The sequence below is a fragment of the Microtetraspora niveoalba genome (genome assembly GCF_001570405.1).
Classification (GTDB): Bacteria; Actinomycetota; Actinomycetes; order Streptosporangiales; family Streptosporangiaceae; genus Microtetraspora; species Microtetraspora niveoalba.
The window spans coordinates 1-56,780 of sequence record NZ_BBYM01000008.1 but is presented as its reverse complement, the minus strand read 5'-3'; the positions used below and the strand labels follow the sequence as shown (position 1 = coordinate 56,780).

Below are 56,780 nucleotides of genomic sequence, written 5' to 3'. Positions count from 1 at the left end.
CCCCCGGGGCGTCGGCATCGTCTACGTCCACGGCTGGGGAAGCGACCACGAGGTGGTCATGGACGTCGGCGCCTCGTCCGGAGAGGGGGCGCGGCTCTCCTCCACCCGTGCGGTCGATGTGCGCTCGTGCCGCCACCGTGAGATCACGCTCGACGAGCGAACCGGCATCCGTTACTCCTGGACCCCCGGCGCGCTCGACTAGAGCCTTCGTGGTTCGGAGCACGACGAGCGGCGCCTCCCCTATACTCCCCGGATGCTGAGACGGCTCTCCCTGCCGACGGCCACCGCGGCGATCGCCCTGGCGCTGGCGGGATGCGCCCCACTCCGGACGGAGCCCACGGGGCCGCACGCGGGCGGGCCGACGGGTACGCCGGGCGCCTCGGCACGCGCCGGAACCGCCCCGGCTCACGGCACCCCGAGCGCGACGCCGGTCCGGGCACGGCCGACCGCGACCGCCGTGGGCCCCCCATGGAGCACGACGGTCGGCGACAGCGGCTGGGGCGGCTCCCTGGCCGACGTCGTGGCGACCACGGCGCGGGACGCCTGGGCGGTCGGCTCCCGCAACGAGGGGGACCCCATAGTCATGCGGTGGAACGGCGACCGGTGGCGCGAGGTGCGGGCGCCGGACGACGCCGAGTCCTTCAACGCGGTCGCCGCCGCGTCCCCCGGCGAGGTGTGGGTGTTCGACTACACGACCCGCGCCTGGCGGTGGAACGGCTCCGGCTGGACGAGCATGGGCGGGCCGGGCGGTCGGCACTGGCTCGGCTCGGCCACGGCGGCGGGGCCGGGCGAGGTGTGGGTGGCGGGCTCCACGACCTCCGAACCGCGCCGCGCGTACGCCGCGAGATGGTCGGGCGGGCGGTGGTCGGAGACCGAGGTGCCCGCGGGTGTCTCCGGGATCAGCGCGATCAGCGCGGCCTCGCCGGACGACGTGTGGGCGGTCGGGGGCGCCGCCGTCCTGCACTGGGACGGCCGCGCCTGGACCGCGCTGACCATGGGCGACCCGGGGTTTCCTTCGCTGGGCGTGCCCGGCCCGCCCTGGCCGGGCGACGGCACGCCGCCCCTTTCGCTGGGGGACGTGGACGCGGTGTCCCCGGAGGAGGTCTGGGCGGTGGGGACGCTGCGGATCGGGGACCGTGAGGAGGCCGTGGTGCTGCGCTTCGACGGCGAACGCTGGACCGCGCCGGACGTCCCCGCCCACCCGGACCACCCGGACAGGCCCGTCGCGGGCACGTTCAGCGCCGTCACCGGTGACGGGCGGGGCGGTTTCCTGGCCGCTGGCGGGCGGGCGTCGATCCTCCACTACAAGCGCGACGGCGGCTGGACGGACGAGGGCACCCCGTCGGAATCCGCCGGAAGCGTCTATGTGGACGCCCTCGCGCGGGTCCCCGGCGGCGATCGGGCGTTCGCGGTGGGCGGCCGGCCCGACTACGACGAGGACAGCTCCGGCTGGATCTGGACGCGCACTCCCTGACACGCGCCCCGCGAGTCCCCGGCGCGGGTCCCCGCCCGCGCCTCGCAGGTTCCCCCGGCTTCATCGGCGTATGAGCCGCCCGTCCCGCGAAGGCCCGGCGGGTTCGGTTCGGGAGCCCCCGCCCGAAACGGATCCGCCGGACCGAGCCGCGCCGTGTCGCCGGGCCTCAGACGGTCTCGAGGACCTTCTCCGTCGCGGCGGCGCCGGCCGTACGGGAGCGGGAGCGGAAGCGCAGGCCGCTCACCGCGACGGCCAGGCCGAGCAGGGCGAACAGGACCGAGACGACGATCGCCGCGCGGAACGCGCCGATCGGGTCGGAGGCCGAGCCCGAGGTCAGGACCGCCGTGACGATGGCCAGCACCACCGCGCCGCCGACCTGGCCGGACGTGTTGAGCAGGCCGGAGGCGAGCCCCTGCTCGTCGTCGGACACCCCGTTGGTGGCCTGGATGTTGAGCGACGGGAAGGAGAGCCCGAAGGCGATCCCGAGCAGCGCCATCCCGGGCAGGACCAGGGTGGCGAGGCTGGGGTGCGCGTCCAGCCGCAGGAACATCACGTAGCCCGCCAGCAGCGCGATCGAGCCGAGCACGATGAGCCGCGCCGTGCCGAACCGGTCGGCGAGGTCGCCCATCTTGGTCGAGCTGACCGCGACCAGCAGCCCGGCGGGCAGGAACGCCAGGGCGGTCTCCAGCGCCGACCATCCGAGCAGGTTCTGGAAGTACTGCATGGCCACGAACTGGAAGCCGACGTACGAGCCGAACAGGATCACCAGCCCGATGTTGGCCCGGACCAGCGGCGCGGACCGCAGGATGCCCAGGCGGACCAGCGGGTGCCTGACGCGGCGCTCCACCCGTACGAACAGGGCGAGCAGCGCGGCCACGGCGGCCGCGGACAGCACGGTGCGCCAGAGGGCCACGTCGGGCGCCTGGACCACGGTGAAGACCAGGAGCAGCATCGCCGCGGTGATGAGGACCGCGCCGAGGATGTCGTGGCCGCCCTCCCCGCGCTCCTCGCCGCGCGGCAGCAGGCGCAGGCCGGCGGCCAGGGCCAGGATCGCGACCGGGACGGGCATGATGAAGGTCCACCGCCAGCCGAGCTGGGTCAGCAGGCCGGAGAGCACCAGCCCGAGGGAGAAGCCGCTCGCGCCGCAGGCGGTGAAGATGCTCAGCGCCCGGTTGCGCGCGGGTCCCTCGGCGAAGGTGGTGGTGATGATCGACAGTGCCGCCGGCGCGGTGAAGGCCGCGCTCATGCCCTTGACGAAACGCGCGGCGATCAGCATGCCGCCGTCGTTCATCAGCCCGCCGAGCAGGGACGCGACGGCGAAGACGGCCAGCGCGAGGAGGAAGACCCGGCGGCGGCCGAGCAGGTCGGCGGTGCGGCCGCCGAGCAGGAGCAGGCCGCCGTATCCCAGCACGTACCCGCTGACGACCCACTGGAGGGCGCCGGTGGACATGCCGAGCTCGGCCTGGATGGAGGGCAGGGCCACGCCCACCATCGACACGTCGAGGGCGTCGAGGAAGACGACGGCGCAAAGGACGCTGAGCGCACCCCACAGGGGAGCCCCCCAGCGCTCGTCCGTTGTGGAGGAGGTCATGGCGGAGGACATTACATGCACCTGCATCCAATGCACAAGCAATTAATGCTTTTGCATGTAATCTGGGTCCGTGCTAGGCTCCGCGCGTGAAGGAGGCTGGGATGACTCGCCACAAAACCGGCAACGACGTCATCGACAGGTGGCGCGAGCTGCTTGCGCTACATGCCGGCGTCTCCTGCGCCCTGGAGCGCGAGCTGAGCGAGCGGCACGGGCTCGGCGTGAGCGAGTTCGAGGTGCTCGACCGCATGGCGGAGAACCTCGCCGCCTGCGACGAGGGCGGCAAGGAGAAGTTCCGCGTGCAGGAGCTCGCCGACGAGGTCCACCTGAGCCAGAGCGCCCTGTCCCGGCTGATCGCCCGCCTGGAGCGCGAGGGGCTCGTCAGCCGCGCCATCTGTGAGGCCGACCGCCGCGGCGTGTTCGTGATGCTCACGGACGAGGGCAGGAAGCGGCACACGGAGGCCGCCCCCACCCATCTCGCCGTCCTCACGGCCCATCTCGGCTGAACGCGCGGCCCGAGCCCGGCCGCGAGAGGTCAGCCCCGCGGAAGGTCCCGCTCGGTGATCCGGTCGATCACCAGCGGGAGCAGGCCCGGGTCGGCGGCCTCGCCGATCTCGTAGCCGCCCTCAAGCGCCGCCAGCGCCCGCTCGAAGCGTCCCGCCTCGTCCGCGTGCAGGGTCATCAACGGCTGCCCGGCCCGTACGGCGTCGCCCGGCCTGGCGTGCAGCGTGATCCCCGCGCCGAACGAGACCGCGTCCTCCTTGCGCTCGCGCCCCGCGCCGAGCCGCCAGGCGGCCACCCCCACGCTGAGGGCGTCCAGCTTCCGCAGCACTCCCGACGACGGCGCGACGACGTCCATCGTCTCGGCCGCCACGGGCAGCGGCGCGTCCGGGTCCCCGCCCTGCGCGACGATCATCCGCCGCCAGGCGTCCATGGCCGAGCCGTCCTTCAGCGCCTGCTCGGGGTCCTTCGCCCCGGGCACCGCGGCGGCCTCCAGCATCTCCCTGGCGAGCCGTACGGTCAGCTCGACGACGTCGGACGGCCCGCCTCCGGCGAGCACCTCGACCGACTCCGCGACCTCCAGGGCGTTGCCGACGGCCCGGCCCAGCGGCCGGTCCATCGCGGTGATCAGGGCGACCGTGCGGACCCCGGCGTCGTTCCCGAGCGCGACCATGGTCTCGGCGAGCTCGCGGGCGTCGGCCACGTTCTTCATGAACGCGCCGGAGCCGGCCTTGACGTCGAGGACGAGCGAGCCCGTGCCCTCGGCGATCTTCTTGGACATGATGGACGAGGCGATCAGCGGGATCGACTCGACCGTCCCGGTGACGTCCCGCAGCGCGTACAGCTTCTTGTCGGCCGGGGCGAGGCCGGTGCCGGCCGCGCACACGACGGCGCCGGCGGTCCGGATGACGCCCAGCATCTCCTCGTTGGACAACGAGGCGCGCCAGCCGGGGATGGACTCCAGCTTGTCCAGCGTGCCGCCGGTGTGGCCGAGCCCGCGCCCGGAGAGCTGCGGCACGTACGCGCCGCACGCGGCGACCAGCGGGGCGAGCGGCAGGGTGATCTTGTCGCCCACGCCTCCGGTGGAGTGCTTGTCGGCGGTGGGCCGGTCGAGCGCCGACCAGTCCATCCGCTCCCCGCTCCTGATCATGGCGAGGGTCCAGTCGGCGATCTCCCTGCGGTTCATGCCGTTGATCAGGATGGCCATCGCCAGCGCCGACATCTGCTCGTCGGCCACGCCGCCCCGGGTGTACGCGTCGATCACCCAGTCGATCTGGGCGGTGGACAGCTCACGCCGGTCCCGCTTCGCGGTGATGATCTCGATCGCGTCGAACCCCATGGTCCCCCTCTTTCCCGTACGGCTCGCGCGGGCCGCACATCGATTCAGCGCGACAGGTCCTGCGGCCCGAAGGCGAACGGCAGGACGTCCGCCAGCCGCCACGGGCCTTCCGGGGTCTCGACCAGCAGCTCGGGCCCACCGTGCTCCAGCAGGAGCTGGCGGCAGCGCCCGCACGGCATCAGCAGCTCGCCGTGCCCGTCCACGCACGTGAACGCCACCAGCCGCCCGCCCCCGCTCGAATGCAGCGCCGACACGAGGCCGCACTCGGCGCACAGCCCGACGCCGTAGGAGGCGTTCTCGACGTTGCAGCCGGTCACGACACGGCCGTCGTCCACCAGGGCGGCGGCGCCCACCGGGAACTTGGAGTACGGCGCGTACGCGTGGGCCATCGCCTCGGTCGCCCGGGCGCGCAGCGCCTCCCAGTCGATGGTCGGCTCGGTCATTTCGCTTGTCCTCTGCGATAGGGAACGCCGTCGGCGGCCGGCATGCGCAGCCGCTGCGAGGCGAGTGAGAGCACCAGCAGCGTAGTCAGGTGCGGGGTGAACGACGTGAACGCCTCCGGCACCGTGTCGGTCAGCGCGAACAGCGCGAACACCGCCATGGCGGCGATGCCGGCGACCAGGGCGGCCTTGTTCCTGCGCTGCCGTACGAGCTGGTAGACCGCGACGGCGGCGAGCAGCAGGGCGACGACGAGCAGCAGCGCGTGGACGGAGACGCCGCCCTGCCTGAGCTGGAGCGCGTCGGTGTACCCGAACAGGGCCGCGCCGCCGGCCAGGCCGCCCGGCCGCCAGTTACCGAAGATCATCGCGGCCAGGCCGATGTAGCCGCGGCCACCCGTCTGCCCGTCGCGGTAGATCCCGGCGGCGACCAGCGACAGGAACGCCCCGCCCAGCCCGGCCAGCCCGCCGGAGATGATCACCGCGATCCACTTGTAGAGGTAGACGTTCACGCCGAGCGACTCGGCCGCGACCGGACGCTCGCCGCACGACCTGATCCGCAGGCCGAACGCGGTACGCCACAGGACGTAGAACGACAGCGGCACCAGCACGATCGCGAGGACCGTGAAGAGCGAGACGTTCTGCGTGATGCCGTGGAGGACGCCGGCCAGGTCCGACACCAGGAACCAGCGCTTGTTCTGCAGGTCCAGCAGCGGCTGGCCGATGCCCGGGATGCTGATCTTGCCCATCATCGGCACGCGCGGCGACTGCTTCGCGCCGCCGCCCTTCATGGTGGAGAAGACCAGCTTGGAGAGGTACTGCGTGAAGCCGAGGCCGACGATGTTGATCGCGACACCGGAGATGATCTGGTCCACGCCGAACGTCACCGTCGCCAGCGCGTGGATGGCCCCGCCGATCGCGCCGCCCAGCGCCCCGGCGAGCACCCCGGCCCACGGGTTGTCGAACTGGATCGCGCCCCAGGCGCCGAACCAGGTGCCGAGGATCATCATGCCTTCGAGGCCGATGTTGACCACGCCGGCCCGCTCCGACCAGAGGCCGCCGAGCCCGGCCAGCCCGATCGGCACGGCGAGGCCGAGCGCCGCGCTGATGGTGCCGCCCGACGTGATGTCGTTCGCCCCGGTCGCCAGCCGGGCCACCGACAGCAGGACGACCAGCCCGGCCAGCCCGAGCAGCAGCACGGGGAAGGTCAGCTTGAACCGGCGGGCCGGCGGCGCGGCCGCCGGCTTCTCCGCCGCGACGTCGGTGGCGGTCATGCGGCGGCCCCTTCCGTCTCGGCCGGGGCGGCGAGCTCACGGCTGACCTTGCGCTGCGCGGCCACGATCCGATACCGGTGCACCAGCTCGTACGCGATGATCACCGAGAGCACGATCACGCCCTTCATGATGTCGACGAGCTCCTTGGAGATCTCCATGAGCTGGAGGGCGTCGGAGGAGCTGTCCAGGAAGCCCCACAGCAGCGCGCCGACCGCCATGCCGACCGCGTTGTTGCGGCCGAGGAGGGCGATGGCGATGCCGGTGAAGCCGAGCCCCGTCGGGAAGTTCAGGCTGTACTCGAAGGAGCTGCCGAGAAGCTCGGGCATGCCGATCAGACCGGCCGACGCGCCCGAGATGACCATCGCGGCGACGACCATCCGCTTCACGTTCACGCCGCTCGCCACCGCGGCCGGCTCCGACCGGCCGGTGGCCCGCAGGTTGAACCCGAACCGGGTGCGGTTGAGCAGCACGGCGTACCCGATGCCGACGATGATCGCCACGATCAGGAAGCCGTTGACCTTCATCGGCGTGCCCGGGATCAGCGCCATGCCGGGCATGTGCGCGTCCTCGGGGATCGGCGGCGTGCCGATCGCGTTGCCGCTGAGCACGCCGAGCCGGTCGGCGGTGAGCAGCCAACCGGTCAGGCCGGTCGCGATCGCGTTCAGCATGATCGTGGAGATGACCTCGCTGACACCCCGGGTCACCTTGAGCACCGCGGCGATCGACGCCCACAGGGCGCCCACGAGCATGGCCACGAGCACGACCAGCACGATGTTGAGCGGCCCCGGCACGAGCGCGGCCCCGCCGACGGACGCGGCGATGAGCGCGGCGAGCCGGTACTGGCCGTCGACGCCGATGTTGAACAGGTTCATCCGGAACCCGACCGCCACCGCGACCGCCGACAGGAAGTAGGTGGTGGCGAGGTTGAGGATCAGGACCAGCACGCGGGGCTGCGAGCCGTACTCGACCAGGGAGGTGAACGCCTCGACCGGGGGGTGCCCGGCGATCAGCAGGACCACCGAGGTCACCAGCGCGGCGAAGACGACGGCGAGCGCGGGCGCGACGAGCGCCATCACGCCGCCGAACCCGACCCGCCCGAAAACGCGATCAAGGAACGTACTCATGCGCCCTCCCCGGCGCCGGTCATCGCCGAGCCGAGCTGCTCGGGGGTCACGGATCCGGGATCGACGTCGCCGACGATCCGGCCGCGCAGGATGACCTTGAGCGAGTCGGACAGGCCGATGAGCTCGTCGAGGTCGGCGGAGATCAGCAGTACGGCGAGGCCGGCGGCCCGCGCGTTCCGCAGGTGGTCCCAGATGGCGGCCTGCGCGCCCACGTCCACGCCCCGCGTGGGGTGCGAGGCGATCAGCAGCACCGGCTCGCCGCTCATCTCCCGGCCGACGATCAGCTTCTGCTGGTTGCCGCCGGACAGCGCGGCGGCGTCCACGTCGATGCCGGGGGTGCGGACGTCGTACTCCTCGACGATCCGCTGGGTGTCCTTGCGCGCCCCGGCCCGGTCGATCCAGATGCCCTTGACGTTCGGCTCGCGCGTCTGGTGGCCGAGGACGCGGTTCTCCCAGAGCGGCGCCTCCAGCAGCAGGCCGTGCCGGTGGCGGTCCTCGGGGATGAAGCCGATGCCGCCCTCGCGCCGCTTCAGCGTGGACCAGCCGGTGATGTCGGCCCCGCCCAGGCTGATCGTCCCGGCGGTGATCGGCCGCATGCCCATGATGGCCTCGACCAGCTCGGCCTGGCCGTTGCCCTCGACTCCGGCGACGCCGAGGACCTCGCCCTTGTGGATGGTGAAGGAGATGTCGTCCAGCAGGAGGCGCACGCCCTCCGCCTTCAACTGGTCGGCGGTGGCGCCCTTCTGGACCGGCCCGTGCCCGGAGGCGGCCATCGTGAGGCCGGAGACCTCCAGCGTGACGACGTCGGTGACGGTCGACTCACGGGTCTCCGGGCTGGGCAGCTCGCTGCCGACCATCAGCTCGGCGAGCTTGCGCGCGGTCACCTCGCGCGGTTCGACGCTGGCCACGGTCGTGCCCCGGCGGATCACCGTGATCGCGTCGGCCACCTTGAGGACCTCGTCGAGCTTGTGCGAGATGAACAGGATGGTGAGCCCCTCGCGGACCAGCACCCGGAGGTTGTCGAAGAGCTCGTCGACCTCGTGCGGCACGAGCACCGCGGTCGGCTCGTCCAGGATGAGGATCCGCGCGCCGCGGTAGAGGACCTTGAGGATCTCCACCCGCTGGCGGTCGCCGACCCCCAGGTCCTCGACCAGCGCGTCCGGCTCGACGCCGAGGCCGTACGCGTCGGAGATCTCCTTGATCTTCCTGCGCGCGGCGGCGAAGTCGACGGCCAGGCCGCCCTTGCGCGGCTCGCTGCCGAGGATCACGTTCTCCAGGACGGTGAAGTTGTCGGCCAGCATGAAGTGCTGGTGGACCATCCCGATCCCGGCGGCGATGGCGTCGCCGGGCGTGTGGAAGCTCACGGCCGCCCCGTCGATCCGGATCTCGCCCTCGTCCGGGCGCTGCATGCCGTACAGGATCTTCATGAGCGTGGACTTGCCCGCGCCGTTCTCTCCGACGATGGCGTGGATGTGACCCTTGGCGACGCTCAGACGGATGTCCCGGTTCGCGACGACTCCGGGAAACCTCTTGGTGATCCCCTTCAGCTCAACGGCGGGTTCTGTGGCGATTGCGGTGGTTATGGCGGCCTCCCCCACACGAGGTGCCTGTGTTCAGGCACGGTAGGCCGAGGAGCCCGGAGCGGATCGGCGCCCGGGCCCCTCGGAGGACAGCGGTCAGGGGGTCGCGGGGACCGTGATCTCGCCGCTGCTGATCTTGTTCTTGTACTCGTCGAGCTGCGACTTGATGTCGTCGACCTTGCCGCCGGTGGTGGAGAAGTCCACGCCGCCCGCCTTCAGGTCGTACCGGGTCTCGCCGCCCTTGACGGTGCCGGCCGTGAAGTTCTTGAGGAAGTCGTAGACCGCGACGTCGACCTTCTTCAGCATCGAGGTGATGACGACGTCGGAGACGGCCTTGTCCGCGGTCAGGGCCTGGTCGGAGTCGACGCCGATCGCCATCGCGTTCGCGGCCTTGGCGGCCTCGAACACGCCGCCGCCGGAACCGCCCGCCGCGTGGTAGATCACGTCCGCGCCGGCGTCCAGCATGCCCTGGGCGGTGGTCTTGCCCTTGGCCGGGTCGTTGAAGCCGGTGAACTCCGGCGGCTCGCTCAGGTACTTGACCTGGATCTTGATGTCCGACTTGACGGCCTTGGCGCCGGCCACGTAGCCCGCCTCGAACTTCTGGATCAGCGGGACCTTGACGCCGCCGACGAAGCCGATGCTGTTCTTCGTGGACTTCAGCGCGGCGGCCACGCCGACCAGGTAGGAGCCCTGCTCCTCGGCGAAGACCAGGTTGCTGACGTTGGGGCCGGTGGCGTCCGCGTCGTCGATGATGGCGAACTTGACGTCGGGGAACTCGGCGGCGACCTTCTTCACCGGGCCGGAGTAGGCGAAGCCGACCGCGATGACGGGGTTGAACCCGCCGGAGGCGAGCAGGCGCAGCCGCTCCTCCTTCTGGGCGTCGGTCTCGCCGGGAGCGGCCTCCAGCTCCTTGGCCTCCAGGCCGAACTCCGTCTTGGCCTTGTCGAGACCGACGGCGGCGGAGTCGTTGAACGACTGGTCGCCGCGACCGCCGATGTCGTACGCGAGGCCGACCTTGCCGCCCTTCCCACCACCCTGGGCGGAGGGCTCCGAGGAGGCGCTCGCGCCCGTCTCGGCCTTGTCGTCGCTACCTCCACACGCGGCGGCGGCCATGAGCATGGCGCCCGCAGCAGTGGCGGCAGCCAGCTTGCTTACTCGATTGCGGAGCAAGGTGTTACTCCCCTTCCGTGTCCCCGCCGTCCAACCGGCGCAACGCGCACAACGCGCGCGACCCTGCACGGAAGATAGTTGTTTGACCTGCATGGACCAAATGGGGACACGGGTCCGCAACCTGTCCGTTATGTACCCCTCGCCACCTTGTGACCAGCGAGTAAGTTCGATCTATCGGAAGGGGCGTCCGCGGAGGTCCGCGCCCGGAGATCACCGGGGCGCGCGTGTGAGATCCCGCACACGAGTGCGACGGCCGGGATCCGGAGCCGGAGAGGGAGGCGCGGGCGTGCCCCGTGCCGATCGGCCATGACGACGACGGCGCCCCCGCGGGCGCCCTCGGCGAGGGACACCTGCGGGGACGCCGTGAAACGGATGGGCGCCCAGGCCCGGCGAGCGGAGCGGTGTCGCCTTCCACAGACGGCCGCGTGTCAGTGGACGCCGTCCCTGTTCACCGGCGCGTACGCGTAAGTGGAGGCCGTCGCCGTCCACAGACGCCGGGCGTCAGCGGGCGCCGTCGCCCCAGAGCGCGGTGAGCGCGGTCGCGGCCAGCGTCTTGACGCCGACGCCGATCGCCCGCTCGTCCACGTCGAACTCCGGACGGTGGATGTCGACCTCGTTGACCGTGCCGGGGACGCGGGTGCCGAGCCGGGCCAGCGCGCCGGGCACGGACTCGACGTACCAGGAGAAGTCCTCGCCGCCGAGGCTCTGCGGGGTCGGCACCGCCGCGGTCTCGCCGACCATCTGGACCACCGCGTCGTGCAGCATCTGGATGCTGGTCGCCTCGTTGACCGTGGGCGGCGTGCCGCGACGGTAGTCGATCTCCGCCTCGACGCCGTACGCCGAGGCGACCGACTCCACCAGCGACGCGATCAGATCGGGCGCCTGGTGCCACGCCTCCTCGTCGAGGGAGCGGACCGTGCCCTTCGCCAGGCCGACGTCGGGGATGGCGTTGAACGCCGAACCGGCCGTGATCTGCCCCCACACCAGGCTGAGGCTGGAGCGCGGGTCCACGCGGCGGGACAACGCGGCCGGCAGCTCGGTGACGATCTTGCTGAGCGCGTACACGAGGTCGACCGTCAGGTGCGGGCGGGCGGTGTGCCCGCCGGGGCCGGAGACGCGGATGCCGAGGCTGTCGCACGAGCCGGTGATCGGGCCGGTGCGCAGGCCCACGTGGCCGACGTCGATCCTGGGGTCGCAGTGGAGCGCGAAGATGCGGTCCACGTCGCTCAGCCCGCCGTCGCGCATGACCTCCAGCGCGCCGCTGGCCGTCTCCTCGGCGGGCTGGAAGATCAGCCGGACCCGCCCGGGGAGCGCGCCCGCCTCGGCCTGGGCGGCGAGGAACAGCCCCGCGCCGAGGACGGTGGCGGTGTGGACGTCGTGCCCGCACGCGTGGCAGGCGCCGGGGACGGTCGAGCGGTACGGCACGTCCTTCTCGTCGTCCATCGGCAGCGCGTCGATGTCGGCGCGCAGCGCGACGGTGGGGCCGCTGTCCCGGCCGAGGTCCACCCACAGGCCGGTGCCGCGCGTGAGGGTGCGCGGCTTCAGGTCGGCCTCCAGCAGCCGCTGGGCGATCTTCTCGGTGGTGCGGTGCTCGTTGAAGGCGGTCTCCGGGTGGGCGTGGAGGTCACGCCGGAACTCGATGAGCTCATCGCCGTGCTCGCGCAGGAAGTCGGTCAACTGCCCGGCGAGGTCGCCGCCCTGGGGAACCTCCGCGTTGCCGGGGGGCGCGAGCCTCGATGAGATCGTCACAACTCTGTCCTTCCTCGGGCGAACCGCGGTCCACGGGCGTGGAGGGTGCCGGCCCTCTACCCGGCGCGGTCCGCCGGTTATCGTGATGGCGCTCAGCAGGGCGCGACCGGCTCGCGCCGTGCGCCGGACAGCCGGGGTCCGGAGATCGGCTGAGCGTCGCCGTCGTACCCGCCCTCGCCCAGGTTCCGTGTCAAACGCCCGAGCGGATCTCTGTGGAGCCCGCTCCACCCGGCGGGCCGCGATGTCAGGCCACGCCGAAGAGCGAAAGGGTCGCGTAGGCATGTCCGCCACGACCGACCCTTCGTTCACAATCTTTCCACGGTTACGCCGGGCAAGATGGGCGATTGACACAGTATTTACGACGACAACTCGATCACGCCGCCGGTTTCACGTTCCCGAGTGGCCCGGCCCGCCGTTCGAGAACCCCGGTGGCGAGGTGACGAACCTGTCCTCCGCGAGCTCCATGATCGTCGCGTCCACGACGTCCTCGAGCGAGCCGCCCGCCGCGAGGATCCCCCGCTGCCGCTCGCAGGAGCTGCCCTTGTCGAGGACCTCGGTCACGACGGCGAGCTCGTCCGCGCAGCCGAGCCGCTCGGCGACCGGCTCCAGCTCGCGCTGCAGCTCGTACAGCACGTCGCGGACCGGCGCGGTGGACCCCTGGTCGTCGGTGATGACGTCGGCGTCGAGGCCGTACCGGGTGGCCCGCCACTTGTTGTCCCGCACCACCCAGGCGGGCGGCCGGGGCAGCTTGTACCCCCGGTCGAGCTGCTGGTCGAACTGCTGGACCAGGCACTGGGAGAGGGCGGTCACCATGCCGACCTCGCGGAGCGTGGGAATGCCGTCGAACATCCGGATCTCGATGGTCCCGAAATCAGGATGTGGCCGGATATCCCACCATACCTCCTTAATACTCCTAATTGTCCCGGCACGTACCAAGGTGTCCATATACTCCTCGAACTCCGCCCAGTCGGCGAGGAGATGCGGCGGGCCGGCCGTCGGCAGCGCGCCGAAGACGATCGCCCTGCTGGACGCGAGCCCGGTGTCCTGCCCGCCCCAGCACGGGCTCGACGAGGTGAGCGCGAGGAAGTGCGGCAGGTACGCGGCGAGGGCGTTGACGATCGGGATGACCTTGTCCTTGTCCCGGACGCCGACGTGGACGTGCACGCCGAAGGTCTGGATGCGCCAGGCCAGCCACTGCATCTCCTCGACCAGCTCGGTGTACCGCTGGACGGGGGCGTAGACCGCGTCGCGCCAGTCGCTGATCGCGTGCGTGCCGGTGCAGGCCAGGGACATCCCGCGCGGCTCGACCGCGTCCCGGAGCCGATCGATGCTCTTGCTCAGATCGGCCACCGCCTCGGCCGCCGTGTGGCACACGTCGGTGACGATCTCGATCTGCGACTGCATCAGCTCGTGCATGGCCTTGGGCCGGGCGCTCTCACTCAGCTCGGGGACCGCCGCCAGCACGTCCTTCGCGTCCTGGCGCAGGCGCCTGGTGTGCCGGTCGACGAGCTGCAGCTCCCACTCCACCCCCAGAGTCGCCCCACGCGAAGGATTGAACTGAATCGCCACCGCGGACCTCCCTGCTCGGAAACGGCGTCCCCCTAGGCCGTACCCGATTTATCCGCCCGATTTACCCCCTTCTATTGCTGGTTTTCCAGGATCGGATGACGACCACACCGAGCACGAGGGCCAGGATGATGTTGACCGCGATGAGGATGCCGTGCACGACGTAGAAGCTCGTCGGGTGCCCGTCGGCCAGGTTGAACCCCAGGTTGATCCATTCAAAGATCATGAAAGCGGCGAGGGCGAGGAGGAAGCCCGATACACGTCTCGTCATGCTCTCAGTATCGGCATTGCCACCGAGTGCGTACGCCCGTGATCTTCGGGGGATCTGTCACGTCATGGGTAGAGACTCGAAGCTAGGCTGACATCCCTATGAGGACCAGGCTGCGCGCCCTCGGGGCGGCCTTCACAGCGGCGACCACCGCGGCGACGCTCGCCGGCGTCACGCTCTGCACCCCCGCCGTCGCCCGGGCCGAGCCCGTCATGAGCGGCGCCATCGGCGGCGACCTTCTCGCGGGGCACGGCGTGATCGCCCCCGAAGGGATCAAGGCGCCTCCGAAGACGACCGCCTCGTCCTACGTCATCGCCGACGCGGAGACCGGCCAGGTGCTGGCCGCCAAGGACCCGCACGGCCACTACCTCCCGGCGAGCACGCTGAAGACCCTGACCGCGGTCACGCTCATCCCCAGGCTGGACAAGGACAAGACCGTCAAGCCGAGCCAGGAGGCGTGCAACGAGGAGGGCAGCGCCGTCGGCCTGGTGCCCAAGCCGATCTACAAGGTCGACGACCTCATGCGCGCGCTGCTGATGGTCTCGGGCAACGACGCCGCCAACGCGCTCGCCGAGGCGCACGGCGGCCTCTCGGTCACCCTCGCCGACATGAACAAGGAGGCCCGCAGGCTCCAGGCGTACGACACGGTGGCCAAGACGCCGAGCGGCCTGGACCGCCCCGGGCAGCGCAGCTCCGCCTACGACCTCGCGCTGATCGCCAGGGCCGGCCTGGCGCTGCCCGCGTTCCGCAAGTACGTGAGCACGAAGACGGCGAAGTTCCCCGCGCCCAAGGGCTACTACGAGATCGGCAACCACAACAAGCTGCTCTGGCGCTATCCCGGCATGATCGGGGTGAAGAACGGCTGGACCTCGAAGGCCCTCGGCAGCTTCGTCGGCGCCGCCTCCAGGAACGGCCACACGATCATCGTCTCGATCATGCACTACGAGGGCTCGTTCTGGGACGACGTCGCCAAGATGCTCGACTGGGGCTTCGCGGCGAGCGGCCGGGCCACCCCGGTGGGCGTCCTGGTCGACCCGGTCCCGGACAAGCCCGCGGAGCGGAAGGCGCACCCGCGCTCCGGAGGCCCGGCACTCGCCGACGGCACCACCCCGCTCGCATCGCGCACGCCGGTCGCGGCCGTGGGCGGCGGCGACGGCAGCGTTACCATCGCCGCGATGATCGCGGCCGGCGTCGGCCTGCTGGGCGGCCTCGTCTGGCTCGGGTTCGGCATCCGCCGCCGCCGGGCGAAGCGCGCCTGACCGGGCACCACACGGAAGCCGCGGGGACCCCGCACGCGGGAACCTCCGCCGGGATGCCCTCTTCGCCCTGGCCTTCGGGGATCCGCTCAGGCGGGGAGGGCGGTGGACGGCACGGGCGTCGGCTCGGGCGGCGGCCCCATCCCGGAGGTGGCCGTCCACGCGGCGGCGTAGAGGACGACGCGGGCCGACCAGTTGATCCAGACCAGCAGGCCCACGACGACGGCGAACGTGCCGTACACCGGGTTCTGCAGCGTGTGGGACAGGATCAGCGCGGCGAGCTGCTTGAGCACCCCGAACACGAACGCACCGAGCAGGGCGCCCCCGAGCACGACCCGGAACGGCTGCCGCGCCCGCGCCAGCCAGACGAACATGATCAGGAAGAGGAGGAGGTCGGCGGCGAGGGCGGCGAGGAAGCCGGTGAGCCAGACGGCCGCGCCGACCGGCCCGGAGCGGCCCAGGCCGAGCCACTCCGCGACCGTGCTCGTCGCCCCGACGGCGAAGGCGCCGATCACCGCGGACACGATGAGCGTCACCCCGGTGAGGAGCAGCGCGACCAGGTCCCTGAGCTTGGCCCGCAGGAAGTCGAGCGGCGGCTCGCACCCCATCCAGATCTCGCGGAGCGCGAAGCGCAGGGCGTCGACGGCGCCGAGCCCCGCGTACAGCAGGCCGACCAGGCCGACCACGCCCGCGCCCGCCCGTGCCTCGGCGATGCGGCCGATCTCCAGGCGGTCGGCGAGACCGGGGAGCTGCTGGTTGATCGCGTCGGTGAGCGCGGTCCGCGCGTCGGGGCTGGCGGCCAGGACGAAGCCCAGCACCGCGAACGCCAGCGCGATCAGCGGGAAGAACGACAGGAACGCGAAGTAGGTGAGCGCTCCCGCCAGCCGGCTCCCCGACTGCACCTGGTAGCGGTGGACGGTGCGGACGAGATGGTCCACCCAGGGGAACCTGACGCGTTCCCGCTCAAGCAGGAGCCGGCCGCGGGCCCTGACCCTCTCGACGAGCCGCGTGATCCTCCCGAACATGACCACCCCCGTCCGAGGACTACCCCGGACCGCGTCCCGGACCTGTCAGGAGGAGGCGGGCAGGAACCCCATGCGGTCGCGCACCTGGGCCATGGTCTCGCGGGCCACCGCGCGGGCACGCTCGGCGCCGGCGGCGAGCAGCTTGTCCAGCTCGGCCTCGTCGGCCAGCAGCTTCTCGGTGCGCTCGCGGATCGGCGCGAAGGAGTCGACGACCAGCTCGGCCACGTCCTTCTTGAACGTGCCGTAGCCCTGGCCGGCGTACCGCGCCTCCAGCTCGGGGATCGGGGTGCCGCTCAGCGCCGACTGGATGCGCAGCAGGTTGGTGACGCCGGGCTTGTTCTCCTCGTCGGCGAGAACCTCGGTGCCGGTGTCGGTGACCGCGCGCATGATCTTCTTGCGCAGCGGGCCCGGCTGCTCCAGCAGGTCGAGGATGCCCTGCGGGCTGGAGGACGACTTCGACATCTTGGCCGTCGGCTCCTGGAGGTCGGTGATCTTCTCGACCTCCTTCAGGATGTACGGGTTGGGCACCTTGAACGTCTGCCCGAAGCGGGTGTTGAACCGCTGCGCGAGGTCGCGGCTGAGCTCCAGGTGCTGCTTCTGGTCGACGCCCACCGGCACCTGGTCGGCCTGGTAGAGCAGGATGTCGGCGGCCATCAGGATCGGGTAGGTGAACAGGCCGACGCTGGCCGCGCTCTCGCCGTACTTGGCCGCCTTGTCCTTGAACTGGGTCATCCGGGCGGCCTCGCCCATGCCGGTCTGGCAGCTCAGCATCCAGGCCAGCTCGGTGTGCTCGCGCACGTGGCTCTGCACGAAGACCGTGCAGCGGTCGGGGTCGAGCCCGACCGCGAAAAGCTGGGCGGCGGCGATCCGGATGCGGCGGCGCAGCTCCTCAGGGGCCGGGTTGACGGTGATCGCGTGCAGGTCGACCACGCAGTAGAACGCCTCGTGGGTCTCCTGCATCGCCACCCACTGCCGGACCGCGCCGAGATAGTTCCCGAGGTGGAAGGAGTCAGCGGTGGGCTGGATTCCGGAGAGCACGCGAGGACGATCCATAGCACCTCATTCTGTCAGCAGAACGACCGTGCCCGTGACACGCGCACCCGCCCGCGCCGGCCCCTCGCGCGCGCATCGGAAGCGGCGGCCGGACGTGCCGGCTCGGCGGTTCGGGGCCCGACGGTTCGGGGCTGGACGGATCAGGGGCTCGGCGGTTCAGGGCCCGACGGTTCAGGGCCCGACGGTTCAGGGCCCGACGGTTCAGGGGCTCGGCGGTTCAGGGCCCGACGGTTCAGGGCCCGACGGTTCGGGGCCCGACGGTTCAGGGCTCGTGGTTCAGGGCGTCTCGGGCGCCTCGGGGGCGGCGGGCGCGCGCTGCACACGGACGCGCGCGACCCGGCGCCCGTCCATCTCGGTGACGGTCAGCCGTGCCCCCGGCGCCTCCGCCGTCTCCCCGACCTGGGGCAGGTGCCCGAGCGCGGCCATGACGAAGCCGCCGAGGGTCTCGTACGGGCCGCCCGGGAGGCGGATGCCGGTCTCGGAGGCGAAGTCGTTCAGGTTCACCAGGCCGTCCACCTCGATGACCCCGGCGACGACGCGGACCGACCCGCCGGCCGCGTCGTACTCGTCGCGGATGTCGCCGACGAGCTCCTCGACCAGGTCCTCCAGGGTGACGATGCCCCGGGTGCCGCCGTACTCGTCGACGACGATCGCCAGGTGGTGGCCCTCGTCCCGCATCTCGGCGAGTGTCGGCAGCACACGCTTGCTGGCCGGCACGAGCTTGACCGGCCTGATCGGCACCAGCTCGCTGATGGGCTCGATGCGCCCCGTCAGGACGGGGTCGAGCAGGTCGCGTACATGGACGAATCCGACGATGTCGTCATACGAATCGCGATAGACGGGAAAGCGGGAGTGCGGCATGGTCGCCGCGAGCACCGCCGCCTCGGCCAGCGGCGTGTCCGCCGCCATGAACTCCACCTCTGTGCGCGGCAGCAGGACCTCCCTGAGCTGCCGCTTGCCCGCCGTGAACACATCGGCGATCACGTTGCGCTCGTCCTGCGTGAGCTCCTTGTGGCCCACGATGATGTCGCGCAGCTCCTCGGTGGTCATCGCGGCCCGGTCGGCGGAGGGGTTGCCGCCGAGCAGGCGGACGACGCCGTTGGTCGAGACGGACAGCAGCCAGATCACCGGCCGGGACAGGGTCGCGATCAGGTCGAGCAGCGGCGCGACCATGAGCGACATCCCCTCGGCGCGTTGCCGGGCGAAACGTTTGGGCGCGAGCTCGCCGAACACTAGCGTGACGTACGAGATGGCCAGGGTGACCAGGGCGAACGCGAGCGGCGCGGCGACCCCCGCGGACAGCCCCCAGCCCTCCATGACGGGTTCGAGCCGCTCGGCGAGCGTGTCGGCGCCGAGCGCGGCGGACAGCACGGTGGCGACGGTCACGCCGACCTGGACGGAGGACAGGAAGCGGTTCGGGTCGCGAGCGAGCTTCTGCACGCGGGCGCCCCTGCGCCCCTGCTGGCTCAGCCTGCGTATCTGGCTGTCGCGCAGGGAGACCATCGCCATCTCCGCCGCCGCGAAGAAGCCGCAGATCAGGATGAACATCAGGACGAGAGGGATGCTCACCGCGACGCTCACGGCCGCCCCTCGTGGGCACGAGCACGGCACCCGTGCTCGTCGGCCCGATCGCTACTCTCGCTCACGCCTTCGATCCGTTCGCACGGTGCTGATCGGTTCAGCCTACTGCCTGGCATTCCGCCCGCGTCTAATCTCGACGGCGTAAGCTGGGAAATGACGTACATAATCCAACAAAATCAATCAGGAGCGAACAGTGCGGCTGATGGTCACGGGTGGCGCGGGATACGTCGGCAGCGTCGTTGCGGCGCAGCTCGTCGAGGCGGGACACGACGTCACCGTGCTCGACGACCTCTCGACCGGCCACGCCGACGCCGTGCCCGACGGCGCGCGGTTCGTCAAGGGATCGATCACCGAGGCCGCGGACGTGCTCGCCGAGGGGTTCGACGGCGTGCTGCACTTCGCCGCCAAGTCCCTCGTCGGCGAGTCCGTCGAGCGGCCGGAGCTGTACTGGTCGCACAACCTCGGCGGCACCCTCGCGCTCCTCGACGCGATGCGGCGGACGGGCGTCGGCCGCATCGTCTTCTCCTCGACCGCGGCGACGTACGGCGAGCCGGAGAGCACGCCGATCCCGGAGACCGCGCCGACCCGGCCGACCAACCCCTACGGCGCGTCCAAGCTCGCCGTGGACACCGCGCTGACCGCCTACGCCGGCCTGTACGGCCTGGCCGCGGTGAGCCTGCGCTACTTCAACGTCGCCGGCGCGTACGGGCGGTTCCGCGAGCGCCACGCGGTCGAGACCCACCTGATCCCGAACGTCCTGAAGGTGGCGCTCGGCGAGCGGGAGTCGGTGAGCGTGTTCGGCGAGGACTACCCCACGGCGGACGGCACCTGCGTCCGCGACTACGTCCACGTCGCCGACCTGGCCCGCGCGCACCTGCTCGCCCTGGACGCCTGCGCTCCCGCCGCGCACGCCGTCTACAACCTCGGCAACGGCACCGGTTTCTCGGTGCGCGAGGTCATCGACGTGTGCCGCGAGGTCACCGGGCACGAGATCCCCGCCGTGTTCGGCCCGCGGCGGCCGGGAGACCCGGCCGTCCTGGTCGCGTCGTCGGAGAAGATCCGGCGCGAGCTCGGCTGGGAGCCCGACCACACGACGCTGCACTCGATCGTGCGCGACGCCTGGACCGCTCTCCAGGCGTAAAACCCAGATTCGCGGGGGGAAATGTGGTGGGATCTCATATGTGAGAGTGGACGGGCTTTCTCCGCTGGTCATCCGGGCCGCGCTGGTGGCCCTGGTCCTGCTCGGCAGCATGGCGGCGGCCGCCGGCGTGGTGTTCGCCACCGGCGGTCCCCCGTCGGGTGTCACCCCCGAGCGCATGGCCAGGACCGCCGACCCGTTCTGCTCCGCCCACTGAGCCGGCGGGCGCCGCGAGACCCGGCGGGCGGCCGCCCGGCTCCGTCCCGCGCGCCACCCCGCCCGTCGTCCCGCCCGTCGTCCCGCCCGTCGTCCCGCCCGTCGTCCCGCGCGCCACCCCGCCCGTCGTCCCGCCCGTCGTCCCGCGCGCCACCCCGCCCGTCGTCCCGTACGGAATCGGGTGTGGGATCGCGTGCGCCGTCGGATGGAGCCCGGGGGACGCCATGGTGATCCGGGTGAACGCCGCGTTGTTGTCCGGCCGCCGGTCGCCCACCGCGCCCGAGTAGACCGTGGCCCGGGCGCCGACCGCGCGGGCGGCCCGGCGTGGCACCTGGAACATCAGCTCGACCAGGCTCTTGGCCCCCGCCCTGATCGGCCTGAGCGCGCATCCGACGAAACCCGCCGCCCCCTGGCAGCGCGCGCCCGCCGCCGACAGGAAACGGGCCTGGGCCGGCTCCAGGAACACGTAGGCGTCCCGCACCACCTCGGGCCCCCGGTTGCGCACGGTCGCCTTCAGGGCGATCCGCCTGCCCGGCACGGCCGTACGAGCTCCGGGAGCGAGGCGGACCGCGAGGTCGGCCCCGGCGGCGACCGGGGTGACCGCCTCGGCGGTGTTGTCCTCCTGGTGCGGGTCGGCGATCTCGGAGGTCAGGTCCACCTGGGCGCGGAGCGGGCCGCGGGCGGCGGGCCGCACCAGGCCGGTGACGGTGACCTGGCCGGTGCCGGACGCGAGCACGTCGCCGGGCGACCGGCAGACGATCTCGTTCGCGCCCCGCCCTGGACCGCATTCGGCCACGTTGACGTTGATGATCTTCACGTCTCTCGGGAGCCGGATGGTGAGCACGGGGAGCACCGCGTCCCCCGGCCCGTTGTTGTGGACGCGCACGTCGTAGACCACCGGCTGGCCGGGCTGGGCGACCGCCGGCGACGCGGAGATCTCGACTCCGAGATCGGCTCCGCCGTACGTGTCCGACGCGAGCGCGGCGGACGGCGCTCCGGCGGCGACCAGGCAGGCGAGACCCGCGACGACCATGACGACCCGACGACCCATGCGTGCTCCCCCGAAACGTTGGAGATCAATTCAAGGGGGTCGCGCCGAGGCGCCGCTCCCCGACACGCCGTCCCGGCCGCAGGTCGCCGCTCATCCGGCCTGGGCGAGGACCGCCTCCTCGCCCTCGCGCGCGAGGTCGTCGCGGGTGAGCCTGCGGTCGGGCATCAGGGCGAGCACGACGAGGGCGACGACCGCGCCCGCGACCCCCAGCCAGGGGATGACGGTCGCGCTCGCGGCGGCGTGCGCGGCGGGCAGCCCGTGCGACGGCGCCTCGCGGGCCACCACGCTGCCGTACGCGGTGCCGGCGACGGCGAGGGCGACCGACCCGCCGATCTGGCGGAAGAAGGTCAGGTTGGCGCTGGCGGTCCCGATGAACCGAGGAGGCACGGCCGTGTGGATGGCCACGGTGAGCCCGGACAACATCGGCCCCATGCCGAGGCCGATGAGGGCCATCCACCCGACGAGCGCGGGCGTCGAGGTGCCGACGGCCAGGTTCGCGCAGAGCAGGGTGCCCGCGACGAGGAAGACCGGCGCGACCACCAGCCACGGCTTGTAGCGGCCGCTGCGGGAGATGAGCGCGCCGGTGACGGCGCTGCCCGCGACCATGGCCAGCATCAGCGGATAGATGCGCAGGCCGGAGGAGGTGGCGGTCTGCCCCTGGGCCTCCTGGAAGTAGCGCGGCAGGAAGACCACCCCGGCGTACATGCAGAACGCGGTGGCGAAGGAGGCGACGTTGACCAGCGTGTACGTCCGGTTGGCGAACAGGTGCAGCGGCACGATCGGCTGCGCGGCCCGCCGCTCCACCAGCACGAACACGGCGATCAGGACGGCGGACGCGGCGATGGGGCCGAGGACGGGGGCGCTGGTCCAGGAGTTGCCGTCCACGCCCTTCTCGGTCAGGCCGATGAGCAACGTGCTGATGGCGGCGGTGAAGACCGCGATGCCGAGGTAGTCGGGCCGCGCCCCGCCGGCGTCGCCGGGGCGGTGCGGCAGCCGGAACCAGATGATCGCGAGCAGCACGACCCCGATCGGGACGTTGACGTAGAACGCCCAGCGCCAGCTCGCGTGGTCGGTGAACAGCCCGCCGAGGAACGGCCCGGCGATGTAGCTCAGCGCCATCACGCCGCCGAGCGCGCCCTGCACCTGGCCGCTGCGCTCCCGCGGGAAGAGGTCGACGACCAACGCGAGGGAGAGCGGCAGCAGCGCCCCCGCCCCGAGGCCCTGAAGGCCGCGGAACGCGATGAGCTGGCCCATGTCCTGGGCGACGCCGCTCAGGGCGGAGCCGACGAGGAAGATCGTCACGCCGACCAGCATGAGGGGCTTCCTGCCGTACGCGTCGGAAAGCCGGCCGTACAGGGGGACGGTTACGGTGGACGTGAGCAGGTACGCGGTCACGACCCAGGTGTAGAGCCGGGCGCCGCCCAGCTCCGTGGTGATCCGGGGCAACGCGGTGCCGACGATCGTCTGGTCGAGCATCGCCAGGAACATGCCGCCGAGCACGGCGAACAGGAGCAATCCGTTCTTGTTCGTGTCTGTCTTCACATGTTGAAGATGACATGTAAGCCTTGACATGTCAACGCGCAGCTATAGTGAGGGCATGTCCCTGCGCATCGCGCTCCTCGGCCTGCTGTCGGCCTCCGGCCCGGCCAGCGGGTACGACCTGACCAAGAAGTTCGAGACGTCACTCGCCCACGTGTGGCAGGCCGGGCACAGCCAGATCTATCCCGAGCTGGCCAAGATGGCCGCCGACGGGCTGATCACGGTCGAGGCCGAGGGATCGCGCGGCCGCAAGATCTACACGATCACCGCCGACGGGCGGGGTGAGCTGCACCGCTGGCTCACCGGGCACACCCCCTCGTCGTCGCCGCGCAGCGAGATCGCGCTCCAGGCGTTCCTGACCCCGCTGCTGGACACGTCGGAGGCGCTCGCCCTGCTGGAACGCATGAAGGCGAACTTCGAGGCCCGGCTCGCGGAACTGCTGGCCCTGGAGGGCCCCAGGAGAAAGCCCGGGTACGGCCGGTACGCCCTCGATCTGGGCATCCGTCAGGCCCGCATGGCCGTGGAGTGGGCCACCGACAGCATCGCCGACCTCAAGGAGTCGGCCGCGCACGCCGAAGAACCCGCCACCGGAGATCACGAAGCACAGCCACATGGCGGCCCGGAAGCGGAGTGCGCCGGTAAATGAGAGCCGCGGGGAAACGCGGACAGGCCGGAACAGCATCGGCTGTTCCGGCCTGCGTGCTTTCCGCGCCGGACCTCCCCGGGCTTTCCTGAGCTTCCCGGACTTTCCCGGACTTTCCCGGGCTTTCCTCGGGGCTTTCCCGGTGCGGTCGGCGCGTCGTCACTTCGGACGGCTGTCTCCGCGCCCCGGCCCGGAATCGGTTCCGGGGCCGCCGGCCGGAACGTTCACCCGGCCGCGGGCCGGACGGGCCCGGCGGCCCTACAGAGCGTCCGGTGGATCGTCACTTCGGGTACTGGCAGATGGTTCCCCCGCAGTTGGTGCTGCCTCCTCCTCCGCCGGGAGCGGGAACGAAGCTGCTGTACGGCATCACGGTGCCGTTGGGCATGACGATGTCGGTGGCGGCCGCGTCGTCGTTGCTGGAGGCGATGGCCCGGTAGATCTCCCAGATCTTCTTCGCGAACGCGAAGACCTGACCCCAGTCGATGCCGTTGTTCCAGTGGACGATCTGCACGGCGTACGTCCGGGACGCGATGTCCCGCGACACCTGGCCGCTCCAGTTCTCGGTGCGCTTCGAATAGCCGAAGGCGGTGCCGTTCACACCCCAGCAGTCGCCTCCCACCTCGGCGAGCGCGCCGCCGTCGCGGTCCATGAGCACGGCCTTGGCGCACAGGCGCACGCCGGTGAGCCAGACGCCCGACTCCACCGTGGACGTGCCCTGGACGGTGCCGTCGTCGTAGACCTTCACCGTCGTGTCGATGGTCTTGTTCCTGTTGTTGTTGTGCCAGGAATGCTGGCTGTTCTCCGCGACGACGGTGGCCGCGTGCGCCGCCGGCGCGACCAGGCACAGCCCGGCCACCGCCGTCACCGTCGCCAGTAAGCCGCCGAGCAGCCTCCTGACCATGGCGGCCATGCCCGGACGAGGGTCCGGGACGTTTCGGGGAGTGGGGGATCGCATGGCTTCCTCCCTTGGTCTGGGATCAACTCCCCCACTATCGAGTTTCGTTTTCCGTCGGCGCGATGGGGGAAATTGCGTATGGCCCGCACCTACCATGATCTTGTGACGGGCCTGCGCGCATCTGATCTCAAACGTCTGCTGGACGCGCTGCGCGACTGCGAACGTGTTCCCGCCGGAGAGGCGTTCCCGCAATTGCTGGAAGTCGTCTCCAGCGTGGTGCCCGCCGACGTCGTCGCGATCAAAACGGTGAACCCGCGCGGCCGTCACTTCGACCACCATCTGCATCCCCGGGTGGAGGTCACCTCCGACCTGGAAAACGCCCTGTCCCGCCTGTTCTTCCAGCACCCTCTACTGGGCCACGTACGCGAAGCCGTCGGCGACGGCGGCCCGATCAGGCTCAGCGACGTGCTGTCCACCCGCGCCTGGCGCGGCCAGCCGCTCTACCAGGAGTTCTACCGTCCGCAGGGCATCGAGCATCAGATGATGTGCGTGCTGAACACCTATCACGGCACGATCACCTGCCTGGGACTCAACCGCACCGGCGGCGACTTCAGCGACACCGACCGCGAGCTGCTGGAGCTGGCCCAGCCCTATCTCGCCGCCTTCCTCCGCGCGAGGCACGCCACGGCGTGGCTGGAGGCGGCGCTGGCCACCCTCGACGGCGCCGACGGCGGTGCCCACGGGCTGGTGCTCCTCGGCCCGCACTCGACGATCAAGACCATCAACCGCACCGCCCGCATGCTGCTGGCCGCCTACTTCACCAGCCCCACGCACGAGGACCGGGCGCTGCCCGGCGAGCTCGTCGCCTGGCTGGCCGACCGACGCCGGCTGCCCGACCCGGCGGTGCCCCGCCTCACCGGCGACTACGTGGCCGAGCGGGGCGGGCGACGCCTGACCGTCCGGCTGTTCCCCCACGGCGCCTGCGGAGCGCTGCTGCTCACCGAGTCCAGCCCCCGTCCCGCCGCCCCGCTGACCGCCCGCGAGTCCGAGGTGCTCTGGCTCGTCGCCCACGGCCGCACCAGCGTCCAGACCGCGCGTACGCTGCGGATCAGCCCGCGAACCGTGGAGAAGCACCTCGCCAACATCTACACCAAGCTCGGCGTCGTCAGCCGTACGGAAGCGGCACTCCACCTGTTCGGCCAGGCCGGCGCTCCGTCCGGGGCCGACACCCACGCACCCGGCCCCGGCCCCCTGGCAGGTCCCTAGCCGTATCGACCGCGGGGTTGTCGACACGGGTGATCGGCGGCCGGCCTCCGTATGGTGTGCGGAGCCCGGGTGCCTCCACCGCACCGGAGGACTTCCCGCCGATCAGGAGGAACCGTCGCTCCTGGTCAACACACCTAGCCGCAGGTGAGCGGCGCGGGCAGGTCGTCCTCGGGGTCGAAGTCGACGTTCCCGAAATGCCGCTTGAGAAGGTCCTTCAGGGAGCCGCCGGCGTACATGCGGGAGATCGCGGACTGGACGGCCGCGCACGTGCGGGCGTCCCCCTTCGGCACGCCGACGACGTAACGCTGGTCGGTCAGTTTGAGGCCGACGACCGTGAGCCGGAGGTCGCGCACCCGGTTCGCGAACCCGGCCAGGATGAGATCGTCACCCGGGACGGCGTCCACCTGGCCGCTGACGAGCTTGTCCATGCAGGTGGCGTAGTTGTCGGCGGCGACCGGCTCCACGTCCACCTTGTCCTGGATGAGGGCGATCGCCTGACCGCCCGCGGGAGCGCACACACGCCTGCCCTTCAGGTCGGCGAGCCGCCGGATCGACGACCCCTTCGGCACCAGCACGTCGGTGTGCGCCACGTAGTACGGCCCGGCGAAGCCGACCGGATCCTCGCTGTTGTCGTCGTACGCGTAGGTGGCGACGACGAGGTCGACGTCGCGTCCGGCCAGCACATCGGCCCGCTCGGCCCTGCCGATCCTCTTGTACGTGAGGCCGCCCGCCCGGACCCCGAGCTCGGCCGCGATGTACGCCGCGACGTCCACGTCGAATCCGGTGAAGGACCCGTCGCCGGCGGCGAGCGCGACGCCGGGCAGGTCGCCCTTCACCCCGACGGTCAGCCTGCCGGTCCGCAGCGCCTTGTCCACCACGGAGGAGAAGGCCGGGGCGTCCGGTGAGCGGGCCGGCGTGCCGGTGCCGCCCGTCGTGGTCCGGTCCGTGGTCTCCGCGTCGCCTCCGAACCGCGCGGCCACCAGCGTCCCGCCCGCCGCCAGGGCGGCGACCGCGGCCAGCGCGGCCACGATCACCCGGCCCCTGCGGCGCGGCCGCCCGGCGCCGTCGCGCGTCCCCTCCACCGAGTTCGCGCCGGGGTACGTGGCCTCCTGCCCCCTCGTGTCCCGGAGCCCGACGTCCTGATATCCGCCGCCCTGATATGCGGCGTGCTGATATCCGGCGTCCTCGCGCCCCGCGTCCCGATACCCAGCGCCCTGATACCCGCCGTCCTGATATGCGGCGTGCTGATATCCGGCGTCCTCGCGCCCCGCGTCCCGATACCCAGCGCCTCGATGTCCGGCGTCCTGGTAATCGGCGCCCTGATGCCCCGCCTCCTGGTACCCGGTGTTCCCGCCCCACTCGTCCCGGTCGCCGGTGGGCGCGGCCGGGGCGGGTCGTGCGGACCCTCGCGTCCCGGCGGCCCACTCCCGGACCTCCCGCACGTGGATGTCCCGGGTGAGGTCTCCCTGGGCGGGAACACCCCCGGCGTACGCGTCCCCGGGCCGGGCCTGAGGCGTCGTGCCCCCTCGCCCCGGGCCCGCTCGCCCCGGGACCTCGCCGCTGTGGTCGCCTCCCACGGGGACCTCCCGCCCCCGACCGTCGGCGGCGTACGAATCCGGGGCGGGGGCAGCGGGGGCAGCGGGAGCCGGGGATCGGGGATCCCCGGCGGCCGGCTCCTGGGGCGGCGCCACCCGGGGCAGTCGCATGGCCTGGGTGGCCTCCCCCGCGTCCGGGATGGCCGCGTGCGCTCCTTCGGACAACACGACCGTGGAGGCGTCCTCCGACTCGGAACGGCCGAGCAGGCGCAGCAGGACCCGGTCCGCGGTCGGCCGGGCGGCGGGGGCCTTGTTCAGGCAGGAACGCACCACGCCCCGCAGCGGCTCGGGCAACATGCTCACGTCGATGTCGTGGTTGAGCACCCGGTTGAGCACGACCGCGATCGAGGTCCCGCCGAACGCCGCCGTCCCCGTGGCGGCGTACGCGATGGTCGCCGCCCAGGCGAACACATCGGAGGGCGGGCCCACCGTGTCGCCCGAGATCTGCTCCGGCGACATGTACGCCGGCGTGCCGATGGCCCGGCTGGTGATCGTCCCCGTCGAGTCGATGATCCGCGCGATGCCGAAGTCGACCACGCGCGGCCCGTCGGGGGCGAGCAGCACGTTGTCCGGTTTGAGGTCCCGGTGCACGATGCCCGCGTGGTGGATCGCCGTCAGCGCGGTCGCCGTGCCGACCGCGAGCCGCTCAAGCGCGGAGCCGCTGATCGGCCCGCTCTCCTCCACGACCTCCCGCAGGGACCGCCCGTCGATGTACTCGCTCGCGATGTACGGCGCGTCGCCTTCGAGGTCGGCCGCGATCACGCGCGCGGTGCAGAAGCTCGCGACCCGCTGGGCGGCGCGCAACTCCCGCCCGAACCTGGAGCGCGCCATCGCGTCGCCGCTGAACTTGACGTGCAGCAGCTTGACCGCGGCCGGCTCCCCGGACTCGCCGCGCCCCAGATAGACGACGCCCTGGCCGCCCTCGCCGATGCGCCCGGACAGCACGAACGGCCCGAGCCGGACCGGGTCCCCCGGGCCGAGCGGCGCGACGTTCGGCATCCCACGCCCCCAAGATTCGGCAAAGTATCGACCATCAGAACTTTACGGCTCCGATGACCGGTTCCCGGCCTCACGAGACCGTGCCGTGACCGGGGCCCGGCCACGCAGCGCCGCCATACCGCCGAAAAACCGCCGTGCCGCCCAAAAACCGCCGTGCGGCCGGAAACCGCCGGACGGCCGGAAAAGGAAACGGGCCGCACGCCGGGAAGGCGAGCGGCCCGTGAACGGACGGCGTGATCAGCCGGCCATCTTCTTCTTCAGGTTCTCGTCCAGAGCGGCGAGGAAGTCCTGGGTGGTCAGCCACTCGGCGTCGCCGCCGACCAGCAGCGCCAGGTCCTTGGTCATCTGGCCGCCCTCGACGGTCTCGACGCAGACCTGCTCCAGCTTGGTCGCGAAGTCGATGACCTCGGGCTGGTTGTCGAGCTTGCCGCGGTGCTGCAGGCCCCGGGTCCACGCGAAGATCGACGCGATCGGGTTGGTGGACGTCGGCTTGCCCTGCTGGTGCTGGCGGTAGTGCCGGGTCACCGTGCCGTGCGCGGCCTCGGCCTCGACCGTGCGGCCGTCAGGGGACATCAGCACGCTGGTCATCAGGCCGAGCGAGCCGAAGCCCTGCGCCACCGTGTCCGACTGGACGTCACCGTCGTAGTTCTTGCACGCCCAGACGTAGCCGCCCTCCCACTTCAGCGCGGAGGCGACCATGTCGTCGATCAGGCGGTGCTCGTAGGTGAGGCCCGCGGCGTCGAACTCCGCCTTGAACTCGGTCTCGTAGACCTCGGCGAAGATGTCCTTGAACCGGCCGTCGTACGCCTTGAGGATCGTGTTCTTCGTCGAGAGGTAGACCGGGTAGTTCCGGGACAGGCCGTACCGCATGGAGGCGCGGGCGAAGTCCCGGATCGACTCGTCCAGGTTGTACATCGCCATCGCGACGCCGGCGCCGGGGAAGTCGAAGACGTTCAGCTCGACCGGCTCGCTGCCGTCCTTCGGGGTGAAGGTCAGGGTCAGCGTGCCCTCGCCCGGCACCTTGATGTCGGTCGCGCGGTACTGGTCGCCGAACGCGTGACGGCCGACCACGATCGGCTTGGTCCAGCTCGGTACGAGCCTCGGCACGTTGGACATGATGATCGGCTCGCGGAAGATGACGCCGCCGAGGATGTTGCGGATCGTCCCGTTCGGGGACTTCCACATCTTCTTCAGGCCGAACTCCTCGACCCGGGCCTCGTCCGGCGTGATCGTCGCACACTTGACGCCGACGCCGTACTGCTTGATGGCGTTCGCGGCGTCGATCGTGACCTGGTCGTCGGTGGCGTCGCGGTGCTCGATGCCGAGGTCGTAGTACTTCAGGTCGACGTCGAGGTAGGGAAGGATCAGCTGGTCCTTGATGAACTGCCAGATGATCCGGGTCATCTCGTCGCCGTCAAGCTCGACGACCGGACCCGCTACCTTGATCTTGGGCATGCGTGTGGTTCCCCTTCTGAACTAACACTGGCCAGACAGTCCGTTTTGAGGCTCACTGGCCGTTGAGGCTATCGGACGGGCGTGATGCGCCCGTTGCTAGGTGCTGTGCAAACGCAGCAGCAGGCTCAGCGAGCCCGCCGCCAGGGCCGCGCCGAGCACCAGGAGCACGAGGACGTCCGTCCGCCGTGTGCGGACCCCCAGCAACCCGGCCCGGTCGTCCGGCACGATCAACCGCAGCGCCGCCCCTGCGATGAAGGCGAAACCCATGACCGCGCCGCCCACCCAGATGGCGACGCCGTAGGCGATCAGGCCCAGCCCGGCGACCGCACCCGCCACAACCAGCAGGTACGGCCCCCAGGGCTTACCGCTCACACTCACCAGCGCCTATGGACCCTCACTCCTCGTTCCGGCGCGACGTCCGCCCGCCGCCGACCACTCCGGCTCTCACCGCACGGGCTCACGATCGCGTTCACTTGCTCACTCGCTACGCTCGCTACGCCGCTCACCGCACGTGCTCACGATCGCGTTCACTTGCTCGCTCGCTACGCTCCCCGCGCCGCTCACCGCTCGTCGATCGGCGTCCACTTCTGGTCGCGCTCCCCGATGTACTCGCTGTCCGGGCGGATCAGGCGGTTGTCGGCGTGCTGCTCGATCACGTGCGCGGTCCACCCGGACATCCTGCTGACCGAGAACACCGGGGTGAACAGGTCGGTCGGGATGCCGAGGTAGTGGTAGACCGTCGCGGCGTAGAAGTCCACGTTCGGATAAAGGCCCTTCTCCGCGAAGACGACCTCCTCCATCTCCTTGGACATCCGGTAGAACGTGTCGTCGCCGGACGCCTCACCCAGCTCCCGCGACATCTTCCGCAGATGTGTCGCCCGCGGGTCCTCCGTCTTGTAGACCCGGTGCCCGAAGCCCATGATCTTCTCACCCGCCGCGAGCCTGTCCCGTACCGCCTGCGCCACCCCGGAGGGGTCGATCGCTTCCAGCGTACGCATGACCTGCTCGTTCGCGCCTCCGTGCAACGGGCCCTTCAGCGTGCCGATCGCCGCGACGATGGCCGAGTGCATGTCGGAGAGGGTCGCGGCGCAGACGCGGGCGGCGAACGTGGAGGCGTTCATCGTGTGGTCGGCGTGCAGCACCAGGCAGGTGTCGAAGATCTCGACCTCGCGCCGGGACGGCGTCCGCCCCGTGATCTGCAGCAGGAAGTTCGCCGCGATGCTCAGCTCGGGATCCGGGTCGGGGATCGCGGCCCCGGTGCGCGCCGCGTGATAGCGGGCGACCAGGATCGGCTGCTGCGCGGTGAGGCGGGCGGCCTTGCGCAGGTTGGCGTCCGCGGCGTTGGAATCCTTGTCGGGGTCGTCGGCCCCGGCGAGGGAGACCAGCGTGCGCAGCGCCTCCATGGGAGCCTGCTTCCCGGCGATCTCCGGGATGTTGCTCTCGACCAGCCCTCCGAGGGCCCGCCCCTGGACGAGCTCCGCCCCGTACGCGGCGAGCTGGTCGCGGCTCGGCAGCGAGCCGTGCTGGAGCAGATGCGCGGTCTCTTCGAAGGTGGTGCGGCCGGCCAGGTCGTGGATGTCGTAGCCACGATAGAAAAGCCGGCCGGCTTTCCCGTCGATGTCGCTGAGCGCTGTGGACGCGGCGACGACATCGGCGAGGCCTTTGGTGGGCTTGTCCGCCATGAGTGTTTCCTCCGCTTATCTTCGCTCGAAGTCTACCCGTGAGCAGGCAAAGCACCTCGCAGAGGTCCAGACCAATTTCAAGCCCGATTCTCCTTGCGGCAAAGGAGATTCCCGATCCCCACGTCTGGGTAAGCCGGATCTGTAGCGAAAGTAACGGCGGGCTACCTGGGGAGGAACTGCCGTGGAGGGGCCGTTCATACGGATCGAGGACAGCGGCGAGGTCATCGCCCTGCGCCCCGAGATCACCACGATCGGTCGGGGCAGGGGCGTCGACATCCGGCTGACGGATCCGAGCGTGTCTCGGCTGCACGCCGAATTCGTCCGGCGCGGGCCCTACCTGTACGTCGTCGACCTGGGTCTGTCGCGCAACGGCACCCGGGTGAACGGCAGGCCGATCGCCAGGAGGGTGCTCGACGACGGCGACGTGGTCTCCTTCGGCGCCGCGAGGGCCCGGGTGGGCGGCATCCCCCGCGAGGACTTCGCCCCCGAGGTCGAGCTGCGCCGAGCCGCCGCGCCCGAGCTGACCCGCCGCGAGGTCGACGTGCTGACCTCGCTGTGCCGGCCCGCGCTGTCGGACGAGGCGTTCGTCGCCCCGGCGACGGCGCGGGAGATCGCCGACGACCTCGTGGTGACGGAGGCCGCGGTCAAGCAGCACCTGCTGCGGCTCTACCAGAAGTTCCGCATCCCGGAGGGAACCAACCGGCGCACCCGCCTGGCCAACGAGGTCGTGGCGCTCGGCCTGGTGCAGCCGAGCCCGGTGGTCCCGACGCAGCGGGCCACCGACCCGGCGCGCCACCACCACACCCCGCCGACGTCGAGCCGCCGCGCGAGCTGACCGCCGTACGGGCCCGATCCGGCGAACGGCGCGGGCCCGCGTGGCGGCGGCTCCACCCTCTCGGGGGGCGGGTCCGCCCCCGGCTCAGCCGGCCGCGCGCTCGGCCGCCTCGACCACGTTGGTGAGCAGCATCGCGCGGGTCATCGGGCCGACCCCGCCCGGGTTGGGCGCGACGAACCCGGCCACGTCGCGCACGTCGAGCGCGACGTCTCCCGCGATCTTGCCGTCCACCCGGGAGACACCCACGTCGAGCACGGCCGCGCCGGGCTTGACCATCTCCGCCGTGATCAGGTTGGGCACGCCGGCCGCCGCGACGATCACGTCCGCCTTGCGGGTGTGCCAGGCCAGGTCCTGCGTGCCGGTGTGGCAGGTGGTCACCGTCGCGTTCTCCGACCGGCGGGTCAGCAGCAGGCCGAGCGAGCGGCCGACCGTGATGCCGCGCCCGACCACGACGACCTCCGCGCCCTTGAGCGGCACGCCGTACTCGTGCAGCAGGTGGACGATGCCACGCGGCGTGCACGGCAGCGGGGCGTCGACCATGTGGACGAGACGGCCGAGGTTGACCGGGTGCAGGCCGTCCGCGTCCTTGGCCGGGTCCATCCGCTCCAGCAGCGCCATCGTGTCGAGGTGGCGCGGCAGGGGGAGCTGCACGATGTACCCCGTGCACTCCGCGGAGCCGTTGAGCTCGTCGATCGCCGCCTCGACGTCCGCCTGCGTCGCCGTGTCCGGCAGGTCCACCCGGATGGACGCGATGCCGACCTCGGCGCAGTCCCGGTGCTTGCCCCCGACGTAGATCTGGCTGCCGGGGTCGTCACCGACGAGGATCGTGCCGAGCCCCGGCCTGATCCCCTTGGCGGCCAGCGCCGACACCCGCTCGGCGAGATCGGACTTGATCTTGGCGGCGGTCGCCTTGCCGTCCAGAATCCGCGCGCTCATTGCTCTCCTAACGGTGTTGGCGGTGCCGGTCAGTGGAAGAAGTGGCGGGTGCCGGTGAAGTAGAGGCTGATCCCGGCCGCCTCGGCGGCGGCGATGACCTCGTCGTCCCTGATCGAGCCGCCCGGCTCGACGATCGCCTTCACCCCCGCCTCCGCGAGCACCTGGAGGCCGTCGGCGAACGGGAAGAACGCGTCGGAGGCCCCGACCGAGCCCGCGGCGCGCTCGCCCGCCCGCGACACCGCGAGGCGGGCCGAGTCGACCCGGTTGACCTGGCCCATGCCGACGCCGACCGTGGCGCCGTCCGCGGCGAGCAGGATCGCGTTCGACTTCACCGAGCGGCACGCCCTCCAGGCGAAGGCGAGGTCGGCCAGCACCTCGTCCGGAACGGCCGCGCCCGCCTTGAGCTGCCACGTCGCCGGGTCGTCGCCGGCGGCGTCCACCCGGTCCGCGGTCTGCACGAGCAGGCCGCCGTCGATCCGGCGGAACTCCGCCGCGTTCGAGGGGCCGGTCGGGCAGACGAGCAGCCGCAGGTTCTTCTTCCCCTTGAGGACGTCGAGGGCCTCGGGAGCGAACGAGGGCGCGACCAGGACCTCGGTGAAGATCGGCGCGACCTGCTCGGCCAGCTCCCGGGTGACCTCGCGGTTCACCGCGATCACGCCGCCGTACGCGGAGACGGGGTCGCACGCGTGGGCCTTGCGGTGGGCCTCGGCCACGTCCGCGCCGACCGCCACGCCGCAGGGGTTGGCGTGCTTGATGATCGCCACGCACGGCTGGTCGAAGTCCCACGCGGCGCGCCACGCCGCGTCCGCGTCCACGTAGTTGTTGTAGGACATCTCCTTGCCGTGGAGCTGCTCGGCGTTCGCCAGGCCGGCCTCCCGGCCCGCGTAGAGCGCGGCGCCCTGGTGCGGGTTCTCGCCGTAGCGCAGCGGGGTCCGCAGCTTCCACGCCGCGCCCATGAAGGACGGCCAGTCACCCTCCGGCGCGTACACGTCGGCGAACCAGGAGGCGACGGCCACGTCGTAGGCGGCGGTGTGCGCGTACGCCGCGGCGGCGAGCCGCCGCCGCTCGGTGACGGTGAAGCCGCCCTCGGCCACCGCCGCCAGCACGCTGTCGTACGAGCGGGGGTCGACGACGACCGCGACGGTGCCGTGGTTCTTGGCGGCGGCGCGGATCATGGCGGGGCCGCCGATGTCGATCTGCTCGACGCACTCGGCGTCGGACGCGCCGGAGGCGACCGTCTCGGCGAACGGATAGAGGTTGACCACCGCGAGCTGGAACGGCTCGATCTCCAGCTCGTCGAGCTGCTTGACGTGCGAGGGGTTCGCGCCGTCGGCGAGCAGCCCCGCGTGGACCCTCGGGTGCAGCGTCTTCACCCGGCCGTCCAGGCACTCGGGGAAGCCCGTCAGCGACTCGACCTTCGTCACGGGCACGCCGTACGAGGCGATGGCGGCGGCGGTGCCGCCCGTTGAGACGATCTCGACGCCCGCCGCCTCAAGACCCCGGGCCAGATCTTCGAGCCCGGTCTTGTCGTATACCGCGATCAGCGCGCGCCGGATGGCGATGCGGGTCACTTCGTGATCCTCTCTTTTCGGTTTTCGCCCAGCTCATCCGCTGGGTCGTCATGCCCGGAAACCGGGGTCAGGCACGCCCGAGCCGTACCCGCCGGCCGGAAAGCGTCCAACCCTCGCGGGCCATGCGTCCGACGACCTCGACGAGCAGACCGCGCTCGACGGTCTTGATGCGCTCGTGCAGCGCGTCCTCGTCGTCGTCCTCGCGTACCGCGACCGCCTCCTGCGCGATCACCGGGCCGGTGTCCACCCCGGCGTCGACCAGGTGCACCGTGCAGCCGGTGACGCGCACGCCGTACGCCAGGGCGTCCCGTACGGCGTGGGCGCCCGGGAAGGCGGGCAGCAGCGCCGGATGCGTGTTGACCACCGGGAAGGAACCGAGGACGCGGCGGCCGAGGATCTTCATGAAACCGGCGGACACCACGAGGTCCGGCTTGTACGCGGCGATCCTCCCGGCGAGCGCCTCGTCCCACGCGTCGCGGTCGGCGTGGTCGCCCACTCGCTCGACGAACGTGGGCACCCCGGCGCGCTCGGCCCGGGCCAGCCCCTCGATGCCGTCGCGGTCCGCTCCCACGGCGACGATCGCGGCGCCGAAAGACGGGGCCGCCGCGGCGTCGAGAAGGGCTTGTAGGTTGGTCCCGGAACCGGAGACGAGAACCACGAGCCGGGCGGCCTCTGCTGGATGGTGAGGTCCGGATGGCACCGGGCTGACTCCTTCGGGAAGGCTGGTGAGGAGGGCGCAGGCAGCGGGCCCTCGCCGGTAGAAAGGTTATCGGGCTCCGGCCACCGGACTCGAAGGCGACCCGGCGGAAAGCCGGGACGCCGCGGCAAGGGATAGCGCGGAAAGCAAAGGTGGAGATCGTGACGGCACCACTGCAGACGCCGGCCTCCGAGCTGAGGGGCCGCCGGGCGTTGTTGCTCGCCCTCGCGGCGCTGATCTGCACATTCATGCTGCCCGCCGCCGGGCTCGCGCTGGCGGTCTTCGGTCTCGTGGTCGCGTTCCGCGACACCCGGGCGTTGAGCCGGGACCGCGCCCCGGTCGGCATGGCGGTCGCGGCGCTCGTGGTCTCGGCGGTCGCGTTCATGTTCGGCGGCCTCCTGATGGCCACCCAGCTCCTCTTCTCCGCGGAGCTGAACGCGTACGTGGAGTGCGGCAAGGGAGCGGGGACCGTCACCGCCGAGCACGACTGCATGAACGAGCTCAAGGGCGCCGTGGAGCGGCGGCTCGGCGTCCCCTGGCCCGCCGACCTCCCCTTCCCCAACTAGCCGGCCGCGTCGAGGACTCCCGCGGAGCGGTGGTCACGGCGCGTATACGAACACACCGGCGCGCGCCGCGGCCACGGCCGCCGCGGCCGCACGGTCGGCGGCCTCGGCGTCAAGCCGTTCACCCGAGTTGAGGAGTGCGTAGTAGAGGGGCGCGGACACGGCGGCGATGACCCGGCGGGGGTCGGTGGCGTCAGGGAGCTCGCCCCGCCGGACCGCGTCCGTCACGCATCCCGCCCACTCGTCGATGCGTACGGCGTAGAAGTGGCGGAGGGCTCGGGCCGCCTGGTCGTCGCAGAGGGACGCGGCGATGAGCGCGGTGAACAGACGCCCCTGGCGGGGATCCGTGAGGGTTCTGACGACCAGCCGGGCGTTGGCGCGCAGGTCCTCGTCGATCGATCCCGTGTCGGCCCGCGGGAGTGACCGGACCGCCATGTCCTCCAGGAGATCGGCCGCGACCGCGCCGGGGGTGCCCCAACGGCGGTAGACGGTGGTCTTCCCGACACCGGCGCGGCGAGCGACCTCCGCCAGGTCGAGGGAGTCGAAGCCTTCCTCGGCGAGCACGTCTCCGGCCGTCTGGAGGACCGCCTCGCGGACGCGGGCGGTGCGCCCGCCGGGACGGACGGTGCCGGGGGCAGGGGTCTCTGACACGGTGTTCTCCCTCTCGGTTCCGAAGACAGCGTATCGGAACCACAGTTCCTTTAATCCCATCTCCGATGCTACAGTGCCGGGCGTAATGGAACGGCGGACCCGTTAGGCGTGAACGGGCGCTGCCCGAACTTCGCGCCCTCCTGGAATCCGCCTCGAAGGAGGGTGGGCCCGAAAGGAAACTCGGTCATGTCCAGACCTGGATCAGGTGCGTCCGGCACGATTCGCGCGGTCGCTCCCACCGGTGCCCCGCAGCGGCTGACCGGTCGCCTGCGGCTGGTGCTCGCGGTCCTTCTCGTCGCACAGTTCATGCTGGCCGTCGACTTCTCGATCCTGAACGTGGGGCTGCCCGCGATCGGCGACGGTCTCGGCTTCTCCCTCGCCGACCTCCAGTGGGTCTCCACCGCCTTCGCGCTCTGCGCGGCGGGCTTCACGCTCTTCTTCGGCCGCATCGGGGACCTGGTCGGCCGCAAGCGGATCTTCCTGCTGGGCCTGGCCGTGCTCGGCCTGGCGTCGCTGGCGGGCGGTCTGGCCACCGGCCCGGGCGTGCTGCTCGCCGCGCGTGTGGCACAGGGCCTGGCCACCGCGGCGGTCACCCCGGCCGGCCTGTCCCTGCTCACCACCTCCTTCCCCGAAGGGCCGCTGCGGCAGAAGGCGCTCGGGCTCAACGGCGCGCTGATGTCCGCCGGATTCACCACCGGCGCGATCCTCGGCGGCGTCCTGACCGACCTGCTGTCCTGGCGGTGGGCCTTCTTCATCAACGTCCCCGTCGCGCTGGCCGTCCTGCTGATCGCCCCCGCGGTGATCAACGAGTCGCGCCCCGGGGACCGCCCCAAGCTGGACCTTCCCGGCGCCCTCTCGGTCACCCTCGGACTGCTCGGCCTCGTCTACGGGCTCACGCAGGCCGGCGAGTACGGCTGGACCGACCCGCACGCCCTGGCCGGGCTGCTCACCGGCGTCGTCCTGCTGGCCGTCTTCTCCGCCGTGGAGCGGAAGGTCGCCCAGCCGCTGGTCCCGCTGCGCGTACTGCGCCGCCGGAACGTGGCCTGGGGGAACGTGCTGGGACTGCTCGCCTTCGTCACCGAGACGTCCCTGGTCTACCTGCTCACCCTGTATCTGCAGAAGACGCTCGGCTTCTCACCGCTGGCGGCCGGGATCTCCTTCGGCGTCCTGGGCCTGGGCACCGTCGCCGGCGGCCTGCTGGCGCCGAAGGTGATCGCGAGGACCTCGACGCTGACCGCGCTGGTGGCGGGCGGCCTGATCCAGGCCGTCTTCACCGCCGCCCTGCTCCTCCTCGGCACGAGCACGGCCGCGTCGATGGCACTGCTGCTGCCCGCCACGTTCTTCGGCGGCGTCGGGAACATGCTCGTCATCGTCGGCTTCATGGTCACCGCCACCAGCGGACTTCCCGACCACGAGCAGGGCCTCGCCACCGGGCTGGCCACCATGTCCCAGCAGGTCGGCATCACGATGGGCACCCCGATCATGTCCGCCGTCGTCACCGCCGCCACCGCCGGCGCCGCGACCGCGGGTGCGATCCTGCACGGCGTCACCGTGGCCATAGTGGTCAACGCCGCCCTCGTCCTCCTCGGCGTCCTCGTCGCCGCCCTCACCCTCCGCACCAGGCAGCGCGAGGTCTAGGGAGTGTTTCGTGGATCTTTGCCGTAGCGAGGATCGGCCAGATGGATGCCTCGCAAGGCGGAGGAGGAGGCCGTAGCGGAGCCTACGGCCGACGACGACAACGCCGCGAGGGGCCATCTGGGCGACCGCAGTAGGCCAAGAAGATCCGCGAAACACGACCTAGCGGTCGGAGTCGCGTTCCCAGGCGTAGGGGTCGACGTAGATGACGTGGCCGCCGCGGTCGTCGGACTCGTCCACGATGTCGTTGCGCGGCGGCCGTACCGGCTCGGACCGGGCCGCCCGGATCTTGGCGAACGTCTCGGCCGCGGCGGCGGCGTGGTCGTCGGTCCAGTCATCCTTGATCACGGGGATGGGCTGGGTGTCGGCCTCGGTGGCGTCCAGCCAGTGGCCGGGAAGCGCTCGTGTGGCCTGGTCCTTCTCCCCGCGGCGGACCCGCCCGGCCGCCTTGGCGATCACCGCGCCGGCCTTGCGCACCGGGTCCGGGGCCGCCGGACGGCGTGAGATCAGCAGCCAGTTCGTGATGCCGGCGGAGATGCCGGCGGCCACGCCGACCTCCAGCGCGACCGACAGCGCCACCTCCCAGGGCGAGGGGCCCACGGCGGACAGGCGGGCTCCGCCGAGCGGGCCGCCCGAGAGCGCCGCGAGCAGGCCCGCCGCCGCCCCGGAGGTCAGGCCGCAGCCGAACCCCCACAGCGGGGCCGCCTCGATCGTCGGGGTGGGGGCGACGCGGGCCACGACGACCCCGGCGACCGCTCCGGCCAGGAACGGCAGCGCGATCACCCCCATGACCCAGGTGGGGGGGACGCCGGACTCCGGCAACGCCCCGAGCAGCGGAACGGTGGGGACGGCGCTCAGCTTCACCCCCGTGGGCGCGACCAGGGTGCCGGTGCCGATGGCGAACCCCGGCCCCGCGATGTACGCCATGCCCCAGATCGCGGCGTTGACCAGATAGAGGGCCTCGACGAGCAGCAGCAGGAGCCCGCCGACGAACCCGGGGTTGAGCATCTCCGACAGCCGCTGGATCTCGGGGAACTTCACCGCGACCGCCACGAGGACCAGCAGCAGCCCGGCCGTCAGCATGATCGACAGGGCGACGGCCGTACCGGCGACGACGGAGCGGGTGCGGTCCGGGAGCAGCCGGAGCATCGACTTCCACGGGCCGATCGTGCGGGCGGTGGCCAGGGATCCGGCCAGGAACGCCAGCACGAGGTGGCTGGCCAGCGCCTCGCCGAGGAACGGCTGGGTGACCTCGTTCTGCGCGACGAGGGAGATCATCCCGGCGAGCAGCGCGTACGGCGCGGCCAGCGAGATGCCGGCCTGGGCGACGAGCATGAGCTGGGCCCGTCGCCGGGCGTTCTCGACGTCGCGGGGCGTCCCCTTGGGCAGGCGGGCGGGCAGCCGGAGCCGCAGGTCGGCGTCGCGGGCCATCCACAGCCCGGCCCGGTACAGCAGGACGCCCGGCAGGATGGTCAGGCCGAGCGGCAGCAGGCCTACCCGGCCGCCGGGCATGGCGAACCCGGCGTGGTGGGCGGCCAGCCAGAGCTGGCAGGCGGCGCGGAAGACCCCCGGCAGCCCCTGCCCGAACGCACCGCGTGGGGCGGCGGCCCAGCCGATCAGGGTGAGAGTGGTCAGCACCGCGAGGCCGACGCCGAGCGTGCCCGCGCCGGCGAGCATGCCCGACACAGGGAGCGGCCTGCGGGTCTCGTCGTCGTCGCCTTTGGGAAGGCGGCTGAGAACGGCACGGGGGGCTGTCCGTAGCTGATCGAAGAGAGCCGTCACGCTACCCCATGGTCCCAGCCGGCATGGGTTTCGCGACGTCGCCACGCCCAGACCCGCCCGATTTGCCATGATCATCCCTGCGATGGGCGGCTGCGCCGGCACACCCGGGGCCCGGCCGCCGCCCGCGCTCGTGCGGGCCGGTGAACGACCGTGACCCCGCACTCACATGGAGTGCGGGGTCACGATGGGCGATCCGGTGCCCGGTCCCGCGCGACGACGTCGGCGGCGTCCGGGCGATCGGCCCGATCCGGCGCTCACGCGCCCGGATCGGGCAGGGGGATCAACGGGACTGCATGATCTCGCGCATGAGACGGGCGGTCTCGCTGGGGGTCTTGCCGACGCGGACGCCGACCTTCTCCAGCGCTTCCTTCTTGGCCTGCGCGGTGCCGGCGGAACCGGAGACGATCGCGCCCGCGTGGCCCATGGTCTTGCCCTCGGGAGCGGTGAAGCCCGCGACGTAGGCGACGACCGGCTTGGTGACGTGCTCCTCGATGTAGGCCGCGGCCCGCTCCTCGGCGTCGCCGCCGATCTCGCCGATCATCACGATCGCCTCGGTGTCGGGGTCGTCCTGGAACGCCTGGAGAGCGTCGATGTGCGTGGTGCCGATGACCGGGTCGCCGCCGATGCCGACGCAGGTGGAGAAGCCGAAGTCACGCAGCTCGTACATGAGCTGGTACGTCAGCGTGCCGGACTTCGAGACCAGGCCGACGCGGCCGGGGGTGGTGATGTCCGCCGGGATGATGCCCGCGTTGGAGGCGCCGGGCGAGGCGATGCCGGGGCAGTTCGGCCCGATGATGCGGGTCTTGTTGCCCTTGGCGCCCGCGTAGGCCCAGAACTCGGTGGTGTCGTGGACCGGGACACCCTCGGTGATGACCACGCAGAGCGGGATCTCGGCGTCGATGGCCTCCTTGACGGCGTCCTTGGTGAACGCCGGGGGCACGAAGACGACCGACACGTCGGCGCCGGTCTGCTCCATGGCCTCCTTGACCGTGCCGAACACGGGCAGGCCCTCGTGAACGGTGCCGGCCTTGCGGGCGTTGACGCCGCCGACGACCTTGGCACCGGCGGCGAGCATGCGGCGGGTGTGTTTGGTGCCCTCCCCGCCGGTCATGCCCTGCACGATGATCTTGCTGTTCTCGGTCAGCCAGATAGCCATTACGCACCTACCGCAGCGAGCTCGGCGGCGCGCTTGGCCGCGTCGTCCATGGTGTCCACCAGCTCGACGCGCGGCAGCGCGGCGTCGGCCAGGATCTGCCGCCCCAGGGCGGCGTTGTTGCCGTCCAGGCGCACCACCAGCGGGTGGGTCACGGCCTCGCCGCGGCTCTCCAGGAGCTGGAACGCGGAGACGATGCCGTTCGCGACCGCGTCGCACGCGGTGATGCCGCCGAAGACGTTCACGAAGACCGACTTCACCGACGGGTCGGAGAGGATGATCTCCAGGCCGTTCGCCATGACCTCGGCCGAGGCGCCGCCGCCGATGTCGAGGAAGTTGGCCGGCTTCGGCTGGCCGGGGAACGCCTCGCCGGCGTAGGCGACGACGTCGAGCGTGGACATGACCAGGCCCGCGCCGTTGCCGATGATGCCGACCGTTCCGTCGAGCTTGACGTAGTTGAGGTGCTTCTCCTTGGCCCGCGCCTCCAGCGGGTCCTCGGCGGCCTTGTCGACGTACGCCGCGTGCTCCGCCTGGCGGAAGTTCGCGTTGTCGTCGAGGGTGACCTTGCCGTCGAGGGCCTTCACCTGGCCGTCGGCCGACAGGATCATGGGGTTGACCTCGACGAGCGTGGCGTCCTCGTCGACGAAAACGGCCCAGAGCTTCTCCACGAGGGCGGCGGCGCCGTCCAGCGCCTTCTCGGGGAGGCCGCCGGCCTGCGCGATCTCACGCGCCTTGGCGAGGTCGACGCCGTCGATCGGGTTGACCGGAACCTTGGCCACCTTCTCGGGCGCCGTGTGCGCGACCTCTTCGATGTCCATGCCGCCCGCGGCCGAGCAGATGGCCAGGAACGTACGGTTCGCACGGTCGAGGAGGAAGGAGAAGTAGTACTCCTCGGCGATCTGGCTGGCCTCCTCGATCAGGACCTTGTGGACCGTGTGGCCCTTGATGTCCATCCCGAGGATCTGCGTCGCCTTGTCGTGAGCGTCACTCGCGTCGTCGGCCACCTTGACGCCGCCGGCCTTGCCGCGGCCCCCGGTCTTGACCTGGGCCTTGACGACGACGCGGCCGGTGAGCTGCTCGGCAGCCGCGCGCGCCTCCTCCGCGGTGTGCGCGACGACGCCGCGCGGCACCGGGATGCCGTACTCCGCGAAGAGCTCCTTCGCCTGATGTTCGAACAGGTCCACGAGGGTCCGTCCTTCGGCTGATCTTCTAAATGTCGAGGGCCAGGCGGATTGACCTGCCTGGCATTTCCGCGCATGAAGCCTAGCCCTAGCGAGGACGTGAACACGTCGTGGGGTGCCGATAAGCCCTTGCCAAGGACCACGAGATACGGCAAAGTTACGCAAAAGATCCTAAATCCCTGTCGGGATCCGGGAGCGCACCCAATCGACGATCTCCTCCGTCGTCGCCCCCGGAGTGAAGATCCCGGCCACGCCCATTTCCTTGAGTTCGGGAATGTCGGCCTCGGGGATGATGCCGCCGCCGAAAACCACGATGTCCTCGGCGTCCTGCTCCTTGAGGACCTCCATCACCCGAGCGAAGAGGGTCATGTGCGCGCCGGAGAGGATCGACAACCCGATCGCCCCGGCGTCCTCCTGGATCGCGGTCTGCACGATCTGCTCGGGGGTCTGGTGCAGGCCGGTGTAGACGACCTCCATGCCCGCGTCGCGCAGCGCCCGCGCGACCACCTTGATCCCGCGGTCGTGCCCGTCCAGCCCCGGCTTGGCAAGAACGATCCGAATCGCCCCCATGGCGACCTCCTCGCAACGCGACCGGTTTCACATCCTCTCCGACTCGCGCCCCGCCGTCCACGAGGCAGAAGCGCGCCCTCTCAAGGATCTCCCCGCTCGTACGGCCGCCGGCCGCGGCCTACCTCCACCGGTCCCGCAGTCCCGCAGTCCCGCAGTCCCGCAGTCCCGCAGTCCTGCAGTCCCGCAGCGAGGAACGATCCACGACGCTCCCGAAAACCACTGAGGAAATCCACAGGAAATGTCGAATTTCGTGACTTTCCCGTGATCATCAGGCGGGAGGATGCACCATGATCACCTCTTTTTGATCACCTTCTCCGCGAGAGGGGAAGGCAGCTAACAGGAGGAACCCCCCTTATGAGGCGAATTATCGCCACTGTGGCGACCGCGGGCACCGCGGCCCTACTGGCCCCCGCGATCGCCGCTCCCGCGTACGCCCAGGCGCCCGCCGCGAACCCCGTATCGGCGCTCGCCAAGCAGATCAAGCCCATGCGCGGCGTCCACGTGACCTCGGCCGCCAAGGTCTCCGCCGAGGGCATGTCCCTCTTCAAGTTCCGCTCCGAAGGCGACCTCCAGTTCGGCAGGTCGGGCGTCGCCGCCTCCGACCTGACCTCCAAGTCCGACTTCGACGGGCTGTTCGGCGGCGACGACGACCTCGCCGGCATGAAGAACCCGCTCCGGACGATCAACATCAACGGGACCTCCTACCTGTCGGGCGGCGTCTACGACGACATGCTCCCCGCGGGCAAGAGCTGGCTCCGCATGCCCGGAGGCAACCCGGCCAGCCTGGACGGCACCCTCGGGATCAACCCGTTCGACACCGGAACCCTCAAGGCCGTGCTCGCGACCGCCAAGGGCAAGAGCAACGGCGGCACCGTGGACGGGATCCGTACGACGGTCTACCGCGGGTCGATCACGCTCCGGCAGCTCTACGCGTCGTCCCCGGCGACGAAGAAGCAGCTCAAGAACCTGAAGCCGGCCGACGCCAAGACGACGATCAACTGGAAGCTCTGGATCGGCGCCGACCAGCTCATCCGCCGCCTGACGACGTCGACGACCACGACGTTCAAGTACAAGAAGACGAGCATGGACATGTCCATGACCGGGGACACGAAGTTCAGCAAGTGGGGGCAGAAGACCTCCATCACCGCTCCCCCGGCCCGCGACGTGGCCTCGATGGCCGACATCGTCGGCGAGCTCCCCGAGGTCCCGGACGTCATCAACCTGGGCGACTGATCGGCACGCCGACCGGGCGCGGTGTCCGGGTCACCACGCCCGGCCGGCTCCGCCAGGCCCCGCCGAACGGCGGCGACCCGACGGAGCCGGCAGGTCAGATCTTCTCGACCTTGGCGTAGGCCAGCATCAGCGTCTTCTCACCGCCGGAGCCGAAGTCGATCTTGGCGCGGGTCTTCTCCGCCTGGCCCTCCACCGCGACGACCGTGCCGAGGCCGAAGCTGTCGTGGGTGACCCGGTCGCCCGGGGACAGGCTCGGGATCGCCTGGCCCGTCTTCTTGGGCGCGGAAGCCGTACGGGAGTCGCGGGATGTGGCCGCGCCCCAGGCGGACTTGGCCGGGTCGCTGCGCCAGTCGACGAGGTCGTTCGGCACCTCGGACAGGAACCGCGACGCCGGGTTGAACGACGGCGCCCCCCACGCCGAGCGCACCGCCGCGCGGGACAGGTACAGCCGCCGCTGCGCCCGCGTGATGCCGACGTAGGCGAGCCGGCGCTCCTCCTCCAGCTCCTTGGGGTCGCCCATGGAGCGCATGTGCGGGAAGACGCCGTCCTCCATCGCGGTGAGGAACACCACGGGGAACTCGAGGCCCTTCGCGGTGTGCAGGGTCATCAGCGTGACGACCCCGCCGTGGTCCTCGCCCTCGGGGATCTGGTCGGCGTCGGCGACCAGCGAGACCTGCTCAAGGAAGTCGACCAGCGTGCCCTCGGGGTTGCTCTCCTCGAACTCCGCGGCCACCGAGATCAGCTCGTTGAGGTTCTCCAGGCGGCTCTCGTCCTGCGGGTCGCCCGACGTCTCCAGCTCTGTGCGGTATCCGGTGGCGGTCAGCACCTCCTCGGCGAGCTCGGACAGCGGCAGCTCCTTGGCCCGCAGGTCGTCGAGCAGGGCGGTGAACTCCCTGATCGCGTTGAGTGAGCGGGTGGCCAGGCCGGGGGCCTCGTCGGCCCGCCGCAGGCCCTCCCAGAAGCTGATCCGCTCGCGGCTCGCGAACGCCTCGACCATCGCCTCGGCCCGGTCGCCGATGCCGCGCTTGGGCACGTTCAGCACCCGGCGCAGGGAGACCGTGTCGTGCGGGTTGGCCAGGACCCTCAGATACGCGAGCAGGTCCTTGACCTCCTTGCGCTCGTAGAAGCGCACCCCGCCGACCACCTTGTACGGCAGGCCGGTCCGGATGAAGACCTCCTCGAAGACCCGCGAGGCCGCGTTGGTGCGGTAGAAGACGGCCACCTGGCCGGGGGTGACGCCCTCCTCGTCGGCGAGCCGGTCGACCTCCTGCGCGACGAACATGGCCTCGTCGTGCTCGTTGTCCGCGACGTACCCGGTGATCTTGGAGCCGGCGCCCTGGTCGGACCAGAGGTTCTTGGGCTTGCGGCTCTCGTTGCGCGAGATCACCGCGTTCGCCGCGTTGAGGATGGTCTGGGTGGAGCGGTAGTTCTGCTCCAGCAGGATGGTCTTCGCGTCGGGGTAGTCCCGCTCGAACTCGAGGATGTTGCGGATCGACGCGCCGCGGAAGGCGTAGATCGACTGGTCGGCGTCGCCCACCACGACCAGCTCGGCGGGCTCGACCCGCTCCTCGCCCCCCTCGGACGGGCGGACCAGGTCGCCGTCGGCCGTCCGGAGCGCGGGCCGCCCGACCAGCTCGCGGACCAGCACGTACTGCGCGTGGTTGGTGTCCTGGTACTCGTCGACCATCACGTGCCGGAACCGGCGGCGGTAGTGTTCGGCGACCTCGGGGAAGAGCTGGAACAACGTGACCGTCAGCATGATCAGGTCGTCGAAGTCCATCGCGCCGGCCTCGGTCAGCCGCGTCTGGTAGGTGCGGTACGCCTCGGCGAGCGTGCGCTCCAGATGCGTCTGCGCCTGCTCCGCCGCCGTCTCGTAGTCGATCAGCTCGTTCTTGAAGTTGCTGACCTGCGCCGAGAACGTCTTGGGCGGGTAACGCTTGGGGTCCAGGTCGAGCTCGCGGCAGACCATCGCCATGAGGCGCTGCGCGTCGGCCTGGTCGTAGATCGAGAAGTTGCTCGTGAACCCGAGCCGCTTGGCCTCGCGCCGCAGGATGCGTACGCACGCGCTGTGGAAGGTCATCACCCACATGGCCTTGGACCGGGGACCGATGAGCCGGTCGACCCGCTCCTTCATCTCCCTGGCGGCCTTGTTGGTGAAGGTGATCGCCAGGATCTCGCCCGGCTGCACGCCCCGCTCGGACAGCAGGTACGCGACGCGATGGGTGAGCACCCGCGTCTTTCCCGAGCCGGCCCCGGCGACGATGAGCAGGGGACCGCCCTGGTGGAGAACGGCCTCCCGCTGGTTGGGGTTGAGACCGTCGAGCAAAGGATGGGTGATGGCTCGGGTGGACACGTCCCTAGGGTATGGCCGCCCACCGACATCCGGCACCTCGTCCCGGATCCCGCCCACTTCCCGGGGCCCCGCGGGAAGGGGGCCGGCGACCGGACGCCGAACAGGGGCCGCGGGGTCACGCGCGGGTACCTCATGGTCGCGGGCCGCCCGGTCCGGCCGGACGGGGGCCGTGCCGGGAGCGGGGGCAGGATCGGGCGGATGAGAACCCTCCTGCCGGTCGGCACCCTGCCCGCCTGGTCGGGAGCCGTGGGAGGCAGGATCGGGCGAGTGAGAACCCTCCTGCCGGTCACTCCCCAGCTCGGCGTCGTGATGGCGCTGCTGGCCCTCGCCGCCGCCGCGGTCGCCCTGCTCGGACGCCTCGGGCACTCGGCGGCGATCCTGACCGCGTCCGTCCGCGCCGCGGTCCAGCTCGCCGTGGTGTCCTTCGCCATCGTCTGGGCGATCACGTATCTGCCCGCGGTGGCGGGGTTCCTCATCGTGATGTACCTCGTGGCGAGCGTCACCGCGGGACGGCGGATCACGAAGAGCGCGGCCGCCTGGTGGGCCGCGCTGCCCGTGGCCGCGGGGACGGCGCCGGTGCTCCTCCTGATGATCGCCGCCGGCGTGCTTCCCGTGGAGGGGATCGTGCTCGTGCCGATCACCGGGATCCTGCTCGGCGGCTGCCTCACCGCGACCTCGCTGGCCGGGCGCAGGGCGCTCGACGAGCTGCGGCAGCGACGCGGAGAGGTGGAGGCCGCGCTCTCCCTCGGCTTCTCCGCCCGCGACGCGGCCATGGAGATCTGCCGCCCCGCCGCCGCCCAGGCGCTCGTACCCGCGCTGGACCAGACCAGAACGGTGGGCCTGGTGACCCTGCCCGGCGCTTTCGTCGGCATGATGCTCGCCGGCGCGGGCCCGGTGCAGGCCGGAGCCGTCCAACTGGCCGTGCTGATCGCCCTGCTGGCCGCCGAGGCCGTGGCCGTCGTCGTGACGATCGAGCTCGCCGCGCGCGGCCGGTTCCCGCTCTGACCGTCCCTTCTCCACCCGAGGGTGGAGATCCGCTTCTCCACCCTCGCGCCGATCCGGGAGGGGCGGCTCGTCCCTAGTTTTGCGGCATGGAACCCCTGCAGATCGCCGTACTGAGCGTCGCCGTCGTCCTCTTCGTCGTCTATCGTCAGATGATGACGCGCCGCACCGAGAGGCGGGGCATCCTCGTCCTCGGCGGGTTGATGATGCTGGCCGGTCTCGCGGGCGGCGGCGTGGTCGACACCGGGCACGTGGCTCTCGGCACGCTCACGCTGGTCCTGGAACTCGCCTGCGCCGTCGCTTTCGGCTTCCTGCGCGCCGCGACCGTACGCGTGTGGCGGGACGAGACGGGCGTGACCTGGTCCAGGGGCACCGGATGGACCGCGGCGGTCTGGCTGGCCTCGCTCGCGTCGCGGATCGCGCTCCTCGGCGGCGGGTACGCCCTGGGTCTCGCCTCGGCGCCGACGTCCGTGCTGCTCTTCGTCGGCCTGACCATCGCGGTGCAGTCCGTCCTGGTGACCCGGCGCGCCCGCGCCCTGCCCGGCGTCGCCGTACGGCAGGCGGCGCACGGCCCGCTGACGTCGTGACGGGTGCCCCGAGCCCGCGCGAGCGGAGCGAGCGCCATCGATGACCACGGCGCACGGCCATCACGCGAGGGGCGCGGCGGTGTCTGGACTGAGGAACGCCCGGAGCGACGAAGGAGTGAGGAGCGTGACGAAGCCGAACCCGAAAACAGGAACGAGCGGGCGAGGAACGAGTCCCGAGTGACGAGGGAAGACATCGCCTGCAGGCGCCCCGAGCGCGCGCGAGTGGAGCGAGCGCCATCAACAATACGGCGCTAACGTCATGACGTGGCGACCCCCGGCGAGACGACGTCCTCCCCCGCTTTCTCCCCCGTTGTCCTGCGTGTGGGGCTGATCGTGCTGTTCGTCATCGGGCAGGCCGCGAGCCGGCCCGGGTTCGGCCTGTCGGGGCAGGGGCTCGCCGTCACCGGCCTCACGTTGGCCGTCGCCGCCACGGTGGCCGCCGGGATCCTTCCCCTTCCGAGAACCGGAACTCCGGGAAGGACCGTCCTCCGGGCTCCCATCAAGATCATCTTCCTCTGCCTCGCCGCCGTGGCGTCGATCCTCCTGATCGAGACGACGAACGCGAGCGGCCCGGCCGTCGCCTCGCTCCTCTTCGTCGTCGGAGCCGCCGCGGCGCGCCACCCGCCACGGCACTCGGCCCCGGTCGCGATCGTCGCGCTGGCGGCGCTGCTCCTGGGCGGGGTCGTGAACGATGACGTGGAGCGGGATCTGGGCCTCTGCCTCAGCGTCTGCTTCGCGTTCCTCCTCATGAACACGGTCGCGCTGCGCCGGGCCGCCAGGAGGGCCGAGGCGCGCGAGGCGGTGCTGGCCGAGCGCGCCCGGATCGCGAGGGAGATCCACGACATCCTCGCCCACTCACTGTCCGCTCAGATCGTGCATCTGGAGGGCGCGCGGCTGCTGCTTCGCGCCGACCGGGCCCACGACGCCCTCGAACGCGTGGAACGCGCCAGAGAGCTGGCCAAGAACGGGCTCGAAGAGGCCCGCAGGGCCGTCGCCGCACTGCGCGAGGACCTGCCGCCGCTGCCCGTCGCGTTGCGCGCCCTGGCCGACGAGTTCCGTACGGCGACGGGCCACGAGTGCGAGGTCGAGGTGTCCGGCCCGGAACGGCGGCTGCCTTCCGAGACCGAGCTCGCGGTGGTCCGCACCGCGCAGGAGGCGATCACGAACGTGCGCAGCCACGCGCCCGGCTCTCCCGCCCGCGTACGGCTCCGCTTCCAGGACGGCGCCTGCGAGCTGGAGGTGGCCAACCCCGCATCGGAGGTCCCGGGTACGCCTGGGGGAGGATACGGCCTCGTGGGAATGCGCGAACGGGCCGAACTCCTCGGCGGCACGCTGGAGGCGGGCGAGGCGGGCGACGGTTTCCTGGTGCGGCTGCGGGTGCCGTCGTGACCGTCCGTATGTCCCGCACGCCGGCCCGCGTCCGCGTCTCCCGGTCCTCGGCTCGAGCGAAGGAGGGCCGCGCATGACGGCGCGCGTTCTGGTGGCGGACGACCAGTCGGTGGTCCGCGAAGGGCTGGTGCTCCTGCTCGGCCTCCTGCCCGGGATCGAGGTCGTCGGGTCCGCGGGCGACGGGGAGGCCGCGCTGCGGCTGGTCGCCGAGCGGCGCCCGGACGTGGTGCTGATGGACCTGCGCATGCCCCGGATGGACGGCGTCGAGGCCACACGACGGATCCGCGCCGAGTTCCCGGGCACCCAGGTCGTCGTCCTGACCACGTACGCGGACGACGAGTCGGTCTTCGCCGCGCTCCGGGCGGGGGCGCGCGGCTTCCTGACCAAGAGCGCCGACGCAGACGAGATCGCCCGGGCCGTGGCCGCGGTCATGAACGGCGACGCCCAGCTCGATCCGGGCGTGCAGCGGCGCCTGATCAGCACGGTGACGTCCCTTCAGGCCGACCCCGCGCCGTCCCCGTCCGCGCCGTCCCCGGCTGTGCCTTCCCCGTCCGCGGCTTCCACGCCCACGCCGTCCCCGTCCGCGGCTTCCATGCCCTCGGCGTCCGTCCGGCCTCCCGCGTCCGCCGCGCCTCCTGTACGCGCCGTGCCTCCTGCGCCCGCCGGCCTGACACCGCGCGAGCTGGAGGTGCTGCGGCTCATCGCGGGCGGCCTGTCGAACGCGGAGATCGCGGCCGCGCTGTATGTCAGCGAGGCGACCGTGAAGACCCACATCAACAACCTCTTCGCGAAGGCCGGACTCCGGGATCGGGCGCAGGCGGTGGCCTACGCCTATCGCAACGGGATCGCCGACCCCGCCACGGACGTCTGACCACGGCTTTCGCCGCCCACCCCGCCGGACGGCGAACTCCCGGCGGAACCGGACGGGCGTCCGGCGAACACGGACGCTCACCGGCCCACGTAAGCGGGAAGCCCCAAGTGGGCGGCCGCCCGGCCCGGTCAGCAGGCATCGACTCCCTTGTCGAAGCCCGTCGCGAACGCCTCCTGGCGCTTCTCGGGCGTGCCGTGGGCATCCGGCTCCCACCAGGCGTCCGTGGGGTCGCCCACCGCTTCGAGGTTGGCGAACAGCTCCTCGTCGTCGCCCTCCTCGGCCTGGATCTGCTCGTCCGCGATCAGGCCCCCGAGCGTCGCGCCCGCGTAGCAGTCGGCCTGGAGCTCCTGCTCCACGTTGTACTCGAACCCGCTCTCAAGCTGCGCCTGTACAGCATGGCCGAACTCATGGGGGATGACGACGTAGACCGCGCCGTCCCCCATCTGGTCGTACATCGAACGCATCCACTCGGCGTCGTAGGCGATGAAGTGCCCGTCCGAGCAGTAGAACGCGTTCTCCGGCTCGGCCTTCTCACCCCCGCAGGACGGACCGTTCGTCCCGTCGTACGCGACGAAGCGCTTGATCGGTTGGTACGTTCCACCGGCCGCCGTGAACTGCTTCGCCCAGAACCGCTCCGTGAGGCATCGGGCCAGCTTGACGTCACTAGCGAAGTCGTTCCCGGCCTCGTCGCAGCCCGGCGGGACGGCCTTCGCGGTGGCTTTCTTCTGCTCCTTCCCCGGGGCCTCGGCGGAGTCATCCGTCGCGCCGCAGCCCGCGACGAGGGCCGCGGAGAGCGTGAGGGCGAGCAACATTCGGGGGGAAATCATTACTTGTCCACCTAAAACGTGAATGATCGACGAGGTCGATCATCGCGCAAGCGGTGGCGTGTTCCGAAGCCGGGGCGGCCCGTGATTACGCGATCACAACCCCGTCGGATCCCCCGGCCCTTCCTCCCTCCCGGCCCCGGGTCACGGCCCGGTCGCATCCCCCGGCCATGCCTCCCTCCGGGTCCCGGTCACGGCGTCGGACGAGAGGAGCGTGCGCGCCGGGCCTCGTCGAGACGGCGGGCGGCACGCGCGGCGACATAACCGAAGGAATTGGTCGCCACATGGGTCAGCGCGGGGGCGAGCAGACCGCCCCGGCGGCGCAACTCCTGGAAGAGCAGGCCGGCCAGCGTGGTGGACACCACGGTTCCCGCCACCACGCGGCCCGCCGACACCACCGGGGAGCCGGACGCCAGATGGCCGAGCGCCGGGTTGGCCCGCGCCATGTCCATCGCCGGAAGCACATGCCACAGCCCGAAGAGCAGCGCCGCCGCGCCCTCGGCCGTACGCGCCGGGAGGGAGCGGCCGAGCAACTCGGGCAGGACGCCGCGGAAGGCGACCTCCTCCAGCAGGACAGTCCCCACCGGCACCTGGACGAGCGCCTCCTCCAGGAGCCGGGCGCGGGACAGGGCGAGCGAGCGCTCGTCGAGGAAGACCGGGCGGGTACGGGGGCAGGCGACCCCGGCGGCGTACACGGCGGCCACACCGGCGGCGAGCGCCCCTCCGAGGCGGGCGCCGCGCCCCTCGCCGGAGAAGCCCAGCTCCGCCCAGGCCAGGCCCTCACGGCGGGCGACGGCGAGCAGGGCGGCGGTCGCGGCGGCCGACGTGAGCGGCGCCCAGCGCCGCGCGATCCGGTTGTTCGACACGTTGGCCAGCGCCAGCACACCGAGCGCGCCGGCCAGCGGGCCCACACGTGATCTCGCACGCCCCATAGGGAGTCTCCACCGCCCTCTCGAAGCCGTCCGGACCCGGTCCCGGGTAGCGGTTACCGGTTGCCGGTCTCCCCGCTTCCCATGCTCCGGCCGGCCCCGCCGGGGCCGGAGCGAGCCGGCCCCATCCTGCCCCTCTCAGCCGGCTCCGAACATCTTGACCGCCTCGCGGCCGTGCCGCTGGTTGGCGGCGACGTAGGGGCGTACACCGTGCTCGTACGCGCCACGCGCTGGTCCAGGCCGTCGCGGATCACGGCCCGGGTCGCGCCTGAAGGCCAGTACGGGCTCTAGTCCCAGATATGGACCGGCTCGTTGGCGTGCATGTGCTCGATGTAGCGCAGGGTCATCCGGCGCAGCGCCTCGTGGTCCCCGCCGAGTGCCCGCGCGGTCTCCACCTGCCAGGTCGCGCCGTTGCGCGAGGTCAGGCAGCGCTGCTCGATGATCCCGAGCAGCCGGTCCCGGTACGACGCGCCGACGCCGGAGAGTTCGAGCCCCTGGTCGGCGAGCGGCAGCAGGCGGCGGCAGATGAGCTCGGCGGCGGACACCTCGCCGAGGTCCGGCCAGTACAGGCGGGCGTCGAGGCCGTACCTGGCGGCGTTGCGGAAGTTCTCCTCGGCGGCGGCGAAGGACATCCGGGTCCACACGGGCCGCTCGGCGGCGGTCAACACCCGCAGCAGGCCGTAGTAGAAGGCGGCGTTCGCCGTGATGTCCGCGACCGAGGGCCCGGCGGGCAGCACCCGGTTCTCCACCCGCAGGTGCGGCGTGCCGTCCACGACCGCGTAGACGGGCCGGTTCCAGCGGTAGATCGTGCCGTTGTGCAGGGTCAACTCGCCCAGCTCGGGCACGCCGCCGACTTCGAGCACCTCGCGCGGGTCCTCCTCGTCGCAGATCGGCAGCAGCGCCGGAAAGTAGCGGACGTTCTCCTCGAACAGGTCGAAGACCGAGGTGATCCAGCGTTCGCCGAACCACACGCGCGGCCGTACGCCCTGGGCCTTCAGCTCGTCGGACCTGGTGTCCGTCGCCTGTTCGAACAGACTGATCCGCGTCTCACGCCACAGCTCCTTGCCGAAGAGGAACGGCGAGTTCGCCGCGACGGCGACCTGCGGCCCGGCGATGGCCTGCGCCGCGTTCCAGTGTGCCGCGAACTCGGCGGGGCCGACGTCCACGTGGAGCTGCAGGCTGGTGCAGGCCGCCTCCGGCGTGACGCTCGTGGCGTACGTGTCGAGCCGTTCGACACCCTCGATCTCGATGTGCAGGTCCTCACCGCGGGCGGCCAGGATCTGCTCGTTGAGCAGGCGGTAGCGGGCGTTCGACGACAGGGCCGACTCGCCGACGTCGCTCTCCCGCAGCGTCGGGAGGATGCCGACGAGCACCAGATGGCCTCCGACGGTCCTCGCCCGCTCCTCCGCCCGGTTGAGCCGCTCGCGGATGGTCTCCTCCAGCCGGAGGGACCCGTCCCGGTAGAGCCCCTGCGGCTGGATGTTCATCTCGACGTTGAACCGGCCCAGCTCGGTGCCCCAGTCGGGCTCCGCGATGGCGGCGAGGACCTCGTCGTTCTTCATCGCCGGCTCGCCCCGGGAGTCGACGAGATTCAGCTCGATCTCCAGGCCCGCGCGCGGGCGGCGCGGCTCGAAGTCCGACTCGCGCAACATCCGGGCGAGGACGTCGAGCGACCGCCGGATCTTGTCGCGGTACCGGCGGCGATCCTCCCGGGTGAACGCCATGGCGGGTACGTCACGCCCCATCGACCCAGCGTACGCACCCGGGAGCCGGTCAGACCAACCTGCGGGCGGTGGCCCAGCGGGACAGCTCGTGCCGGTTGGAGAGCTGGAGCTTGCGCAGCACGCTCGACACGTGCGTCTCCACCGTCTTCACCGAGATGAACAGCTCCTTGGCGATCTCCTTGTACGCGTACCCGCGCGCGATCAGGCGCAGCACCTCGCGCTCCCGCTGGGTGAGCGAGTCGAGCTCGGGGTCGATGGGCGGAGCCTCGGTGGAGGCGAACGCGTCCAGCACGAACCCGGCGAGCCGCGGCGAGAAGACCGCGTCCCCCTCCGACACGCGGACGATCGCGTCGGTCAGCTCGGCGCCGCTGATCGTCTTGGTGACGTAGCCGCGCGCTCCGCCGCGGATCACGCCGATGACGTCCTCCGCGGCGTCGGACACCGACAGCGCCAGGAACCGCACCTGCGACCCGGCGCCGAGGACCCGCCTGAGGACCTCCTGACCGCCGCCTCCGGGCATGTGCACGTCGAGCAGCACGACATCCGGCTTCAGCTCCGCGATGGACGCGACCGCGCTCTCGACGTCCTCGGCCTCGCCGACCACCTGGATGGACGGCCCCAGCTCCGCGCGGACGCCGGACCGGAACAACCGATGGTCGTCGACGATCAGCACGCGTACGGTCTTCATCTGCTCTCCACCATTCCTCGCTCGTCCCGCGCGGCCGGGCACCGCGCGGATTCGTTCGCCGCTCCCGGCGGCGTCGTTCAGGACGCCCTCTTCATCGTCAGCATGACCTCGGTCCCGTCGCCGGGCTCGGTCCTGATCCGGGCGCCGCCTCCGTTGCGCTCCATCCTGCCGATGATCGACTGGCGGATGCCCATGCGGTCGGCGGGAACGGCGTCCATGTCGAAGCCCTTGCCCCGGTCCCGGATGAACACGGTGACCTCGTCGGGCTCCACCTCGGCGTACACGGAGATCACCGGGGCGCCGGAGTATCGGGCCGCGTTGACCATCGCCTGCCGGGCGGCCTGCAGCAGCGCCCCCAGGCTCTCGTCCAGGTCGCAGTCGCCCACGCAGACGATCTCGATCGGCACGCCGTGGGCATCCTCCTCCTCGGCGGCGACCCTGCGCACGGCCGCGGCCAAAGTGGCGTCGGCATCCTGTTTGGGCTGGTAGAGCCAGTTGCGTAGCTCCCGCTCCTGGGAGCGGGCCAGCCGCGTCACCTCGCGGGAGTCGTGGGCGTTGCGCTGGATCAGCGTCAGCGTGTGCAGCACGGAGTCGTGGACGTGCGCGGCCACCTCGGCCCGCTCCTCCTGGCGGATGCGCTCGGTGCGCTCCCGCTGGAGCTCCTTGACCAGGGTGGCGAGCCACGGGGCGGCGATCATCAGCATGCCGCCCACGACGACGGCGGTGAACACCAGGCCGGTCTTGGCCTTGGCCAGCTCGCCGCTCGCGGCGAGGAACCCGATGGCGCCGACCACGATGAGCAACGCGCCGATGAGCGTCCTGACCCAGCTCGCGCTGACCTTGCGGACCGCGCCGGTCATCCAGCGCTGCCGCCTCCCGGGGTCGGCCTGCTGCCAGAGGATCAGCGCGCCGATCCCTCCGGCGGCGATCGGCCAGGTGCCGATGCCCCCGTCGGAAGCCCCGGTGATCCAGCCGAACCCGGCGACAGCCATCCAGAGCACGCCGTACGCGGCGAACTGCCCCCAGTCGCGGGCCGGCTCCGGACCTTTGACCTGCTCCTTGGGGGTGAACATCCACAGTGCCGCGTAGGCGACGACACCGAGGCCGTTGACGACGGTGAGCAGCACGAAGCTCAGGCGCAGCACGACGGGGTCGAGCCGCAACTGGGCGGCGGCGCCCTGCGCGACACCCGCGACGACACGGCCGGCGGCCGGCCGGACGAGGCGGGGAGCGGCATCGGGGACAGTAGGCGTTTCAGACATCTCGCGCAGCATCGTCACACGACACGCGCCATGGTCGCATCAGGGCGTGCCCTGAGGACACCCCTGAGGGGTCGGGGGCGAGTCAGGGGTTCCCCCGATGGCCGCAGGTACCGCGACCCGCCACGATGGGACCATGACCGAAGCACCGCCCACCTCCACCGAAGAACCCGCACCCGCCGACGAGCGGGTGCTGCAGCGATCCGGCGAGGGCCGGATGATCACCGGTGTGTGCGCGGGCCTCGGCCGCTACACCGGCATGGACCCCGTCCTGTTCCGGGTGGGTTTCGCGGTGCTCGTCCTTGGATCCGGCATCGGCGTCATGCTGTACATCGCCGCCTTCCTGCTGATGAAGGACGGCGAGGGCCGGCCCGGATACGTGGAGCAGTGGACCCGGCGCATCTTCGACACCGAGACCGTGCTGGCGCTGCTCGCCGCGGTCTTCGCGTTCGGCCTGATCATCAACGTCGCGTCGGGCGGCATCGGCATGGGCACGATCGTCGTCGGCACGCTGCTCGCGGTCGCGCTGCTCGCCGCGCACGCCCGGGGCGTCGATCTGCTCGCGCTGGCCAAGTCGCTCCCGGAGCGGATCCTCGGCCGGCGCGGCATGACCCCGGCCCACGAGAACGCCTTCCCCTGGCCCGGCACCCACGCCACCCCGTCCGGCCCGTACGGCATGCCGCCGCGGGCGCCGCACGGTGCGGGCCCGCACTCGCCCGGCCCGTACGCGGAGCCCCTGCACACGCCCTCGCCGTACGCGGGGAACCCGTACGGCGGGCCGCCGCACGCCCCGGCTCCGCAACCGCAGCCCCCGTACGGCCAGGCCGCGTTCGCCGGGCCGCCCGCCCCGGCCGCGGGACCCACGGCCGGCGCAACCGGGACG

The 56,780-nt window shown here is 71.6% G+C and carries 50 protein-coding genes (1 of these 50 running past the window's edge); 16 read left to right on the top strand and 34 right to left on the bottom strand.

Translation table 11 applies throughout. The features are described 5' to 3' along the window. Positions 1–202, top strand: the end of a protein-coding gene (locus tag AWQ70_RS08185) for a hypothetical protein (protein WP_067172394.1). The gene continues 1,841 nt to the left of window position 1, outside the view; 202 of the gene's 2,043 nt are visible here — the last part of the coding sequence; its start codon lies beyond the left edge, outside the window; the stop codon is at positions 200–202. A 51-nt stretch (positions 203–253) separates the two neighbouring features. Next, positions 254–1,474 carry a hypothetical protein gene (locus AWQ70_RS08180; RefSeq protein ID WP_067172392.1) on the top strand — a complete coding sequence of 407 codons (1,221 nt, stop codon included), beginning with the start codon at positions 254–256 and terminating at the stop codon, positions 1,472–1,474. Between the two features lie 166 nt (positions 1,475–1,640). On the opposite strand, the gene AWQ70_RS08175 is transcribed toward AWQ70_RS08180, so the two are convergent. After that, positions 1,641–3,065, bottom strand: coding sequence for an MFS transporter (locus tag AWQ70_RS08175; RefSeq protein WP_245646840.1), 1,425 nt, complete (start codon positions 3,063–3,065; stop codon positions 1,641–1,643). A gap of 101 nt (positions 3,066–3,166) precedes the next feature. Between AWQ70_RS08175 and AWQ70_RS08170 the strand changes: the two genes are divergently transcribed. Continuing rightward, on the top strand, positions 3,167–3,568 hold the full coding sequence (locus tag AWQ70_RS08170) for a MarR family winged helix-turn-helix transcriptional regulator (protein ID WP_067172389.1): 402 nt from the start codon (positions 3,167–3,169) through the stop codon (positions 3,566–3,568). Between the two features lie 29 nt (positions 3,569–3,597). Here AWQ70_RS08170 and AWQ70_RS08165 read toward each other — a convergent pair whose 3' ends face one another. The 9 genes from AWQ70_RS08165 to AWQ70_RS08125 form a co-directional block, all read right to left on the bottom strand. Further along, a complete protein-coding gene (locus AWQ70_RS08165; RefSeq protein ID WP_067172387.1) occupies positions 3,598–4,902 on the bottom strand; it encodes a thymidine phosphorylase in 1,305 nt (434 codons plus the stop codon). A 44-nt stretch (positions 4,903–4,946) separates the two neighbouring features. Further along, positions 4,947–5,345, bottom strand: a complete 399-nt coding sequence (locus AWQ70_RS08160) for a cytidine deaminase (RefSeq protein WP_067172385.1) — start codon at positions 5,343–5,345, stop codon at positions 4,947–4,949. Beyond that, on the bottom strand, positions 5,342–6,613 hold the full coding sequence (locus tag AWQ70_RS08155; RefSeq protein ID WP_067172383.1) for an ABC transporter permease: 1,272 nt from the start codon (positions 6,611–6,613) through the stop codon (positions 5,342–5,344). Before AWQ70_RS08155 ends, AWQ70_RS08160 begins: the two co-directional genes overlap by 4 nt. Further along, complete coding sequence (locus AWQ70_RS08150; protein WP_067172381.1) at positions 6,610–7,737, bottom strand: ABC transporter permease; 1,128 nt, start codon at positions 7,735–7,737, stop codon at positions 6,610–6,612. The genes AWQ70_RS08155 and AWQ70_RS08150 overlap by 4 nt, the downstream gene beginning before the upstream one ends. Continuing rightward, positions 7,734–9,335: an ABC transporter ATP-binding protein gene (locus AWQ70_RS08145; protein ID WP_067172379.1), complete on the bottom strand. Its 1,602-nt coding sequence runs from the start codon at positions 9,333–9,335 to the stop codon at positions 7,734–7,736. Before AWQ70_RS08145 ends, AWQ70_RS08150 begins: the two co-directional genes overlap by 4 nt. Positions 9,336–9,413: 78 nt before the next feature. Further along, positions 9,414–10,487: a BMP family lipoprotein gene (locus tag AWQ70_RS08140; RefSeq protein WP_245646839.1), complete on the bottom strand. Its 1,074-nt coding sequence runs from the start codon at positions 10,485–10,487 to the stop codon at positions 9,414–9,416. 501 nt (positions 10,488–10,988) lie between these two features. Then, positions 10,989–12,236 carry an amidohydrolase gene (locus AWQ70_RS08135; RefSeq protein ID WP_084516655.1) on the bottom strand — a complete coding sequence of 416 codons (1,248 nt, stop codon included), beginning with the start codon at positions 12,234–12,236 and terminating at the stop codon, positions 10,989–10,991. A gap of 387 nt (positions 12,237–12,623) precedes the next feature. After that, positions 12,624–13,805: a glutamate--cysteine ligase gene (locus AWQ70_RS08130; RefSeq protein ID WP_067172377.1), complete on the bottom strand. Its 1,182-nt coding sequence runs from the start codon at positions 13,803–13,805 to the stop codon at positions 12,624–12,626. A 61-nt stretch (positions 13,806–13,866) separates the two neighbouring features. Next, positions 13,867–14,073: an SCO4848 family membrane protein gene (locus AWQ70_RS08125; RefSeq protein ID WP_067172375.1), complete on the bottom strand. Its 207-nt coding sequence runs from the start codon at positions 14,071–14,073 to the stop codon at positions 13,867–13,869. A gap of 98 nt (positions 14,074–14,171) precedes the next feature. Here AWQ70_RS08125 and AWQ70_RS08120 point away from each other — a divergent pair, with 98 nt between their 5' ends. After that, a complete protein-coding gene (locus tag AWQ70_RS08120; protein WP_067172373.1) occupies positions 14,172–15,329 on the top strand; it encodes a D-alanyl-D-alanine carboxypeptidase family protein in 1,158 nt (385 codons plus the stop codon). Between the two features lie 86 nt (positions 15,330–15,415). On the opposite strand, the gene AWQ70_RS08115 is transcribed toward AWQ70_RS08120, so the two are convergent. The 3 genes from AWQ70_RS08115 to AWQ70_RS08105 all read right to left on the bottom strand — a co-directional run bounded on the left by AWQ70_RS08115 (position 15,416) and on the right by AWQ70_RS08105 (position 18,985). Then, positions 15,416–16,351 carry a YihY/virulence factor BrkB family protein gene (locus AWQ70_RS08115; protein ID WP_157529943.1) on the bottom strand — a complete coding sequence of 312 codons (936 nt, stop codon included), beginning with the start codon at positions 16,349–16,351 and terminating at the stop codon, positions 15,416–15,418. Between the two features lie 45 nt (positions 16,352–16,396). After that, positions 16,397–17,404 carry a tryptophan--tRNA ligase gene (trpS, locus tag AWQ70_RS08110; protein WP_067172371.1) on the bottom strand — a complete coding sequence of 336 codons (1,008 nt, stop codon included), beginning with the start codon at positions 17,402–17,404 and terminating at the stop codon, positions 16,397–16,399. A gap of 276 nt (positions 17,405–17,680) precedes the next feature. After that, positions 17,681–18,985, bottom strand: coding sequence for a hemolysin family protein (locus AWQ70_RS08105; RefSeq protein ID WP_245646837.1), 1,305 nt, complete (start codon positions 18,983–18,985; stop codon positions 17,681–17,683). Positions 18,986–19,178: 193 nt separating this feature from the next. Here AWQ70_RS08105 and galE point away from each other — a divergent pair, with 193 nt between their 5' ends. Then, complete coding sequence (galE, locus tag AWQ70_RS08100; protein ID WP_067172369.1) at positions 19,179–20,126, top strand: UDP-glucose 4-epimerase GalE; 948 nt, start codon at positions 19,179–19,181, stop codon at positions 20,124–20,126. 34 nt (positions 20,127–20,160) lie between these two features. Here the strand turns inward: galE and AWQ70_RS08095 are convergent, their stop codons facing one another. Together AWQ70_RS08095 and AWQ70_RS08090 are read right to left on the bottom strand one after the other, a co-directional pair. Beyond that, positions 20,161–21,390, bottom strand: a complete 1,230-nt coding sequence (locus AWQ70_RS08095) for a DUF11 domain-containing protein (RefSeq protein ID WP_157529942.1) — start codon at positions 21,388–21,390, stop codon at positions 20,161–20,163. A gap of 90 nt (positions 21,391–21,480) precedes the next feature. Further along, on the bottom strand, positions 21,481–22,932 hold the full coding sequence (locus AWQ70_RS08090; protein WP_245646835.1) for an MDR family MFS transporter: 1,452 nt from the start codon (positions 22,930–22,932) through the stop codon (positions 21,481–21,483). A gap of 55 nt (positions 22,933–22,987) precedes the next feature. Between AWQ70_RS08090 and AWQ70_RS08085 the strand changes: the two genes are divergently transcribed. After that, on the top strand, positions 22,988–23,575 hold the full coding sequence (locus AWQ70_RS08085) for a PadR family transcriptional regulator (protein WP_067172363.1): 588 nt from the start codon (positions 22,988–22,990) through the stop codon (positions 23,573–23,575). A 277-nt stretch (positions 23,576–23,852) separates the two neighbouring features. Here AWQ70_RS08085 and AWQ70_RS08080 read toward each other — a convergent pair whose 3' ends face one another. After that, the gene (locus AWQ70_RS08080; RefSeq protein ID WP_157529941.1) at positions 23,853–24,527 is read right to left on the bottom strand and encodes a hypothetical protein; all 675 of its coding nucleotides are present in this window, start codon (positions 24,525–24,527) and stop codon (positions 23,853–23,855) included. A 102-nt stretch (positions 24,528–24,629) separates the two neighbouring features. Between AWQ70_RS08080 and AWQ70_RS37415 the strand changes: the two genes are divergently transcribed. Next, positions 24,630–25,733 carry a helix-turn-helix transcriptional regulator gene (locus AWQ70_RS37415; protein WP_218004461.1) on the top strand — a complete coding sequence of 368 codons (1,104 nt, stop codon included), beginning with the start codon at positions 24,630–24,632 and terminating at the stop codon, positions 25,731–25,733. 134 nt (positions 25,734–25,867) lie between these two features. Here the strand turns inward: AWQ70_RS37415 and AWQ70_RS08070 are convergent, their stop codons facing one another. The 4 genes from AWQ70_RS08070 to AWQ70_RS08055 form a co-directional block, all read right to left on the bottom strand. Continuing rightward, positions 25,868–28,327: a serine/threonine-protein kinase gene (locus tag AWQ70_RS08070; protein ID WP_067172357.1), complete on the bottom strand. Its 2,460-nt coding sequence runs from the start codon at positions 28,325–28,327 to the stop codon at positions 25,868–25,870. Between the two features lie 237 nt (positions 28,328–28,564). Continuing rightward, complete coding sequence (locus tag AWQ70_RS08065; RefSeq protein ID WP_067172354.1) at positions 28,565–29,782, bottom strand: NADP-dependent isocitrate dehydrogenase; 1,218 nt, start codon at positions 29,780–29,782, stop codon at positions 28,565–28,567. A gap of 96 nt (positions 29,783–29,878) precedes the next feature. Next, on the bottom strand, positions 29,879–30,154 hold the full coding sequence (locus AWQ70_RS08060; protein WP_067172352.1) for a DUF3017 domain-containing protein: 276 nt from the start codon (positions 30,152–30,154) through the stop codon (positions 29,879–29,881). 188 nt (positions 30,155–30,342) lie between these two features. Beyond that, positions 30,343–31,464 carry a citrate/2-methylcitrate synthase gene (locus AWQ70_RS08055; RefSeq protein WP_067172351.1) on the bottom strand — a complete coding sequence of 374 codons (1,122 nt, stop codon included), beginning with the start codon at positions 31,462–31,464 and terminating at the stop codon, positions 30,343–30,345. 181 nt (positions 31,465–31,645) lie between these two features. Here AWQ70_RS08055 and AWQ70_RS08050 point away from each other — a divergent pair, with 181 nt between their 5' ends. Next, positions 31,646–32,299: an FHA domain-containing protein gene (locus tag AWQ70_RS08050; protein ID WP_067172348.1), complete on the top strand. Its 654-nt coding sequence runs from the start codon at positions 31,646–31,648 to the stop codon at positions 32,297–32,299. 84 nt (positions 32,300–32,383) lie between these two features. On the opposite strand, the gene AWQ70_RS08045 is transcribed toward AWQ70_RS08050, so the two are convergent. The 3 genes from AWQ70_RS08045 to purN form a co-directional block, all read right to left on the bottom strand. After that, positions 32,384–33,235 carry a bifunctional methylenetetrahydrofolate dehydrogenase/methenyltetrahydrofolate cyclohydrolase gene (locus AWQ70_RS08045; RefSeq protein WP_067172346.1) on the bottom strand — a complete coding sequence of 284 codons (852 nt, stop codon included), beginning with the start codon at positions 33,233–33,235 and terminating at the stop codon, positions 32,384–32,386. A gap of 29 nt (positions 33,236–33,264) precedes the next feature. Further along, entirely contained in the window at positions 33,265–34,806 is a 1,542-nt protein-coding gene (gene purH, locus AWQ70_RS08040; RefSeq protein ID WP_067172344.1) for a bifunctional phosphoribosylaminoimidazolecarboxamide formyltransferase/IMP cyclohydrolase, read from the bottom strand. A 67-nt stretch (positions 34,807–34,873) separates the two neighbouring features. Beyond that, the gene (gene purN, locus AWQ70_RS08035) at positions 34,874–35,506 is read right to left on the bottom strand and encodes a phosphoribosylglycinamide formyltransferase (protein ID WP_067172343.1); all 633 of its coding nucleotides are present in this window, start codon (positions 35,504–35,506) and stop codon (positions 34,874–34,876) included. Between the two features lie 158 nt (positions 35,507–35,664). Here purN and AWQ70_RS08030 point away from each other — a divergent pair, with 158 nt between their 5' ends. Beyond that, a complete protein-coding gene (locus AWQ70_RS08030; protein WP_067172692.1) occupies positions 35,665–36,069 on the top strand; it encodes a hypothetical protein in 405 nt (134 codons plus the stop codon). A gap of 33 nt (positions 36,070–36,102) precedes the next feature. On the opposite strand, the gene AWQ70_RS08025 is transcribed toward AWQ70_RS08030, so the two are convergent. Next, the gene (locus AWQ70_RS08025; protein ID WP_067172341.1) at positions 36,103–36,717 is read right to left on the bottom strand and encodes a TetR/AcrR family transcriptional regulator; all 615 of its coding nucleotides are present in this window, start codon (positions 36,715–36,717) and stop codon (positions 36,103–36,105) included. 186 nt (positions 36,718–36,903) lie between these two features. Here AWQ70_RS08025 and AWQ70_RS08020 point away from each other — a divergent pair, with 186 nt between their 5' ends. Next, the gene (locus tag AWQ70_RS08020; protein WP_067172339.1) at positions 36,904–38,355 is read left to right on the top strand and encodes an MFS transporter; all 1,452 of its coding nucleotides are present in this window, start codon (positions 36,904–36,906) and stop codon (positions 38,353–38,355) included. A 159-nt stretch (positions 38,356–38,514) separates the two neighbouring features. Here the strand turns inward: AWQ70_RS08020 and AWQ70_RS08015 are convergent, their stop codons facing one another. The 4 genes from AWQ70_RS08015 to icmB all read right to left on the bottom strand — a co-directional run bounded on the left by AWQ70_RS08015 (position 38,515) and on the right by icmB (position 43,038). Next, positions 38,515–40,134 (bottom strand): cell division protein PerM, encoded by a 1,620-nt coding sequence (locus AWQ70_RS08015; protein ID WP_067172338.1) that lies wholly within the window; start codon positions 40,132–40,134, stop codon positions 38,515–38,517. 280 nt (positions 40,135–40,414) lie between these two features. Next, complete coding sequence (gene sucD / locus AWQ70_RS08010) at positions 40,415–41,290, bottom strand: succinate--CoA ligase subunit alpha (protein ID WP_067172336.1); 876 nt, start codon at positions 41,288–41,290, stop codon at positions 40,415–40,417. Beyond that, positions 41,290–42,471, bottom strand: coding sequence for an ADP-forming succinate--CoA ligase subunit beta (gene sucC / locus AWQ70_RS08005; protein ID WP_067172335.1), 1,182 nt, complete (start codon positions 42,469–42,471; stop codon positions 41,290–41,292). Before sucC ends, sucD begins: the two co-directional genes overlap by 1 nt. A 168-nt stretch (positions 42,472–42,639) precedes the next feature. Then, complete coding sequence (gene icmB / locus AWQ70_RS08000; RefSeq protein ID WP_067172333.1) at positions 42,640–43,038, bottom strand: coenzyme B12-dependent isobutyryl CoA mutase small subunit; 399 nt, start codon at positions 43,036–43,038, stop codon at positions 42,640–42,642. Between the two features lie 354 nt (positions 43,039–43,392). On the opposite strand from icmB, the gene AWQ70_RS07995 reads away from it, so the two are divergent. Further along, entirely contained in the window at positions 43,393–44,271 is an 879-nt protein-coding gene (locus AWQ70_RS07995; RefSeq protein ID WP_157529940.1) for a hypothetical protein, read from the top strand. A gap of 94 nt (positions 44,272–44,365) precedes the next feature. Here the strand turns inward: AWQ70_RS07995 and pcrA are convergent, their stop codons facing one another. Beyond that, the gene (gene pcrA, locus AWQ70_RS07990; protein ID WP_373282311.1) at positions 44,366–46,624 is read right to left on the bottom strand and encodes a DNA helicase PcrA; all 2,259 of its coding nucleotides are present in this window, start codon (positions 46,622–46,624) and stop codon (positions 44,366–44,368) included. 198 nt (positions 46,625–46,822) lie between these two features. On the opposite strand from pcrA, the gene AWQ70_RS07985 reads away from it, so the two are divergent. From AWQ70_RS07985 to AWQ70_RS07970, 4 genes are all read left to right on the top strand, one after another. Continuing rightward, entirely contained in the window at positions 46,823–47,629 is an 807-nt protein-coding gene (locus tag AWQ70_RS07985) for an ABC transporter permease (RefSeq protein WP_084516651.1), read from the top strand. Between the two features lie 86 nt (positions 47,630–47,715). Next, positions 47,716–48,213 carry a hypothetical protein gene (locus tag AWQ70_RS07980; RefSeq protein WP_067172326.1) on the top strand — a complete coding sequence of 166 codons (498 nt, stop codon included), beginning with the start codon at positions 47,716–47,718 and terminating at the stop codon, positions 48,211–48,213. A gap of 264 nt (positions 48,214–48,477) precedes the next feature. Continuing rightward, on the top strand, positions 48,478–49,602 hold the full coding sequence (locus tag AWQ70_RS07975; protein WP_157529939.1) for a sensor histidine kinase: 1,125 nt from the start codon (positions 48,478–48,480) through the stop codon (positions 49,600–49,602). 73 nt (positions 49,603–49,675) lie between these two features. Then, a complete protein-coding gene (locus tag AWQ70_RS07970) occupies positions 49,676–50,473 on the top strand; it encodes a response regulator transcription factor (protein WP_067172322.1) in 798 nt (265 codons plus the stop codon). A gap of 128 nt (positions 50,474–50,601) precedes the next feature. Here the strand turns inward: AWQ70_RS07970 and AWQ70_RS07965 are convergent, their stop codons facing one another. The 5 genes from AWQ70_RS07965 to AWQ70_RS07945 all read right to left on the bottom strand — a co-directional run bounded on the left by AWQ70_RS07965 (position 50,602) and on the right by AWQ70_RS07945 (position 55,900). Continuing rightward, the gene (locus AWQ70_RS07965) at positions 50,602–51,300 is read right to left on the bottom strand and encodes a neutral zinc metallopeptidase (protein ID WP_084516650.1); all 699 of its coding nucleotides are present in this window, start codon (positions 51,298–51,300) and stop codon (positions 50,602–50,604) included. Between the two features lie 188 nt (positions 51,301–51,488). After that, entirely contained in the window at positions 51,489–52,229 is a 741-nt protein-coding gene (locus AWQ70_RS41930) for a CPBP family intramembrane glutamic endopeptidase (RefSeq protein ID WP_067172318.1), read from the bottom strand. Between the two features lie 284 nt (positions 52,230–52,513). Next, positions 52,514–53,971, bottom strand: coding sequence for a glutamate-cysteine ligase family protein (locus AWQ70_RS07955; protein ID WP_067172316.1), 1,458 nt, complete (start codon positions 53,969–53,971; stop codon positions 52,514–52,516). Between the two features lie 28 nt (positions 53,972–53,999). Beyond that, positions 54,000–54,638, bottom strand: a complete 639-nt coding sequence (locus tag AWQ70_RS07950; RefSeq protein WP_067172313.1) for a response regulator — start codon at positions 54,636–54,638, stop codon at positions 54,000–54,002. A 77-nt stretch (positions 54,639–54,715) separates the two neighbouring features. Next, positions 54,716–55,900: an ATP-binding protein gene (locus AWQ70_RS07945; protein WP_067172685.1), complete on the bottom strand. Its 1,185-nt coding sequence runs from the start codon at positions 55,898–55,900 to the stop codon at positions 54,716–54,718. A 133-nt stretch (positions 55,901–56,033) separates the two neighbouring features. Here AWQ70_RS07945 and AWQ70_RS07940 point away from each other — a divergent pair. Beyond that, the coding region (locus AWQ70_RS07940) for a PspC domain-containing protein (protein ID WP_169808633.1) at positions 56,034–56,780 on the top strand (747 nt) is incomplete at its 3' end.

What these genes read in the sequence shown, in the direction of transcription:
- AWQ70_RS08065 (WP_067172354.1), bottom strand. Translation starts at nt 29,782, where the DNA reads ATGCCCAAGATCAAGGTAGCGGGTCCGGTCGTCGAGCTTGACGGCGAC.
- AWQ70_RS08165 (WP_067172387.1), bottom strand. Translation starts at nt 4,902, where the DNA reads ATGGGGTTCGACGCGATCGAGATCATCACCGCGAAGCGGGACCGGCGT.
- AWQ70_RS08170 (WP_067172389.1), top strand. Translation starts at nt 3,167, where the DNA reads ATGACTCGCCACAAAACCGGCAACGACGTCATCGACAGGTGGCGCGAG.
- AWQ70_RS08120 (WP_067172373.1), top strand. Translation starts at nt 14,172, where the DNA reads ATGAGGACCAGGCTGCGCGCCCTCGGGGCGGCCTTCACAGCGGCGACC.
- AWQ70_RS07985 (WP_084516651.1), top strand. Translation starts at nt 46,823, where the DNA reads ATGAGAACCCTCCTGCCGGTCGGCACCCTGCCCGCCTGGTCGGGAGCC.
- icmB (WP_067172333.1), bottom strand. Translation starts at nt 43,038, where the DNA reads ATGGGGGCGATTCGGATCGTTCTTGCCAAGCCGGGGCTGGACGGGCAC.
- AWQ70_RS08180 (WP_067172392.1), top strand. Translation starts at nt 254, where the DNA reads ATGCTGAGACGGCTCTCCCTGCCGACGGCCACCGCGGCGATCGCCCTG.
- sucD (WP_067172336.1), bottom strand. Translation starts at nt 41,290, where the DNA reads ATGGCTATCTGGCTGACCGAGAACAGCAAGATCATCGTGCAGGGCATG.
- AWQ70_RS08045 (WP_067172346.1), bottom strand. Translation starts at nt 33,235, where the DNA reads ATGAGCGCGCGGATTCTGGACGGCAAGGCGACCGCCGCCAAGATCAAG.
- AWQ70_RS07945 (WP_067172685.1), bottom strand. Translation starts at nt 55,900, where the DNA reads ATGTCTGAAACGCCTACTGTCCCCGATGCCGCTCCCCGCCTCGTCCGG.
- AWQ70_RS07950 (WP_067172313.1), bottom strand. Translation starts at nt 54,638, where the DNA reads ATGAAGACCGTACGCGTGCTGATCGTCGACGACCATCGGTTGTTCCGG.
- AWQ70_RS08175 (WP_245646840.1), bottom strand. Translation starts at nt 3,065, where the DNA reads ATGACCTCCTCCACAACGGACGAGCGCTGGGGGGCTCCCCTGTGGGGT.
- trpS (WP_067172371.1), bottom strand. Translation starts at nt 17,404, where the DNA reads ATGGATCGTCCTCGCGTGCTCTCCGGAATCCAGCCCACCGCTGACTCC.
- AWQ70_RS08095 (WP_157529942.1), bottom strand. Translation starts at nt 21,390, where the DNA reads ATGGGTCGTCGGGTCGTCATGGTCGTCGCGGGTCTCGCCTGCCTGGTC.
- AWQ70_RS07980 (WP_067172326.1), top strand. Translation starts at nt 47,716, where the DNA reads ATGGAACCCCTGCAGATCGCCGTACTGAGCGTCGCCGTCGTCCTCTTC.
- AWQ70_RS08150 (WP_067172381.1), bottom strand. Translation starts at nt 7,737, where the DNA reads ATGAGTACGTTCCTTGATCGCGTTTTCGGGCGGGTCGGGTTCGGCGGC.
- AWQ70_RS08020 (WP_067172339.1), top strand. Translation starts at nt 36,904, where the DNA reads ATGTCCAGACCTGGATCAGGTGCGTCCGGCACGATTCGCGCGGTCGCT.
- AWQ70_RS08160 (WP_067172385.1), bottom strand. Translation starts at nt 5,345, where the DNA reads ATGACCGAGCCGACCATCGACTGGGAGGCGCTGCGCGCCCGGGCGACC.
- AWQ70_RS07970 (WP_067172322.1), top strand. Translation starts at nt 49,676, where the DNA reads ATGACGGCGCGCGTTCTGGTGGCGGACGACCAGTCGGTGGTCCGCGAA.
- AWQ70_RS08115 (WP_157529943.1), bottom strand. Translation starts at nt 16,351, where the DNA reads ATGTTCGGGAGGATCACGCGGCTCGTCGAGAGGGTCAGGGCCCGCGGC.
- AWQ70_RS07965 (WP_084516650.1), bottom strand. Translation starts at nt 51,300, where the DNA reads ATGATTTCCCCCCGAATGTTGCTCGCCCTCACGCTCTCCGCGGCCCTC.
- AWQ70_RS07955 (WP_067172316.1), bottom strand. Translation starts at nt 53,971, where the DNA reads ATGGGGCGTGACGTACCCGCCATGGCGTTCACCCGGGAGGATCGCCGC.
- AWQ70_RS08125 (WP_067172375.1), bottom strand. Translation starts at nt 14,073, where the DNA reads ATGACGAGACGTGTATCGGGCTTCCTCCTCGCCCTCGCCGCTTTCATG.
- AWQ70_RS08085 (WP_067172363.1), top strand. Translation starts at nt 22,988, where the DNA reads ATGTCCCTGCGCATCGCGCTCCTCGGCCTGCTGTCGGCCTCCGGCCCG.
- AWQ70_RS08080 (WP_157529941.1), bottom strand. Translation starts at nt 24,527, where the DNA reads ATGCGATCCCCCACTCCCCGAAACGTCCCGGACCCTCGTCCGGGCATG.
- AWQ70_RS08055 (WP_067172351.1), bottom strand. Translation starts at nt 31,464, where the DNA reads ATGGCGGACAAGCCCACCAAAGGCCTCGCCGATGTCGTCGCCGCGTCC.
- AWQ70_RS41930 (WP_067172318.1), bottom strand. Translation starts at nt 52,229, where the DNA reads ATGGGGCGTGCGAGATCACGTGTGGGCCCGCTGGCCGGCGCGCTCGGT.
- AWQ70_RS08070 (WP_067172357.1), bottom strand. Translation starts at nt 28,327, where the DNA reads ATGCCGAACGTCGCGCCGCTCGGCCCGGGGGACCCGGTCCGGCTCGGG.
- AWQ70_RS07995 (WP_157529940.1), top strand. Translation starts at nt 43,393, where the DNA reads ATGAGGCGAATTATCGCCACTGTGGCGACCGCGGGCACCGCGGCCCTA.
- AWQ70_RS08155 (WP_067172383.1), bottom strand. Translation starts at nt 6,613, where the DNA reads ATGACCGCCACCGACGTCGCGGCGGAGAAGCCGGCGGCCGCGCCGCCG.